Source organism: Cryobacterium sp. Sr8 (genome assembly GCF_004403225.1).
Taxonomy (GTDB): domain Bacteria; phylum Actinomycetota; class Actinomycetes; order Actinomycetales; family Microbacteriaceae; genus Cryobacterium; species Cryobacterium psychrotolerans.
This window is the reverse complement of the sequence record NZ_SOHO01000068.1, coordinates 1-55,002: the sequence shown is the minus strand read 5'-3', so window position 1 is coordinate 55,002 and position 55,002 is coordinate 1. Positions and strand designations below refer to the sequence as shown.

Sequence of the window (55,002 nt, the reverse complement as noted above, 5' to 3'; positions counted from 1 at the left end):
GCCAGACCTGGCCCATTGCCGGGATGGCCGGCATCGGGACGGCCTCGGCACCGACGGCCGCGAAGCCGGCGATGATCGGGTCGGCCGATGCGGCCTCGGCCGAAGCCGAGAGCGCGGGGAGGATGTTGCCGGACTTGAAGAGCTCGGTCTGGACTGCCTCGGTGCCGAGGTAGTTGACCAGGAAGTCGTTCGCGGCAACCTTGTTCTTGCTCTGCTCGCTGACGAAGAAGCCCTTGACGCCGGCAAACGGCTGGGCCGCGTCCTTGGACGGCGGCGCGATGGTGTCGACGGCGAGGTTGATGCCCGCCTCCTTCGCTGCTCCGACGTTCCACGGTCCGGTCAGCCAGAAAGCTGCCTTTCCGGTGGTGAAGGCATCCTTGGCGATGTCACCGGTGATCTCGGTGTTGAAGACGCCGGTGCCCTTCTTGCCCTGGCTGCCGAGCCAGGTCGCGAATTCCACGCCGCCCGCGTTGCCGAGCTCCAGCTTGGTCGAGTCGTAGCCACCGTCGGCGTCGGTGCCGAACACCGGTGCGCCGAACGAGGTCTGGAACGGGTACAGGTGGTACGGGTTGCCGTCGGCACCCTGCTCCACGACGAACGGGTACTTGACGCCGGAAGCCGTGCCCTTGGCGATCATGTCGTCGTACGAGGTGGGTGCGGTCTTGACGAGGTCGGCGTTACGCAGCAGCGCCAGGTTCTCGATGGCGTAGGGGAGCATGTAGGTCTTGCCCTCGTACGTGGAGGCGTTCACCGCGACGTCGAGGAAGCCGTCTGCCTTGTCGCCGAGTTCGATCGGGGCGACGACGCCGTTGGTCACGAGCTCACCGAGCCAGTCGTGGGCGCCCATGGTGACGTCGGGCCCCTTGCCGGACGGAACCTGCTGGATGAAGTCATCCTTCAGCTTTGCGTTGTCCTTGGAGACGAGCTTGACCTTGACGCCGGTCTCGTCGGTGTACGACGCAGCGGCATCCTTCAGTGCGTCGATGCGCTCGGCGTCGACCCAGACGGTCAGGGAGCCGGAGTTCTTGGCGGGGTCCGCCTTCTCGGTGCCCGCGGAGCATCCGGCCAAAGCCAGTGTTGCGACGATTGCTACTGCACCGGCAGCGAGCAGGCCGTTCTTGTTCACCATCATTGGTGTGCCTTTCTAGAGGAACGCTGACAAAAATGCAAGCGATTACATGTATAGCCCGTCATTGAGGGATTGACAACTCAACAAAATGCAATCGGTACCAGTTCGTTATTTTGACCGGAATTCACCTCTATGCAAACGCTTCCATGATGGTCCGGATGCCGTAAAGTCTTCCTCATGACAGGCTCAGAGTGGTGGAGAACCGCCGTTATTTACCAGATCTATCCGCGCTCGTTCGCTGACGCGAACGGCGACGGCATGGGAGACCTCGCCGGCATCACCGGCCGCCTCCCCGATTTGCAGGAACTCGGGATCGACGCCATCTGGCTGTCGCCGATGTACACCTCCCCGCAACGCGATGCCGGCTACGACGTCGCCGACTACTGCGACGTCGACCCGCTCTTCGGCACCCTCGGGGACTTCGACATCCTGCAGCGCACCGCCCACTCGCTCGGCATCCGGGTCATCGTCGACCTCGTGCCCAACCATTCCTCGAGCGATCACCCATGGTTCCAGGCGGCCCTCGCCGCCGGGGCCGGCAGCGAGGAGCGCGCGCACTACATCTTCCGCAACGGCCAGGGCGCGGCCGGTGAGCTTCCGCCGAATAACTGGGAGTCCGTCTTCGGCGGCAACGCCTGGACACGCGTCACCGACCCCGACGGCACGCCCGGCCAATGGTACCTGCATCTCTTCGACAGCACCCAGCCCGACTTCGACTGGGACAATCCCTGGGTGCGCGAGCAGTTCCGCGACGTCCTGCGCTTCTGGCTTGATCGCGGAGTCGACGGATTCCGCGTCGACGTCGCGCACGGCATGATCAAGGCCGCCGGCCTCCCGGACTACACCAAGCCGGCCGTCGGCGGAAGCATGGGCGGCGGCGGCCTCGAGCCCGGCATCAGCTCGGAGCCTGCGGACTCGCCGCCGTACTGGGCCCAGGACGGCGTGCACGACATCTACCGGGACTGGCGCATCATCCTCGACGAGTACCCCGGCGAACGGATCCTCGCGGCCGAGGCCTGGGTCGACCCGCTCGCCCGGGTCGCCGAGTGGGTGCGCCCGGATGAGATGCACCAGGCCTTCAACTTCGCCTATCTCGAGACGCCGTGGCAGGCACCGGCGCTCCGCCGGGTCATCGACGAGTCCCTCTCTGCCTTCGGGGCGGTCGGGGCGCCGAGCACCTGGGTCCTGTCCAACCACGACGTTGTGCGCCACGCGACCCGGCTGGCGCTGTCCGGAGACAACCTGCAGGGCCATGGCATCGGTCCGAACACGGTCGGACTGCCCGACCCGGCCGTCGGCCTGCGCCGCGCCCGCGCCGCCACCGCGCTCATGCTGGCCCTCCCCGGCTCAAGCTACCTCTACCAGGGCGAGGAGCTGGGCCTGCCCGAGGTGGTCGACCTGCCCGACCACGCCCGCGAAGATCCGACCTGGTTCCGCACCGGCGGGGAGCGCTACGGCCGCGACGGCTGCCGCGTGCCCATCCCCTGGCAGGCGGAGGCGCCGTCCTACGGGTTCGGCCCGTCGGAGGCCAGCTGGCTGCCCCAGCCGGCCGAGTGGGCGCACCTCGCGCGCGACCTGCAGGAGGGCGTGCCCGGTTCGACGCTCGAGCTCTACAAGCTCGCCCTGCGGTTGCGCCGGGAGCAGTCGCTTGCCCTGGGCGGGGTGGAGTGGCTGGACGGCTTCGGGGACGCGGTCGTCGCGTTCCGGAACGGCGACGTGCTGGTCCTCGCGAACACCGGGGCGTCTCCCGTGCAACTCCCCGGCGGTGAGGTCCTGCTCTCCAGCGACACCCTGACCGGGCGCACCCTTCCGGGCGACACCACCGCCTGGCTCCGCGCGTAGGTCGCCCCCGGGCGCCCGTCCACGTTGAGTTGCGGACAAAGTACCTTCACTTCGCCAACGAAGGTACTTTCTCCGCGACTCAGTCGGAGAAGTCCGTGGTGGAGTGAGGGTGCGCGCTGGGCGCAGGGCGCTGGACGCGCTGGCGCGCGAACCTAGTTCGTGTTGGCGTAGAGCCACTCGAGCGGGTCGACGTGGGTGCCGTTCAGGCCGCCGCGTCGAATCTCGAAGTGCAGGTGCGGGCCGGTCGACATGCCCGTGTCGCCGGTCTTGCCGACCACCTGGCCGACCTTGACCACGTCACCGACCTTGAAGAGCATCGAGCCGTGGATCATGTGCGCGTAGACGCTGGAGACCAGTTCGCCGTCGATCATGTGGTCGATGACCATGTGCACGCCGAGGCTTCCCTCGCCGTCGATGGCCTGGCTCACGACCCCGTCGGCGATCGACTGGATGGGCGCGCCGATACCGGGGTTGAAGTCCTGGCCGCGGTGGTTGCTCGAGCAGCCGGCGCAGTCGCGGAAGCCGAACTTCGAGCCGATGTGCACGCCAACGGCGAAGGGCCACTGGATGGTGCCGTTCGGGTTGTTGGTGAAGGTCGCTTCCATCCGGATGCCGCTGGCCGCAGCAACCTCGGCGATGGTCTGTGCCTTGTAGCCGTCGCGGTTGACCGTGATGGTGTCCGTCCCGCTGGCGCGAGCCAGCATCTGGGCCGGTTCGCCGTTCGTCGATCGCTGCGCGTCGAAGGCGGCGGCCTGCACGTCGGCCGAGGACAGCAGCGCTTCGGCCGGCAGGGAGGTGGAGACCGCCATCAGGGCAACGAAGGCCATCGCGGCCACGGTGAGGCTCTTCGCGGCCATCGTGCGTGCCCGGTCGCCGGCGGGCCGGACGGGCGGGGTCGCGGCGCGGACCGTCGGCGAAAAGGACGCGGGGGCCGGGGCCGGCTCGGCGGGCGGCGCAAGGGGAACAGCGGGCGCGGCAGCCCGACGTCCGGAGAATTCCTTGCGGCGGGACCTGGCCGAACGGGCCTCCTGCTCCTGCGCGCGCATCTGGGCGCGGCTGGGCAGCGGAATCGCCGTCGACGTGGTGGTGGGGACCTCCGCCAGCAGCAGTTCGAACGCCGAGACCAGGTCGCCCACCGGCGGTGCCGCGACGGCACGGTCGGATTCGGTCAGGACGGCCGGGACGAGGTCGGGTTCGCTGAGCTCGGCGCTGATCAGGAAATCGGCGACCGCAGTGAGCGGAGCGGGCGGCGCGTCATCGTGCGCATCGGCCAAGGCGAGCGGAGCGGGCGCCGGCATCGGTGCGGGCTCGAGAGCTGCCGCTGCGGGCGCGGCGGGGGCGAGGGGTGCACTGGCGAGGAGATCGCGTTCGCGCTGTTCGCGAAGCTCGCGGCGAGTGAGCGGCTGCACAGTCCCAGCGGGGTCACCCGCACCGGGCACACAGGCGTCCGGGGCTGAAGAGTGACGTGACAAAGGGCAGGACTTTCGGAGCGGCGGTCAGGTGGCGTGGAGCTCATCTTGGCCAGCGCCAAAATAACAATTGGGTCAAGGCTAGTCCTCGAGGGCCCGCAATTCCAGTCGACCCGCCCGGATGGCACCCGAAAACGGGGGTGGCGACGCCCCCGTCCGTTCACCTTCCGGACACCCGCAAGCCCCTCGGGATCCGCGTCATTCCGCGGTCTGAGACCCCGCCGAACGCGGGATCCGGTTCAGTCGTCCGCCTCGGCCGGGCGGCCCGCAAAGATCTCGGCGAGAAGCGGCTCGAAGGCGTCGTAGACGTCGGGCGCGCCGGCGATGAGGAGCCCGCGGCCCTCGGGATCGCCCCCGAGCCCGCCGACCCTGGCGCCGGCCTCCCGGGCGATCAGCGCGCCCGCCGCGTGGTCCCAGGGGTTGAGTCCGCGCTCGTAATAGAGATCGAGTCGACCCGCCGCCACCCCGCACAGGTCGAGGGCGGCAGACCCCATGCGACGGATGTCCCGCACCCGGCCGATGAGCGCGCGAACGATCGTCGCCTCGTCCACCCGCCGAGAGGCACTGTAGGAGAAGCCCGTGCCCAGCAGGGCCAGCGCGAGCGGCACTCCGGTGTTGGCCTGCAGCCTTCGGTCCGCCAGGTAGGCGCCCGCGCCGGCCAGTGCCGTGAACGCCTCGCCGGTGGCCGGGTTGACGACCGCGCCGGCGAGGGCGGTCCAGGTGGCGGGGTCAGGGTCGCCCTCGACGACGGCGATGCTGACGGCGTAGGCGGGGATGCCGTAGAGGTAATTGACCGTGCCGTCGATCGGGTCGACGACCCAGGTGAGTCCGGAGCTGCCGGCGGTGGCCTCGGACTCCTCGCCGTAGAATCCGTCGTTCGGCCGGGCCTCCGCGAGGAGCCCTCGGATGAGCGCCTCGGTTTCCCGGTCGGCGGGGGTGACGATGTCCTCGGCCGACGACTTCGTGGCGGCCACGGAGACACCCTCGTCCCGTCGGCGGCGGGCCAGGCCCGCTGCGGCGAGCGCGGTCTCGCGGGCGAGGGTGAGCAGTCCGGCTGGCACGGTCGCGGTCATGGCACCAAACTAGCCCGGTCCGGGAGAAGCCAGGTCCGGGTGAAGCACGGAAGCCCCGCCCGGGCCTCCGTGGAGGTCGGGCGGGGCTCTCATCCCGGTCACTACCGGGGCTGTGGCGAGTGCGAGATTCGAACTCACGAAGGCTACGCCGTCTGATTTACAGTCAGATCCCTTTGGCCACTTGGGTAACTCGCCAGTACGCACCCGACCATATGAGAACACGTGACCGGAGGCGCTGAATCAGAATACTAGGCTCAGGGCCCCAGTGAGAAATCAGCGGTGCGATCGGCGCGCTCCCGGCGTCGATATGATTCCTCCTGACCCCCATCTTCAGTCCGGTTAGGAAACCCCATGGTCGGCATCGACGAGGTAGCCCGCCTTGCGGGCGTCTCCACCGCCACCGTTTCCCGCGCGCTCAGCGGCAGCGCCCACGTGTCACCGGCGACCCGGGTCAAGGTCGAAGCCGCGGCCGGGGAACTCGGCTACGTCGTGTCCTCCACCGCATCCAGCCTCGCGTCGGGCCGGATGAAGAACATCGGCGTCGTGGTGCCCTTTCTCAACCGGTGGTTCTTCTCCAGCGTCGTCGAGGGCGCGCAGCAGACCCTCCTGCGCAACGGCTACGACCTCACCCTCTACAACCTGACCGGCGGCGGGGAAGAGCGACGCAGCGTCTTCGAGCATTTCCTGCTGCGCCAGCGGGTGGATGCCGTGATCGCGATCTCGCTCGAACTCACCGAGAACGAGGTGGCCCGCCTGCACGCGCTCGGCAAGCCCCTCGTGGGCGTGGGCGGCCCGATTCCCGGCGTGCGCACGCTCACCATCGACGATGTCGCCGTCGCGCGGCTGGCGACCGAGCACCTCCTCGCCCTCGGCCACACTCGCATCGCGCACATCGGCGGGAACAAGGCACTCGACCTCGACTTCCACCTTCCGACGAACCGCCGCATCGGGTACGAGTACGCCCTCACCGAGGCCGGGATCGACCCGTCGCCGGAGCTGTTCCAACCGGCGGACTTCACCATGCCCGGCGGCTACCAGGCCGCCAAGCAGCTCCTCGGCCGGGCGCACAACCGGCCCACCGCCATCTTCGCGGCGTCCGACGAGATGGCAATCGGCTGCATCCTGGCCGCTCGGGACCTGGGTATGGTCGTGCCGCGGGACGTCTCGGTGATCGGCATCGACGGCCACGAGCTGGCGGAGTTCTTCGGGCTGAGCACGATCGCGCAGTTCCCCAAGGGGCAGGGGGAGGCCGCGGTGGAGATCCTCCTGGACCAGCTGCATCCGGGCAAGCATGACCAGGCCGGCCTCAACACCCCGATGCCGTTCGAACTCATCGTGCGCTCGAGCACGGCCCGGCCCCAGTAGCCGGTCCGGTCGCGGCTCAGGAGGTGCGCTGGTACCTCCACGGCAGAACGGTCATGTCCAGGCGATGCCTCGGGCCTTCCGCGTCGACGAGCTCCGGCGCGCCGAAGGAGACGTCGCCCTCCCAGAGGACCACGCGCGGGTCGGCGTGGAACCGCGACGCGAAGTAGTCGGGAGCGGCCGCGCGCGCCCGCGCGAGGGCGTGATCGGCGCTGTCGACGCCCACGAGCGCGCTAAGGCTCACCCAGGTCGGCGGCGCCAGCCGGAACAGTCCCGAGGCGTGGCGCTCCAGGGCGTCCCCGGGAGAAATCCAGATGTGGTCGACGCTCTCGTTGGGGTTCAGCACAACCGGGTCGCCGGGCGCCTTCGCGTAGTAGAACCAGGTTTGGAAGCGCCTCGCCTGGGTCTCCGACGGGGTCCACCGCGCGACCGTCACCAGGGACTCGACCGTCACCGTGAGGCCTGTCTCCTCGCGCGTCTCCCGCGCCGCGGCCTGCCGGGCCGCGGCCTGCTCGTCGCCGGCCGCCACCCCCGCTGCGTCCTCCGGGTCGACGCGCCCGCCGGGGAAGACCCAGGCACCGGCAAACGACCCGCGATGATGCGGCCGTTCGAGCAGGAGCACTTCGATGCCCCGGGCGGAGTCCCGCAGGAGGATGACGGTCGCTGCCGGCTCCGCGTCGTTCGTCGGCCGGGGAGCTTCACTGGGGTGCATGTAAGCCACGATAGTAGGCTGCCGATCATGGGCAACGACGGGACATCGGGTAGGCACGGCATCGCCCGGAGCAGCCTCCTGACGCGGAGGCGACTCGCTCCAAACGCCGGTCCGATGACTCTCGACGGCACCAACTCCTACCTCATTGCGGCGCCGGGCGCCACGTCGATCGTGGTGGTCGACCCCGGCCCGATCGATGACGGCCACCTGGCCGCGCTGGCCGGGGCGGGCCCGGTCGAACTCGTGCTCATCACTCACCACCACCCCGATCACACCGCCGCGAGCGAGCGGTTCGCGCGGCTGACCGGCGCCCGGGTGCGGGCAGTCGACCCCGCGTTCTGCGTCAACGGCGAGCCCCTGCAGGCCGGGGAGGAGATCCGCGCCGCGGGAACCCGCATCCGTGTCATTGCGACGCCCGGCCACACGGCGGATTCCGTCTGTTTCCACCTGCCCGACGACGGGCCGAACGGTTCCGTGATCACCGGCGACACCATCCTCGGGCGCGGAACGAGCGTGATCGTCCACCCCGACGGCGCGCTCGGCCCGTACTTGCGCTCGCTGTCCACGCTGCGGGCGCTCGGACCGGCCACCGTGCTGCCCGCCCACGGCCCGTCGCTGCCCGACCTCGCGGCGATCTGCGAGGCCTACCTCGCGCACCGGCGCGAACGCCTCGACCAGGTGCGCCGATCCCTGGTCGACCTCGGGCCGGACGCGACGGTCGAGCAGGTCACCGATCGCGTGTACGCCGAGGCGGATGCCGCGGTGCGATTCGCCGCAGAGGCATCCGTTCGCGCGCAACTGGCCTACCTGCAGGAATCGGGCCACCCGCCCGGCTCGGGCGGAACTCGGTAGCATTGCAGGCATGGCAGATTCAACGTTCGACATCGTGAGCAAGGTCGACCAGATGGAGGCGGACAACGCCCTCCACCAGGCGCAGAAGGAAGTCGTGCAGCGGTACGACTTCAAGAACGTCGGAGCCTCGATCGAGCAGAGCGGCGACAAGGTGCTCATGAAGGCCACCAGCGAGGAGCGCGTCAAGGCGATCCTCGAGGTGTACGAGGCCAAGCTGATCAAACGCGGCATCTCGCTGCGCAGCCTCGACGCCGGCGAGCCGTATGCGTCGGGCAAGGAATACCGGATCGAGGCCTCCCTGAAGGCGGGCATCGACCAGGAGAACGCGAAGAAGATCAACAAGATCATCCGCGACGAGGCGCCCAAGACCGTCAAGAGCCAGATCCAGGGCGACGAGTTGCGCGTGAGCTCGAAGAGCCGCGACGACCTGCAGGCGACCATGGCGCTGCTCAAGGGCAAGGACCTCGACGTCGCCCTGCAGTTCGTGAACTTCCGCTAGCCGCGCCGAAAGCCGGGCCGGTCGAACTCCCGGGCGTCGCGGTACCGCGCCGCCGGCCGCCGGCCGCGCCCCGGTAGGCTCACAGCAGATCCGTGAGTCAACCCGAGGGAGCATGATGATCGACCGCGACAGACTGGTCCACCTGCACGAGCGCGAACTGGCGAGTTTCGCAAGCCGCAATCCGAAGTCCGCCGCCGCGTACGCCGCCGCCACGCATCTCTTCGGCAAGGTGCCGATGACGTGGATGAACAAGAAGGCCGGCGGGTTCCCGCTCTACCTCGCGGGGGCACGGGGCAACCGGGTCACCGACATCGACGGGCACGAGTACATCGACTTCGCACTCGGCGACACCGGCGCCATGGCCGGGCATTCACCGCAGGCCGTGGTCGACGCCATCGGCCGTCGCATCTACGAGCAGGGCGGCCTGACCACGATGCTGCCGACCGAAGACGCCGAATGGGTCGGCGCCGAGCTCACCCGCCGGTTCGGGGTCGACCGGTGGAGCTTCTCGCTCACCGCTACCGACGCGAACCGCTGGGCGATCCGCCTGGTACGCGCGCTCACCGATCGCCCGAAGATCCTCTTCCACAGCTACTGCTACCACGGCAGCGTCGACGAGTCGCTGATCGTCGTCGGCCCGGACGGGGAAGGCATGAGCCGCCCCGGCAACGTCGGAGCGCCGGTCGATGTCACCCAGACCAGCCGGGTGGCGGAGTTCAACGACCTCGAGGGCCTGGAGCGCCAGCTGGCGCACGAGGATGTCGCCGCCGTGCTGATCGAGCCGGCACTGACGAACATCGGCATCGTGCTGCCCGACCCGGGCTACCACGAGGCCGTGCGCGAGCTCACCCGCAAGTACGGGACGCTCCTGATCATCGACGAGACGCACACCTTCTCGGCCGGTCCGGGCGGCGCCACGAAGGCCTGGGGCCTGGATCCCGACATCGTCGTGATCGGCAAGGCCATCGGCGGCGGCATCCCGAGCGGCGCGTACGGCCTGTCCGCGGAGATCGCCGACCGGGTGCTCGGCCGCACCGACCTCGACCTCGTCGACATGGGCGGGGTCGGCGGCACGCTGGCCGGCAGCCCGCTGTCGGTCGCCGCGATGCGCGCCACCCTCGAGCACGTGCTCACCGATGACGCCTTCGACGGCATGATCGCCACCGCGACCCTGTTCACGGAGGGCATGCAGGCCATCCTGGACGAGCTGGAGCTGCCCTGGGCGATCAACCAGCTCGGCGCCCGCGCCGAGTACCGGTTCGTGAAGCCCTACCCGCGCACCGGAACCGAGGCGCACGAAGCCGCGGACGAGGGGATCGAGGACTTCCTGCACCTCTACCTGGCGAACCGGGGCATCCTGCTCACGCCGTTCCACAACATGGCCCTGATGTCCCCCGACACGAGCGCCGCAGACGTCGAGGCGCACCTCGCCGTCTTCGAGTCCGCCGTCCGCGAGCTCCTGAACCGCTAACCCCCATCCCCCTCGCCAATCCCCCCCATCCCCCTTCGCCGAACTGTGAGTTTGGCACCTTCCCGGACCCCGGGAAGGTGCCAAACTCACAGTTCGGCGGATGAGCGGGGAGGCTATTCGGCGCGGGAGATGTTGACCATGTCGGGGCGCGGGACGACCTTGACGCGGGTGCGTCCGTCCTCGGCGCCCAGGGCGAGCTCGTGCAGGTCGAGGTTGTGCCACCCGGCCAGGTTCGTGTATCGGATTCCGCGTTCGTGCAGCAAGTCGAGGATGCTCTGCTCGGACGGAGACTCGGGCCGCCACCAGTTGCCGAGGTCGTTGATCAGGTGCCTGATGGTTTCCATCGCGTCCGACTTGGTGTGGCCGATCAGCCCGACCGGACCGCGCTTGATCCACCCGGTCACGTAGACGCCGTACATCTGCTGGTTGGCGCTGGCCGAACCGGACGACGGGGCGCCCTTCCAGAGCACCTGCCCCTCGCGGTTGGGAATGACGCCGCGCTTCTTGTCGAACGGGATGCCGGGCAGCGGCGTGCCGAAGTAGCCGACCGCCCGGTAGAGGGCCTGGATCGGCAGCTCGCGGATCTCGCCGGTCCCGACGACCCCGCCGGCGCCATCCGGCCGGGTGCGCTCGTACCGGAACGCGCCGACCCGGCCCGTGCCGTCGTCGACGACCTCGACCGGCTTTGCGAAGAAGTGCAGGTGCAGCCTGCGGCTCGCCGTCCCGGTTTCGCGCTGGCGCCACTGGTTCAGCACCTTGTCGATGACGAAGACCTGCTTGTTGCTGGCGACCGCGTCCCTGGCCGCGCCGTCGTAGTCGAAGTCCTCGTCGTAGAGCACGATGTCCACGTCGCGCAGCTCGCCCAGCTCCCGCAGTTCGAGCGGGGTGAACTTCACGGATGTCGGTCCGCGGCGCCCGAACACGTGCACGTCGGTGACCGGCGACGCCTTCAGGCCCTCGTAGACGTTGGCCGGGATCTCGGTGGAGAGCAGGTCGTCGGCGTGCTTGGCCAGGATGCGCGCGACATCCAGCGCCACATTGCCGTTGCCGATGACGGCCACGTCCGTGGCGTCCAGGGGCCAGGTGCGCGGCACGTCGGGATGCCCGTCGAACCAGCTCACGAATCCGGCCGCGCCGTAGGAGCCCTCGAGGTCGATGCCGGGGATCTTGAGGTCGGCGTCGTGCACGGCGCCGGTGGCGAAGATCACGGCGTTGTAGTGCTTCTTCAGGTCTTCGAGGGTGATGTCCGTGCCGTAGCGCACGTTACCGAACAGGCGGATGTCCCCGCGATCGAGCACATTCCGCAGCGCGGAGATGATGCCCTTGATCCGCGGGTGGTCGGGCGCGACCCCGTACCGGACCAGGCCGTACGGCGCCGGGAGGTGGTCGAACAGGTCGATCGACACGTCGAAGTTCCGCTCCGCCTTGAGCAGGATGTCGGCGGCGTAGATGCCCGCGGGCCCCGCGCCGACTATGGCCAATCGCAACTTGGTCATGGGAGCCCTTCTAGCTGGATCGCTCGACGATTGTTTCGGCAAAGCGGGTCAGCGCCTTCTTGACGGATCCGGCCGGCAGGGGGCTCAGCGCCTCCACCGCGTCGCGGGCCCAGCCGTGTGCCTCGGCCAGCGTCTCCGCGGTGACCTCGTGTTCCCGCAGCGCCGCGATGGCCGCGTCGGCGGCGGCGGAGGGAGCGCCGCCGCTGGACATCACGTCTTCCTCGAGCCGGTTCACGAGGGAGGCCGCGCCCGCATCCGTTTGCGCTCGCTCCCGCAGCCGCAGGAGCGGCAGCGTCGCCACCCCGGCGCGCAGGTCGGTGCCGGGCACCTTGCCGGTCGACTCCGGCTGGGGGGACAGGTCGAGGACGTCGTCGATCAGCTGGAAGGCGACGCCGATCCTTTCGCCGAACATCACGACGGGACGCTCGAGCTCGCCCGGGGCGCCGGAGAACACGACGCCAGCCTGCGCGGCGGCCGCAATGAGCGATCCGGTCTTGTCGGCGAGCACCTGGATGTAATGCTGCACCGGGTCCGCGCCGCCCTGCGCGCCGACGGTTTCGTGCAGTTGGCCGAGGACGAGGCGTTCGAAGGTGTCCGCCTGAAGGCGGATCGCGCGCTCCCCCAGCCGGGCCATGAGCTGGCTGGCCCGGGCAAACAGCAGGTCCCCGGTGAGGATGGCGACGGAGTTGCCCCACACGGTCTGCGCGCTCGGGATGCCGCGCCGCTTGTCGGCGTCGTCCATCACGTCGTCGTGGTACAGCGAGGCCAGGTGCGTGATCTCGATCGCGGTCGCCGCGGTCACCACGTCGGGCACCGAACCGCCGCCGAGGTGGGCGGTGAGGAGGGCGAGCATCGGGCGCACGCGCTTGCCGCCGGCATTCAGCAGGTAACGGCTGGTCACATTGGCGATGTCGTCGGCGAACGTGACCTCGGCGAGCAACCCGGACTCCACCTGCACGAGGCCGGCGTCGATGCCGGCGGCCAGTCCACGGTCGGCGGCCGTCGAGAAGATGCGGTCACGGAGGCCGAGTTGCGACGTCACCGACGGACTGCGGCGGATCACGGGAGCGCTCGGTTTCACTCTGTCAGCCTAAACGATTGGAACCGGGAAGAAATCAGGAGTCCGCCACGGGCGTATCCGCCGGCTTGATCCCGCGGTGCAGAGCGACGATGCCGAGGGTGAGGTTGCGGTGCGCGACCGAGACGAAACCGGCGTCCCGCAGCCAACCGGCGAGCGTGGCCTGGTCCGGCCAGGCCGCGATCGATTCGCCGAGGTAGTCGTAGGCCTCGGCGTTCGACGAGACGAGCGTGACGATCCGGGGCATCACGTGATTGAGGTAGGCGAGGTAGCCGGCGCGGATCGGCCCGAAGGGCGGCGTCGAGAACTCGCAGATGACGACGCGCCCGCCCGGCTTGACGACCCGGTAGAACTCGTCGAGCGCCTTCTTCGGCGGGGACACGTTGCGGAGTCCGAAGGAGATGGTAACGGCGTCGAACTCGTTGTCGGCGAAGGGAAGCGCCGTCGCATCCGCCTGCACGAACTCGAGGTTCGGGTTGTCGGCGTGGCGCGTGCGGCCGACCTCGATCATCCCGCCGGAGAAGTCGGCGGCGACGACGTGCGCGCCGGTGCGGGTCAGGGCGACGCTCGAGGTTCCGGTGCCGGCGGCGATGTCGAGGATGCGCTCGCCCCGTTGCGGGTTGACCGCCTTCGTCGTCGCCAGGCGCCAGAGCGCGGCGTTGCCGACCGAGAGCACGGCGTTGGTGCGGTCGTAGTGCGTGGAGACCTGGTCGAACATGGCGGCAACCTGCTTCGGCTGCTTGTTGAGGTCTGCCCTAGTCATCCATCCAGTCTAGGTCGGGCCGGGCCACGCCGGACTCGGGCGTAGTCTGGACCCGTGAATGTGCAGGCCCTGACGGTCGAAACCACCCCGATTCCCGACATCCGTCAACTCATTCCGCTGCTCGACCGGCGCGACCCGCTGCTCTGGATGCGCCGCGGCCAGGGCCTGGCCGGCATCGGCACCGCGCTTCGGCTCGAGTTCTCCGGGCCGGGCCGCATGACGGATGCCGCACTCGCCTGGCGCCGCGTCGTGGAAGCGGCCGCGGTGACCGACCCGCTCGCCCGCACCGGCACCGGACTGCTCGCGTTCGGCGCCTTCGCCTTCGACGAGTCCTCCGCCGAGGCCAGCGTGCTGATCGTGCCGCAGGTCATCGTCGGCCGGGAGGACGGACAGTGCTGGGTGACCAGGATCTGGCCCACCGGCTCCGACGCGCCGGACATCCCGCTCGAGCTGCACCCCCTGGGCGACGAATACCGGGTCGCCCTGGGCCCCGGGTCCCTGTCGGCAGCCGGCTACCGGGCCGCGGTCGCCGAGGCGGTCGGGCGGATTGCCGCTCAGGACCTGAGCAAGGTCGTGCTCGCACGCGACCTGGCCGGACGGCTCCCCGCCGCGGCCGACCTGCGCCGGCCGATCACCGAGCTCGCGCTCGGCTACCCGGACTGCTGGACCTACGCCGTCGACGGCCTGTTCGGCTCGAGCCCGGAGACCCTGATCCGGGCCGACCACGGCGAGGTGAACGCCCGGGTGCTCGCCGGGACGATCTCGCGGGGGGCGGATCCCGTCGCCGACACCGAGGCCGCCCTGGCCCTGGCGACCTCGACCAAGGACGGCGACGAGCACGAGTTCGCCGTGCAGAGCGTGCTCCAGTCGCTCCGCCCGCACACCTCGCACATCACCACGAGCGAGATCCCGTTCACGGTGAAACTGCCGAACCTGTGGCACCTCGCGACCGACCTCGAGGGCACGCTGAGTGACGGCTCCACCTCGCTGGACCTGATCGCCGCCCTGCACCCGACCGCCGCGGTGGCCGGCACCCCCACGGCGAGCGCCCTCGCGCTCATCCGCGAACTGGAACCGTTCGACCGCGGTCGGTACGCGGGGCCGGTGGGCTGGGTCGGCGCCGACGGCGACGGTGAGTGGGCCATCGCCCTGCGCTGCGCCCAGGTCGGTCCGGACGGTGACGTTACCGCGTACGCGGGCTGCGGCATCGTGCTGGACTCTGACCCGGAGAAGGAACTCGCCGAAACTCGGATGAAGTTCCGACCGGTCGTCGAGGCCTTCGACTGACCCCGCCGCTCAGGACGCGCGGAGGCGGGCCTTTTCCGTCTTGATGTCGTAGTCCGCTTCCGGCCAGCTGAGCTCCATCCGGGTGAGCGCGTCGATCAGCAGGTGCTGCACCGCGAGGCGGGCGTACCATTTGTGGTCGGCCGGGATGACGAACCACGGGGCCGCCGTCGTCGAGGTGCGCTCAAGGGCGACCTGGTAGGCCTCCTGGTAGGCGGGCCAGTGCAGCCGCTCGTCGACGTCTCCCGGGTTGTACTTCCAGTATTTGTCCGGCCGGTCGAGCCGCTCGGCGAGGCGCGATTTCTGCTCGTCGGAGCTGATGTGCAGCATCACCTTGATGACCGTCGTGCCGTCGTCGGTGAGCTCCTGCTCGAACGCGTTGATGTCGTCATAGCGCTCGTCGATCGTCTCCAGCGGGAACAGCTCCCGCACCCGGGTGATCAGCACATCCTCGTAGTGGGAGCGGTCGAAGACACCGATCCGGCCGGCGCCGGGAAGCTGCTTGCGGATGCGCCAGAGGAAGTCGTGGGAGAGTTCGGCCTTCGTGGGCGCCTTGAAGGCGAAGTGGTCGATGCCCTGCGGGTCGGCCGCGCCGACGACGTGGCGAACGATTCCGCCCTTGCCGGAGGTGTCCATGGCCTGGAGCACGAGGAGCACCTTGCGCTCGTCCCCGTCCTGGCTGCCGGCGAAGAACATCTCCTGCTGGTGACGGAAGATGCTGGCGCCCTTCCGCAGCGCCTCGACCGAGTGCTTCTTCTTGCCGTCGAAGCCGGGGGTCGACGTCGTGTCGACGTCGGCGAGGCTGAATCCCGGATTCACGCGGAGCGAGTCGATCGGGTCGCCCGTCCAGAACTTTTCGATTTTCGCCTTCGCGCCCATGCCGAGCCCCTTCGTCCGTGGTCAATCCGTCCGTGGTCAATCCGCCAACACTACAGCGGGCACCGGTGCAGGCGGCTACCGGGCGAGCGGAACTTCGAGGATGCTCGGGCCGCGAGGGGGACCGGTCAGCGCCCGTTCGAGCTCGCTCCGGGTCGCCGCGCGGCTGTACTCCCAGCCGTAGGCCGAAGCCAGCGCGGACAGGTCGACCCGCTGCGGCGTGAACAGCACGCGGTCGAGGGCCGCGGCCGGAGCCGATGCGGCCACCTCGAGGCCGTCGAAGATACTGCCTCCCCCGTCATTGCCCACGATGACCTGCAGGCGGGGCAGCGGCTCCCCCGGCGCCAGGAGCAACGATCCGGCGTCGTGCAGGAGGGCCAGGTCGCCCAGCAGCAGCCGGGTGGTCCCGGTCGAACGGGGATCCGGCCCCGCCTGGCCGGCCAGCGCGATTCCGATGGCCGTGGCGACGGTGCCATCGATCCCGGCCAGGCCGCGGTTGGCGTGCACGCTGATCTTCTTGCCGGGCACGCGGCTGTCGGCCTCCCGGATCAGGCGGGACGCACCGAGGACCAGCCGGTCGTGCGGCCACGACGCGCGCCAGAGGGCATCCACGAGCATGGGGCGGGTGACCGGGGCGCGCATGAAGGCGAGTTCGGCGCGGCCGATGCCCCGCTCATCGATCGGCGCGGCGGCCAGTGCCGGGTCGGCCGCGAGGATCTGCCGGCTGGTCATCACCCATCGGCCGAGCCACTCCCGTGCTTCCGGGGTCGCCGCTGCTGCGGCGGCCTCCTCGTCCGGCCGGGCCGCGGCAGCGAAGTGCGCCACCCGGTGACCGGGGTTGTACCTCTCGGCGCCCGGCGAGGCCACGACGATGGCCTCAACGTCGCCCCGCTGGAGCAGGGCGGGGATCTCCCGGCTGAGCGTCGGGTGACCGAACACGATCGCGCGCTCGATCCGTCCGCCGAAGTCGGGGTCGCGCAGCAGTTCCCGGTAGGCCGCCACGAGGGTGGGCCCGAAGCGGGCACCGCTGGACACCTCGGCGAGCAGCGGCCAGCCGCCGGCGCGGGCGAACTCCTCGGCCGCCGGGCCGGCCGCGTGGCCGGCGATGACGACCGTGCGCGGACCCGCGGCCACCGCCAGCGGCCGGTCGGACGCGGGCCGGTCGGCCTCGGGCCGGGCGGAGGCAGGCGGGTCGGCCTCGGCGGGCGGCTCGTCGCCGGTCAGGGTCACCGCGCTCGAGAGCGGTTCCCGGAAGGCCAGGTTCAGCTGCACCGGGCCGGGGCCGGCCGGCCGGATCCCGGTCGACGTGATGCCGGTCGACTTGATGCCGGTCGATTTGATGCCGGCCGCCGCCTCCAGCGCCCGCCGGGCGAGGGCGAGGGCGCCGCGCTGCTCGCCGGCGCCGCCGACCGGGGCGGGCTCGTCGACGCTGAGCCGCACGGCCCCGCCGAACAGGCCCGGCTGCACCGTTGTCTGGTTCGACCCGATGCCGCGCAGTTCATCGGGCCGGTCGGCGGTGAGCAGGATCATCGGGACGCCGGAATGGTGGGCTTCGAGCACGGCGGGGTGCAGGTTCGCGACGGCCGTCCCGGAGGTGGTGATCACGAGCGCCGGGACGCCGGTTTCGACGGCCATGCCCAGCGCGAGGAAGCCGGCTCCGCGTTCGTCCAGGCGCACATGCAGACGGATCCGCCCGATCCGTTCGAGTTCGGCGCAGGCGAGGGCGAGGGCCTGCGAACGCGACCCCGGGCAGAGCACCACATCGCGCACGCCGAGGCGCACGAATTCGCCAAGCAGCGCGACGCTGAAGGCTGTCGCCGGGCTGTCGCCCGGGGCGGATTCAGCCACCGCGGATTCAGGCACCGACGGGCTCAGACGTCCCGGCGGTCGGGCTGTTCACCCTCACCCGGATCGGGCTGCTGAGGGTTGAAGCCGGGGGCTCCGGCCGGCCCGGGGGTCCCGCCGGTGCGGGGGTCGGGCTTGTCGAGGTCGGCCAGTTCCTGCTCCATCTGCCGGATTCGCTCCTGCTGCTGGCTCTCTCGCTTGAGGCCCTGGAGGAACTCCGGGTCGTCGTCGGGGGCGAGCGAACGAGTCGTTCGACCACCGGAGCCGCCCGCGCGGCCTCGACCGACGAACAGCCAGAGCAGGGGGCCGATCACCGGCACCAGGACCAGCACGAAGATCCAGACCCAGCGGGGAAGTCCGCGGATGCGGTTGCGATCGGCGAGGGCACAGTCCACGAGCGTGTAGACGGTGAGTATGACAACAACCAGTCCGAGACCGATCAGCAGCTTGGGCATACCTGATTGTAGGCCGCGCGGCCGAGAGTACGGTGAGCGCCCGCAGAGGCGCCCGGTTCTAAGCTGGAGGGATGAAGGCCGTTCCCGCTTGGTTGTCCTACTCGCTCCTGCGCGTGCTGATGTTCGCGGTCCCGCTCGGGGTTCTGCTTGCGTTGCGGATCGAGTGGTGGCTCGCCGCGCTCGTCGCCGCGGTGATCGGGCTGTGCCTCTCGTACATTTTCCTGCGCACGCCCCGGGAGAACGTCGCCCGCGACCTGTATGCGGCTCGGCACCCCGCTTCGGAGCCGGTTCACCCGGACGCCGAGTCGGAAGACGCGGTGCTCGACCGCCTCGACCGCGCCCGTGACGAGCAGGCCGGACGCGAAGGCTAGAGCGCGAAAGCGAGCCCGAGCAGCACCCCGTAGCCCAGCGCGGCCAGGCTGGTGAGCTGCAGGGCCAGGATCAACTCCCGTGACGTCTTCGCCGTCACGGTGATCAGGCAGGCCGGCAGCGCCAGCAGCAGCACGAAGAACGTGAAGTACGCCAGCGGGTAGAAGATCGTGAAGAACAGCGCGATCCCGAACGGCGCGATCAGGAAGACGCAGAAGACGACGCGGGAGGCCACGTTGCCGATCAGGACCGCGAGCGTGCGCTTGCCCGCCTTCTTGTCGGTCTCGCGGTCGCGCAGGTTGTTGACCATGAGCACCGCGCAGGCGACCAGGCCGATGCCGACCGCGCCCAGCCAGCTTTCGGTGTTGACCGTCCCCGCCTGGACGTAGGTCGTTCCGAGCGTGGCCACCAGCCCGAAGAAGACGAAGACGAACAGTTCGCCCAGGCCGAAGTACCCGTACGGCTTCTTGCCCCCGGTATAGAGCCAGGCCGCCCCGATGGCCGCGGCGCCGACGAGGAGCAGCCACCACTGCTGGGTCATCACCACGAGGGCGAGCCCGGCCAGGGCCGCGAGGGCGAAGAAGGCCAGCGCCACGCTCAGGACAGCGGCGGGTCTCGCCGCCCCGGACCCGGTCAGCCGGGCCGGGCCGACACGGTGGGCATCCGTGCCGCGCACGCCATCCGAATAGTCGTTGGCGTAGTTCACGCCGATCTGCAGGCACAGGGCGACCACGAGGGCGAGCAGCGCCCGCTCCGGGTAGAAGACCCCTGGGCCGGTGGCGACGATCGCCGCGCCGGTGCCGAGGGCGACCGGGGCGATCGCGAGCGGGAGGGTGCGCAGCCTGGCCCCGGAAACCCAGTCGGCCGCCGTGGCCGGCTTGACCTTCGCCGGGCCCTTGCGCGGCGGGCCGTTCTTCGGCGATCCGCTCCTGGCCGCACCGTTCTTGGCCGAGCCGCTCGCCTGGGCGAGTCGTTCGGCGGGATTCAACCGCTGCATTTTGGGCCTGACCGGCCGCACTCCGTGTGCCACGCACTCATGCTACTGGGCCGGGCTTCCGGGCCGGGCTACGGGGCCGAGGCGAGCAGCCGGCGCAACGCCTGCCGGTCCGGCTTGCCCGAGGCCAGCACCGGGATCTCGGCCACGGCCACGACCCGTGCCGGCCTCGCCGCCCTGCCCAGCGCGGATGCCACGGCCCCGCGAACGCGCGCCAGGTCGGCCGGAGGGACGCCGCCTTCCGCCCGGGCGGTGGGGAGCACGACGACCGGGACCTGGCCCCACTCCGCGTCGTCGGCGTCGAGGACGACCGCCTCGGTGAGGCCGGGGAGCGTGCGCACGACCCGTTCGACCGCGTCGAGCGACACCTTTTCGCCGCCGGAGATGATGACGTTGTCGGCGCGGCCGAAGACGCGCACGAGGCCGGTCCGGGCATCCACGGAACCGAGGTCGCCGGTGCGGTACCAGCGCACCCCGTGCTCGCTCACGAAGCGCTCCGCGGTCAGTCTCGCGTCACCGAGGTACCCCTCGGCCAGCACGGCGCCGGTGATCTCGAGTTGCCCGTCGACGACCCGAACCCTCGTGTCGCCGATGGGGACCCCGTCGTACACGCAGCCCCCGGCGGTCTCCGACGAGCCGTAGCTGCGCACGACCCGCAGGTCCAGTTCGGCCGCGCGGCGGAGCAGCTCCGGCGGGGCCGCCTGGCCGCCGACGAGGATGGCGGTGAAGCGCCGGAGCACGGCCAGGCTGGGGCGGTCCTGGGCCGCGGCATCCATCAGCCGGGCCAGTTGCACGGGCACGAGGGAGGTGAACCGGAGGGGCTCGCCGAGCCGCTCCGCGAGCCGGATGAAGGCGGCCGGGTCGAACCCGCCCGGCGGCAGGACGAGCGGCGTGGTCTGGGCCGCGATCGAGCGCACCAGCACCTGCACCCCCGCGATGTAGTGACCGGGCAGGGCGAGCAGCCATTGCCCCGGGCCGCCGAGGGCCACGTTCGACGCCGCGGCTCCGGCCAGCAGAGCGTCCGTGCTGAGCATCACCCGCTTCGGGGCGCCGGTCGAGCCGGACGTTTCGATCACCACGGCGACCCGGCGCGGCACGGTTCCGCTCGGCCGGGCGCCCGCGCTCCCTGGGACCGGCATCACGGCGTCGCCCTCCCCGGTGAGCGCCGACCGCAGCAGGGCCAGCAGCCTGGTGGTGTTGTCCGCCGGAACAACGATCAGCGCCCTCGTCATGGACGCGCCTAGAACTGCCAGGGGTAGGGACCCCAGTCCGGCTCGCGCTTCTCGAGGAAGGCGTCGCGGCCCTCGACCGCTTCGTCCGTCCCGTAGGCCAGGCGGGTGGCCTCACCGGCGAACACCTGCTGGCCGACCAGGCCATCGTCGACGGCATTGAACGCGAACTTGAGCATCCGGATGGCGGTGGGTGACTTGGTCAGGATTTCGCGGGCCCAGTCGAGGGCTTCCGCCTCCAGGTCCGCGTGCGGCACGACGGCGTTCACGGCGCCCATCTCGAGCGCGCGCTGCGCGGAGTATTCGCGGGCGAGGAAGAAGACCTCCCTGGCCGCCTTCTGGCCGACCTGGCGGGCGAAGTACGCGCTGCCGTAGCCGGCGTCGAAGGAGCCCACGTCGGCATCCGTTTGCTTGAACTTGCCGTGCTCGGCACTGGCGATGCTGAGGTCGCACACCACGTGCAGGGAGTGTCCGCCGCCGGCGGCCCACCCGGGGATGACCGCGATGACGACCTTGGGCATGAAGCGGATGAGGCGCTGCACCTCGAGGATGTGCAGCCGCCCGCCGCGCGCGGCATCGATCCCCGACGCCGTCTCGCCGTCGGCGTACTTGTAGCCGTCGCGGCCGCGGATGCGCTGGTCTCCCCCCGAGCAGAACGCCCAGCCGCCGTCTTTCGGGCTGGGTCCGTTCCCGGTCAGCAGCACGACCCCGATGCGCGGGTTCGTGCGTGCGTCCTCGAGCGCCGCGTGGAGTTCGTCGACGGTGCGCGGGCGGAAGGCGTTGCGCACCTCTGGCCGATTGAACGCCACGCGGGCGATCCGGCCGGTCAGGTCGTGGTGGTAGGTCACGTCGGTGAGGGTGTCGAAGCCGGCGACATCCCGCCACTGGCCTGGGTCAAAGATTTCGGACACCTGTTCGGTCATGCAGCAAGACTACGCGGGGCTCCGGTCCTCGTCGGCGGTCCCCCATTCGGAGGACAAAGATTGGCCGCTCGGCGCGGGAATGTCAACCCCCTTGAGCGCCATTCCTGCGCGTTATGTACTTGTGTCCTTGGTACGACCCGGAGGTGTCATGAATAACGTCGCAGATGACGGTATGAACCGTCTCGAAGTCCGAATTACCGAACTCTCACCCACAGAATGGCGCATCTGCGACCGGTCGATTGCCGACGGGGAGGCGTCGGCGGTGCTGGGATTCATCCAGCAGGTCGAGGGCGCCTTCGAAGTCACTCACCTGGGGCTTCTCCGTGAGAGAACCTATTACGCGTCATTCGAACGAGCGGCCGCGAGCTTCGCCGGACGGGTGGTGATGTCATGACGATCACCGCGCATTCCGCCCCGTCGAGCGCTCGGTACGGCCGGGCCTCCACCGACGCCTTCGGCGACTACCTCCGCCGGATCGGCAAGGGCGCCCTGCTCACCGCCGAAGACGAGGTGAACCTCGCCCGACGGATCGAAGTGGGCCTGTTCGCCGAGGAGAAACTCCTCAAGGGAAACATCGATGACCCGGACCTCGAACGCGAACTGGCGTGGCTCGTACACGACGGACGACATTCGAAGAACCACTTCATCGAAGCGAACCTGCGCCTGGTCGTGAGCATCGCGAAGCACTACTCCGGCCGCGGAGTGCCGATCATGGACCTGGTCCAGGACGGGAACATCGGGCTCGTGCGGGCGGTCGAGAAGTTCGACTTCATGACCGGGTACAAGTTCTCGACCTACGCCACCTGGTGGATCCGCCAGGCCATCCACCGCGGCATGGCGGACAAGTCCCGGATGATCCGGATCCCGGTGCACACCGCGGAGAAGCTGAACAAGATCAAGCGGATTCGCCGCGACCTGACGAGCACGCTCGACCGCGACCCCACCGTGCGCGAACTCGCCGAGGCCACCCAGATTCCGGCCCGCGATGTGGCTCGACTGCTGCAATACGACAACGAACCCATTTCCCTGCACGCTCCCGTCGGGGACGGCATCGGGGACATCTCCGAGTTGATCATCGACGACGACCTGCCCCAGCCGGATGAATACGCCACCATCGCCCTGCGGGCGGCGGACATCACGTTCTACCTGGACGCGCTGCCACCCCGGGAACGCGCCATCCTCCAGGCCCGGTTCGGTCTCGACGGCGACGCCCCCAGAACCCTCGACCAGATCGCGCTGATCCAGGGCGTGACCCGGGAACGGGTCCGGCAGATCGAAAAGCGCGCACTGGCCCTCCTGCATGTGCCGCGCCTGGAACGCTACCTGAGGGATTGAGTACCCCCCGAACTGAGCATGGTGGGCGCGCCTCGAACCGAGGTACTCTCACAAGACCGGGGAACGGGGAGCGGTGCAATGGGCAAGCTGACATACGATTCGACGCTCACGGCTGACTTCGACGATCGAATACTCGCGCACATCCAGGTCGTGATCGGCGCCAAGCTGCGCCGCGGAGAGTCCTTCTACTTCACGTGGAGGGACGACCCGCAGGGCGGCGGCGGCCGGAGCACCATCTGGCTGAATCCGGGCATCCCGATCGCCTACAAGTACTTCGGCGCCCGAACCCCGAGCCTGAACCGGGAATGGATCGAAGCGCTCATGTTCACCGCCAATTCCTCCGGTGGGCTGCAGATCGTTCCCGAGCCGCATCCGACGCCGACCACGCTGACGAAGGGGACGCCGTGAACCGGATCGACATCGTCTACGGGGGCCGGCCGTACTCCCTCGGCGGGCGCACCGTCGCGTCGGTCCAGGAAGAACTGGCCACGGCGCTGGCGGCGGGCCGGCCGTACTGGCTGCGCGTGAACAGCGGCGAAGGCCGCATCGAGGATGCCTACCTGCTGATTGCGCCCGGGATTTCCGTCGTCCTGGTCAACACCAAGCCGAACAACAACGGCGCGGACGTCGGCCCCGAGCCGGACAACGCGTTCATGCGGGATGTTCTCTGACCTGACCGGGCCGAGGCTGACGGTCTCCGTCGCGCTCGAGTGCCAGACTGGGGGGATGCTGCCCTCACTGGACGAGTTGCTCGGTACCGCGCGCGTTGTCTCCCTGCCCCTGGTCACGCGGTTCCGGGGGCTGGAGAGCCGCGAGGCCCTGCTCCTGAAAGGCCCGCACGGCTGGACGGAGTTCTCGCCGTTCGCCGAATACGACGATGCCGAATCCGCGGCCTGGCTGCGGGCAGCCATCGATTTCGGCTGGCACGAAACGCCCGCGCTGCTGCGCACGAGCGTGCCGGTGAACGCCACGGTGCCCGCGGTCGAACCCGAGGCCGTGGCCGCGGTCCTGGCCCGCTTTCCCGGCTGCCGCACCGCGAAGGTCAAGGTCGCCGATCCGGGCCGCACCCTGGCCGAGGACGTGGCGCGGGTGCGCGCCGTGCGCGCGGCACTCGGGCCGGAGGGGCGCATCCGCGTCGACGCGAACGGGCTCTGGAATGTGGACGAGGCCGAGCACGCCATGCACGCCCTGGCCGGGTTCGACCTCGAGTATGTGGAGCAGCCCTGCGCGACCGTCGAGGAGCTGGCCGAGATCCGGGTCCGCACTCGGTACATGGGGGTGCCGATCGCCGCCGACGAGAGCGTGCGCCGCGCCGATGACCCGCTCGCGGTGGCCCGGGCCAATGCGGCGGACATCCTGGTGGTGAAGGCCCAGCCGCTCGGCGGCATCCGTGCGGCGCTGTCGATCACCCGCGAAGCCGGGCTGCCCGTCGTCGTCTCGAGCGCGCTGGACACCTCGATCGGGATCTCGATGGGCGCGCACCTCGCCGCTGCCATCCCCGACCTGTCGTTCGACTGCGGCCTCGGAACGGCCGCGCTGCTGGCCGCGGATGTCACGAACGAGCCGCTCATCCCGGTCCAGGGTCGCGTTGCCGTGCGCCGGGTCACTCCCGATCCGGCGCTGCTCGAGCGCCACGCGGCGGCCGACGACCGTCGCGACTGGTGGCTGGACCGCCTGGCCCGCACCCACGCGCTCCTCGCTGGTTAGGCGATCTCGCAGCCCCCACCCAGCTCAACTGAGTCGCGGAAAAAGTACCTTCCCGAGCGAAATGAAGGTACTTTCTCCGCAACTCAGCGGCATCCTGATTGAGCTTGTGAGATTTTCTACAGGCCGGAGTAGGCGTGCAGGCCCTTGAAGAAGACGTTCACGATGCCGAAGTTGAACAAGACGGCGCTGAAGCCGATGATCGCCAGCCACGCCGACCGGGAACCGCGCCATCCGCGGGTCGCCCTGGCGTGGATATACCCGGCGTAGATGGTCCAGATGATGAAGGTCCAGACCTCCTTGGTGTCCCAGCCCCAGTAGCGGCCCCAGGCCTGCTCGGCCCAGACGGACCCGGCCATGAGAGTGAAGGTCCAGAGGATGAACCCGATGATGTTGACCCGGTAGGCGAGGTTCTCCAGGGTCACCGAGGAGGGCAGCGTTGCGACGAAGCGCAGCCGGGCTGCCCGGGCGTCGGCCGCAAGGCTCTCCCGCTTGAACTGCAGCAGCTGGACGACGCTCAGGGCGAAGCCGAGAGCGAAGAAACCGGTGGCCAGCGAGGCGACGAAGACGTGGATGACCAGCCACGCGGACTGGAGCGCCGGCGGCAGCGGCGCGACCTCGACGTAGAACGTGAGGGCCGCGACTCCGAGCAGGATGAGCACGAGGCCGGTGACGAAGGTGCCGAGGAAGCGCAGGTCGGCCCGGGTCAGCACGATCAGGAAGACCGTGACGATGAGGAGGGTTCCGGTCATCGCGAATTCGTACATGTTCGCCCACGGGACCCGGCCGGCGGCCAGGCCGCGCAGCACGTCGGCGGCCAGGTGCAGCGCCCAGGCGAGCACGGTCAGCGAGACGCCGACCCGGAGGCTGGACGAGCGGCCGTACGGCGTGGCCGCGTCGTTCGCGATGCGCGTGCTGATCCGGGTCAGGGTGGTCGTGCCCCCGGATGCCGCCCCGGCGGCGCCTCGGGCTTCGGGCGACGAAAGCTCGTCAGCCTGGACCGCGCCGACGGCGGAGGAACGCCGGGCCAGGTCGATCGAGAAAGCGATGAACGCGAGCGCGTAGACGCCCATGGCGGAGTACAGGCTCAGGATCGAGAGCTCATTGAGATTCACTAGGCCAGCCTAAGTCTGTTCAGGGGCGGGGGCGAGCGGCGCGGACGCGGGCGAGGTCAGCCGGGCGCTGTGGCGGTCGGCCAGTGCGGCCACCGCGGCTTCGAGGGCCGGATCGTCGCCGCGGGCGAGTCCGGCGTACTCGAGGCGCACCGAGCCGTCGTCCTGCCGGACCGCCTTCACCCAGACGCGGCGGCGCGGCACGAACAGGGAGGTGAGCAGGCCGAGCAGCACGAGCACCGCGAACAGGAGCACCCAGCCCTGGGTCGGGTCGTGGTGGATGTCGAAGGAGGCGAATCGCAGCACGGAGCCGGAGAAGTCCCCCTTCGCGGCGCCGGGGTTGGCATCCTCGAAGGTCACCGAGCCGAGCCCGTTCGGCAGGTCCACGGTCTGGCCCGGCTTCAGCTCGAGCGGCTTGACCGTGGTCGTGCGGGTGGCGAGCGGCTCCATCTTGTCGGTGTCGAGCGAGTAGACGGATGTCGGAACGCCCTCATCCAGGCCGAGGTCGCCCGCGTAGACGTTGAGCGTCAGCAGCGGGTATTCGAGATCCGGGAAGGACGAGAAGTACGCCCCGGACTGGGATGCGGCCTGGGTCGGGTAGAAGAAACCGATCATGCCGAGCTGCTCGGGCAACCCGTCGGGGACCTTCACTACTCCGAGCGAGGTGAGGTTGGCATCCTGGGGCAGGAACGGGATCGAGTCGGTGAACACGACCTTGCCGTCGGGGTCCTTCACGGTGATGGTCGGGGCGTAGCCGTTGCCCAGCAGGTAGACATCCGTGCCGCCGGTCCGGAGCGGAGCGTTGACCTTGACCGCGGCGGGCTCGGGGTCCTCGCCCCTCGGGGTGACCGTGACATCGGCGGTGAAGTCGAGCGGCTGACCGAAGGCCTTGAGGTTCTCGGTCTCGTAGTCGACGGTGAAGTCGTCGAGCTTCAACTTGTAGGGGTCGAGGCTGGCGTCGTCGAAGAAACGTCCGGGGTTGAAGGAGTCATAGGCCAGCAGCGAGTTCACGAAGGTCTGGCCTTCGACGAGCACGCGCTGACCACTGAAACCGAATCCGCTGCCGAATCCGACGGTGATCAGGATGCCGACCAGGGCCGAGTGGAAGACGAGGTTGCCGGTCTCGCGGAGGTAGCCGCGCTCGGCCGAGACGGAGGCCTCCCGCTCTGTGTCGAACCGGGCGACGCGGTAGCCGCTCTCCTTGAGGAGCCCGCGCGCGGAATCGATCGCGGCCGCGGGATCCGTGCCGGCGGGGGCGTCGCGGGTGGTGAACCCGGCCAGCCGGGCCAGGCGGGCCGGGGTCTTCGGGGGTGTGGCTCGGAGCGCCTGCAGGTGGTGCTTCGTGCGCGGGATCACGCAGCCGATCAGGGAGACGAAGAGCAGAAGGTAGATCGCGGAGAACCAGGCCGAGGAGTACACATCGAAGGCCTGGATGGTGTCGAGGGCGGGCGCGAGGTCCGGGTTGTTCGCGAAGTACTGGGTGACGCCGTTCGGGTCGGAGCTGCGTTGCGGCACGAGCGAGCCGGGAACGGCCGCGATCGCGAGCAGCAGGAGCAGGAACAGCGCCGTGCGCATGCTCGTGAGCTGGCGCCAGAACCAGCGCAGCCAGCCCGTCGTGCCGAGCCGCGGCTGGGTGACGTCGACGCCGGAGCGGGCCGGGCGGGAGTCGTAATGGTCAGATGGCCGGGACAAAGTTGCCAATCACCCCCTGGAGATCGAGGAGCCAGGCGTTCCAGACGCCGCTGACCATGAGCAGGCCGATGAGAATGAGCAGGGCGCCGCCCATCAGGTTGATCACCCGAATATGCCGCTTCAGGAATGCGACCGCTCCGGTCGCCCAGTTGAGGCCGAGGGCGATCAGCAGGAACGGGATGCCGAGGCCGAGGGCGTAGAAGAGGGCCAGCAGGCCGCCCTGCCAGGGTGACCCCGAGCTCAGGCTGAGGGAATTGATCGCGGTGAGCGTCGGCCCGGTGCACGGTGTCCAGCCGATCGCGAAGACGGCGCCGAGCACCGGCGCCCCGGCGAGCCCCATCCGCGGACGCCACGAGGACTTGACCGTGCGCTGCATGGCGCCGAACTGGCCGATGAAGACGAGCCCGAGCAGCACGACGATGCCGCCCGCGACGCGGGTGATCAGGTCGCGGTACTGGTTGAGCCAGAATCCCGCCGCGCCGAACATCACGCCGGTGAGCACGAAAACGAGCGTGAATCCGAGGATGAAGAGGCCGACGCCGGCGAGGAGCCGGTTCCGGCCGCTGCGATCACCCCTGGCCGGCGTGCGCCCGTCGGTGAAGCCGCCGATGTAGGCGAGGTAGCCGGGCACGAGCGGGAGGATGCACGGAGACGCGAAGGAGACGAGTCCGGCCAGCACGGCAATCGGGATCGCGATGAGAAGCTGGCCGCTGAAGACGAGTTCCCCGAACGGATCACCCACGCCTACGAGTCCTCGGCGATCGTGTCGCGGATGAAGGTCTTCAGGATTGACGGCGACGACACCCGGCCGAGAATCCGCGCGGCCACGCGGCCGGAGCTGTCCAGGACCAGGGTCGTGGGCACGGCGTTGGGCGGGATGCTCCCGCTGAACGCCAGCTGCATGCTGCCGTCCTCGACGTCCATCACCGAGGGAAAGGTGATGCCGTAGGTGTCGTTGAACGCGATCGCGTTGGCGGCCCGGTCGCGCACGTTGACGCCGAGGAACGCGGCGCCCTTCCCCTCGAACTCCTGGTTCAGTTTTTGCAGGTCGGGGGCTTCGGCACGACACGGAGCGCAGCTGGCGTACCAGAAGTTGAGGACGACGACCTGGCCGGCGTAATCGGACGAGGACACGGCCTTGCCGTTTTCGGTGGTCCCGCTCCAGGCCACGGCGTCGCCGCGCTTGGCCGCGGGGATCTCGGTCCAGCTGCCGTCCCCGGCGATGAAGCCCTTGCTGCTGCCCTCGCGGTATTGCTCGGCGAGCGGGTCGGAGGCGCATCCGGCGAGCAGGATGGACAGTGTCGCAGCCGCAGCGAGGACGGTCAGGAAACGGGGGCGCCTCATACCGCTCCGACATCCGTGGCCAGCACCTGGAGGTGCCCGGCCGGGTTCGCGTAGCCGACCTCGACGAAGGCCTCGCCTCGCCGGGAGAGGGTCGTGATGCTCGAGAGCTCGCAGCGGCGCTTGCGCGGGTCGTGGGGCAGGCGGTCGCCGGTGAGCGCGCGATGCACCATCCAGATCGGCAGCTGGTGGCTGACGAGCACGACGTCTCCGTCTTCGACCGAGCGCCAGGCCTCGTCGACGGCGGCGAGCATCCGCCCTGCGATCGACCGGAAGGGCTCACCCCAGCTCGGGCGGAGCGGATTCGTCAGCGAGGGCCAGTTTCGCGGGTCGCGGAGCGCGCCGCCCGGGCCGGTCAGCCTGGTTCCCTCGAAGCGGTTCTGCGGCTCGATCAGGCGGTCGTCGGTGGAGACCGGCAGGTTGAACAGGGCGGCAATCGGCTCTGCCGATTCCCGCGTGCGCTGCAGCGGTGAGGAGACGACGCGTGCGACCGGGCGACCCCGGTCGACCAGGTCTGCCGCGGCTGCCTCGGCCATCTTCTGCCCCAGGGGGGAGAGGCCGAATCCCGGCAGCCTTCCATAAAGGACGCGCTCGGGGTTCAAAACCTCACCGTGCCGCACGAGATGTATCTGGCTAGCTACCACGTGTTCCAGTCTACGGAGGGCCCGGCCGCGAATTCGCCGAGAGCCGTTCGGCTAAACTTGCCACGTGAATGCGCGCGTATTGATCAAGAACCTGTCCGCCCTCGACGACGGCCCCGTTTCCGTGTCCGGGTGGGTCGAGACGGTGCGAGACCAGAAGAAGGTGCAGTTCGTCGTGCTCCGCGACGAGTCCGGCGCCGTGCAGCTGGTCAATCCGCGCAACTCGGATGCCGACGGCGTGGTCATCGCCGACGAGCCGGCCACGAGCATCTCGTCGCTCTCGCAGGGCAGCTTCGTCACCGTGACCGGCCAGCTCAAGCACGACGAGCGGGTCAAGCTCGGCGGCATCGAGATCAAGCTGGCCACGCTGGAGATCGTCACCCTCGCGATCCCGGAAACGCCGATCGCGGCCGATTCCAGCCTGGACAAGCGCATGGACTGGCGCTTCCTCGACCTGCGCAACCCGAAGCAGAACCTCATCTTCCGCATCCAGACCACCTTCGAGCACGCGCTCCGGACCTACTGGGTCGACAACGACTTCATCGAACTGCACACCCCGAAGCTGATGGCCAGCGCCAGCGAGTCCAGTGCGGAGCTGTTCGAGGTTGAGTACTTCGACACCAAGGCCTACCTCGCGCAGAGCCCGCAGTTCTTCAAGCAGATGGCGCAGTCCGCCGGCTTCGGCAAGATGTTCGAGGTGGGGCCCGCGTTCCGCGCCGACCCGTCGTTCACCAGCCGCCACGCCACCGAGTTCACCAGCATCGACTCGGAGATCAGCTGGATCGACAGCCACGAAGACGTCATGGCGCTGCACGAGGATCTGCTCGTCGCCGCATTCACGGCCGTCAAGGCGAAGCACGGCGACGAGGTCAAGACCCTCTTCGACGTCGAGGTGACCGTTCCAAGCAAGCCGTTCCCGCGCATCCCCCTCGCCGAGGCGAAGGAGATCGTCAAGCAGCACGGCTACGAGGTTCCGCGCGACGACGACGACATGGACCCGGAGGGCGAGCGCCGGATCGCCGCGTACGTCAAGGAGACCTACGGCCACGAGTTCGTCTTCCTCACCGACTACGCGTCGAGCATCCGCCCGTTCTACCACATGCGCCACGAGGGCGACGCGGGCCTCACCAACAGCTACGACCTGATCTTCAACGGCACCGAAATCTCCACCGGAGCCCAGCGCGAGCACCGCATCGACGTGCTCGTCGAGCAGGCGAAGGAGAAGGGCCTCGACCCGGAGGAGCTCGAGACCTACCTCGACTTCTTCCGTTACGGCGTGCCGGCCCACGGCGGTTTCGGCATGGGCCTCGCCCGGGTGCTGATGCTCATGCTGCACCAGACCAGCATCCGCGAGGTCACCTACCTGTTCCGCGGCCCCACCCGCCTCGAGCCCTAACCCCCGTTCCCTCCCCCTTCTCCTCCCCGCGAAACCGCTGTTGTGCGCGTTATTCGGGCGTTTTAGCGCGCACAACTGCAGTCTCGCGGTGGGCTGTGGACAGGTTCGGCGCGCACGGGCGGAAGAAGGCATCATGACCGGGTGCGAAACCGAACGATCCTCCCAGAGCCGCTCCGCGGACGTGCGTTCCTCACCACGGATGTTCCCCCGGAAACCCTGGGACGAGGCCGGCTGCTCGCCCCCGACGTGCAGCGACCGTCCCGTGGCGTGCGCGCGATCGACCTCGACTTCACGGCCGTGCACGGCCGGTGCGAGGGCTACCTGCCGCGGATGCCCGCCGGCCAGGCCTTCAGCCACATCACGGCGGCGCAGCTCTACCTGATCCCGCTGCCCCCGTCCCTCGCCTACGATCAGACCCTCCACGTTGCCGTGAACGAGCGCGGCCAACCGCCTCGCGTCGTCGGCGTGGTCGGACACGCGCTCGGCGGCATCGAGTCCCGGTTCCGGGAACTCGACGGCTTCGTGGTGACCGACCCGGTATCGACGTGGTGCCAGCTGGCTACGCACCTCACGCTCTACGACCTCATTGCCGCCGGCGACTACCTCGTCTCCGGTCGGGTCACCGACGCGGGCCGCGAGCCCCCGCTGGCCACCATCGCCGAGTTGAGAGCCGGCGTGCTGCGCTGCGCCCGCCGCCGGGGCGCGAAGAACCTCAGGGAGGCAATCGCCCGGGTGCGCACCGGCGTGGATTCGCGCCCGGAGACGTGGTTACGGCTGATCCTCGTCGATGACGGCCTGCCAGAACCTGTCGTCAACGAGGTGATTTTCGACGTCGACGGGCGGCGCCTCGGGAAACCCGACCTCGCCTACCCGTGGGCCCGCCTCCTGTTCGAGTACGAAGGCGACGGGCACCGGATAGACAAAGAGCGTTTTCGCGGGGACATCACTCGGCGCGAGATCTTCGAAACCGACCAGTGGCGCGTCATCCGGGTGGTACCCGACGATGTGTTCACGCGCCAACGGGCGTTCCTCAACCGCGTGCGGCGAGTCATCGCCCAGCAAACCTCCGCGAAACCGCAGTAGTGCGCGCTAAACGACGCGAATAACGCGCACAAGTGCGGTTTCGCGGGGGGATGGGGCGGGGCTAGAAGGCCAGGTCGACGGCCATGCGGGCGGCGACGACGGACCGGATGTACGCGCCCACCTTCTGGTGTTCGGGGTGCGCCTGGTAGCGGGCGACCGCCTCCATGTCGTCGAAGTCGGCGATCAGAACGACGTCCCAGTTGTCGCCACCGGCGACATCAGCGCCGACGGTGAGCGAACGGATCTCGTCGACCACGCCGACCAGGGACTCCAGCCCGGCGATGATCCGGGCCGCGTGCTCGGCCTTCTCGGCCGGGTCCGTCGCTGCGAGCCGCCAGGAGACGACGTGCCGGATGCTCATCGCACCTCCAGCAGGGCCGTGCGCAGGCGCAGGGGGTCAATCCGCCAGTAGTTGTGCATCTTGCCGTTGATGAGGAGCACGGGAATCTCCTCGACGTACTGCTCGTGCAACGCGGCGTCGTCGAGGATCGAACGCTCCTCGAGCACGATTTCGGGAGCGGACGGGTGGCCGGCGATCTTCTCCACGACGCTGTCGATGAGGTCCCGAGCGTCATCGCAGAGGTGACAGCCGGGCTTGCCGATCAGGGTGAGGAGTGCGGTAGCCATGCCTCCAGCCTAGGCGGGCCAAGCTGGGAGAGTGCAGACCCGGCCGCCCCCCCGCGGACGAACTAGACTCATCCGCACATGGTGACCGGACCTCCTCCCCGCGCGATCGCGTTCTTCGACGTGGACAACACGCTGCTGCGCGGCGCAAGCCTCTACTACCTCGGCGTCGGCGCCTGGCGGCGGGGCTTGATCTCCCTGCGGGACATCCTGTCATTCGGCTGGAAGCAGGCCCGGTTCCTGGCCGTGGGCGAAAACCCCGCCCACGTCAGCCGGGTCAGCGAGCGCGGACTCGAGCTCGTCATCGGTCACAATCAGGCCGCGCTCATCCGGTTCAGCAACGAAATCTTCGACACGCGGCTCGTGCAGCGCCTCTGGCCCGAGACGGTTGACGTCGCCCGGCGGCACCTGGCGGCCGGCCGAGAGGTGTGGCTGATCAGTGCGACGGCGCAGGAGCTGGCCGACGTGATCGCGACACGGCTGGGTTTCACCGGCGCGTTCGGCACCGTGCTGGAAACCGTTGACGGCGCGTTCACCGGGCGCCTGGTCGACGGCATCTGCCACGGGCAGGGCAAAGCGCGCGCGGCCGAGGCCCGCGCCGCGGCGAGCGGCGTCGACCTCGCCGACTGCTGGGCCTACTCCGACTCCCACAACGACATTCCGCTGCTTGAGCTGGTCGGTCACCCGGTGGTGGTGAATCCGGATGCCGTCCTGCACCGGTACGCCGTGGCGCGCCGCTGGCCGATGATTCGGATGAAGCCGGCGAGCATCAGGCCCGCGATCCGAGCAAGCAAAAAGCGTCAGACCCGAAGGGCCTGACGCTCACGCCAGTACGGTCAGAGACCGTCCTACTTCTTGTTGCGACGCTGGTGGCGAGTCTTACGAAGCAGCTTGCGGTGCTTCTTCTTCGCCATGCGCTTGCGTCGCTTCTTGATTACAGAACCCACACGGACCTCACAAAGTTTTGGTTGAGCCGCGGATCTGCGACCGACACGAAAACACCATTCTAACCGAAAAAAACAGGGCCTCCTACGCAGAGTCCGCGACCGGCCGTTCGATGGCCGCCCGGGCGGCGGACTCGGGCACGCGAAAGGAGCGCCCGAAGCGGATCGCGGGCAGTTCCCCGGAGTGAACGAGGCGGTAAACCGTCATCTTCGACACGCGCATCATCTCGGCGACCTCGGCCACCGTGAGGAAGCGCACCTCGGACAAGTCCTGTGCCATTCGCGTGAACCCCTCGTGATCCCGGCGAGTCGACCCTGCCAGCACCGGGTGTTACGGGTGTTACCCGAGTGCTATTTGGACACTCTAGGGGCAAGCCGAGCGGTCGTCTAGTCGCTCTTGCGCCACTTCTTCGAGGTGGCATCCTTCACGGCGTGGCTCATCTGGAACGACGTGTCGGCGAAGGCCTTGCCGATGGCCGCGGCAAAGGCGCGCTGCTCGGACTTCAGACCGGCCTCGGCGTCGATTTCCTCGGCGGTCGCATCGAAGTCGACGCTGAGGAACGGGATCAGCCAGTCCTCAATCTCTTCCAGCGGCGCGTAGTCGAGGTGGTAGTAGCGGTGCTGCCCTTCTTCGCGCACGCCCACGAGGCCGGCTTCGCGCAGGACCTTGAGGTGCTTCGAGATCGTCGGCTGGCTCAGACCAAGCTGGCTCACGATGTCCGAGACGCTCAGCTCCCCCACGCTGTCGGCCGCCTGGTTGTAGCGCTCCAGGAGAATGTGCAGGATGTCGCGCCGAGTTGAGTCCGCCACCACGTCGAAGATGTTTGCCATGAGCCAAGATTAGTCACTCGCCCTACGGGTACGATGACATATCGTCGACGGCCACAACGGAAGCGGGAGCCACAGGTGCCATTCGTCTCGTCTGAGACTCGTTTCCCAGCACTGAACTCGTCGTGGTACGGACGTGCTCGGGACCTCGTCGACGACCTGGTGCGCAAATCGCCGTCGCGATTCGCGCTGCTCGTCTTCACCGCCCTGGTGCTGCTCTTCACCCTGCTGTTCTCCCTTCCGATCGCCTCGGCGAACGGGGCGATAACGCCGCTGCACGATGCTCTCTTCACCGCCGTCTCGGTGATCTGCGTCACCGGCCTCTCGACGGTTGACATGGCGACGCATTGGTCGCCGTTCGGAAACATCCTCGTCGTCGTCGGCGTTAACATCGGCGGCATCGGCGTGCTCACCCTGGCCTCGATCATGGGGATGGTCATCTCCCGTCGGCTCGGGCTCCGCGCAAAGCTCATGGCGGCGAGCGACTCGAACCCCTCCCGCATCCACGCCGGGCCGATCAACGAGAGCCAGGCTGTGCGCCTGGGCGAGGTCGGAAGCCTGCTGGCGACGGTGGCCATCAGCACCCTGGTGATCGAGGCCGTGGTCACCGCGATCCTCTTCCCGCGGATGCTGCTCGACGGAGTCCCCCTGGGCGAGGCCGCCTGGCACAGCATCTACTACTCCGCGATGGCCTTCACGAACACCGGCTTCAGCCCGAACGTCGGGGGCCTCGACCAGTTCGCGAACGACTACTGGTTTCTCGGCGGACTCATGCTCGGCGTGTTCCTCGGAAGTCTGGGCTTCCCCGTGATCTACGCCTTCGCAAACGGATGGCTCAGCCCCCGCCGCTGGTCCCTGCACGTGAAGCTGACGCTGGTGACCACATTCGCCCTCATGTTCGCCGGCATGCTCATCTACATCCTGCTCGAATTCGACAACCCGAAGACGTTCGGATCGTTGAATGCCGGAGACACGATCTTCCAGTCGCTGTTCATGTCCGTGATGACGAGGTCGGGAGGGTTCGCCACCATCACCGTGAGCGACCTGAACGGATCGAGCCTGCTGGTCAGCGACATGCTCATGTTCATCGGCGGCGGCTCGGCCTCGACCGCGGGCGGCATCAAGGTCACCACCCTGGCCATCCTCTTCCTCGCCGCTTTCGCCGAGGCACGCGGGCGTGCGCAGATGGAGGCCTTCGGCCGCCGGATCCCCGCTGACATCCTGCGCCTGGCCGTGAGCGTCGTGCTCTGGGGGGCGACCACCGTGGCGGTGTCCAGCATCCTCATCCTGCAGATCTCGAAGCAGCCCTTCGACCTGGTGCTCTTCGACGTCATCTCGGCGTTCGCGACCTGCGGCCTCTCGACCGGCCTCACCCAGGATCTGCCGCCCGCGGGCGTCTACGTGCAGGCGGCGACCATGTTCATGGGCCGGGTTGGTACAGTGACACTCGCGGCGGCGCTGGCCGCCAGCCACAGCAGGCAGCTTTTCAGGCGCCCCGAGGAGAGGCCCATCGTTGGTTGATCGCATTAAGCACGACGCCCCTGTGCTCGTCATCGGCCTCGGCCGGTTCGGGGCGGCCACGGCCGGCCAGCTCGACCGCCTTGGGCGGGAAGTGCTCGCCGTCGACGACAACGAGGCCCTCGTGCAGAAGTGGTCGGAGAGAGTCACCCACGCGGTTCAGGCGGATGCCAAGTCCATCGACGCCCTCCGGCAGATCGGCGCCCAGGACTTCTCGGTCGCGGTCTGCGCGGTCGGGTCATCCGTCGAGGCCAGCGTGCTCATTGTGGCCAACCTGGTCGACCTGAAGATCCCGCAGATCTGGGCCAAGGCGATTTCGAAGTCGCACGGCAAGATCCTCGAGCGCATCGGCGCCAACCACGTGATCTATCCGGAGGCGGAGGCCGGCGAACGGGTCGCCCACCTCGTCTCGGGCCGGATGCTCGACTTCATCGAGTTCGACGATAACTTCGCGCTGGTCAAGATGTATCCGCCCAAGGCCATCCGCGGGCGCAACCTCACCGACTCCGGTGTGCGCAGCAAGCACAAGGTGACCGTCGTCGGGGTGAAGAGCCCCGGCCGTCCGTTCACGTACGCGACGGCGGAGACCGTTGTGACCGACGAGGACCTCATCATCGTGGCCGGCACCGAGCCGGACATCGAACGGTTCGCCGCCCTCGGCTCGTAACAGCCGGTCGTACGCTACGAGGCCGCCAGCTCGCGGGCTCGGGCGAGCGCGGCATCCGTTGCCGTGTCGAACAGCGACTTGAGGTCGCCCTTTTCGAGCTCCCAGACCGCCCGCTCGGTGGTGCCGTTGGGGCTGGTCACCTGGCGGCGCAGCTCTCCGGGGGTCTTGTCCGAGACCGCCAGCAGGGAGCTGGCGCCGAGGAACGTTCCGTTGACCATCGTCGCCGCTTCCTCCGGCGTGAATCCCTTGTCGATCGCCGTGGCGGTGAGCTGCTCGATCAGGTAGAACACGTAGGCGGGTCCGGATCCGGAGATGGTGCTGAGTGCGTCGAGCTTGCCTTCCGGCACCACGAGCACGTCGCCGACGGTGTCGAACAGCGCCGTGGCGAGCGCGAGGTCTTCGGCGGTCGAACGCGTGCCGGCGCTCAGCCCGGTCACCGCCTGGCCGACGATGGCTGGAGTATTGGGCATCGACCGGATGACGTGCACCGATTCGGGCAGCAGCGACTCGAAGGTGGCGATCGTCACGCCGGCCGCGACGCTGATGACGAGGGTTCCCGGCTCGAGGCTGCCGGCGATCTCGGTGAGTAGGCCCGGCACCATGGCGGGTTTGACCGCGACGACGACGATGCGGGCCCCGGCGACCGCCTTGAGGTTGGCTTCCGGGTCGACCTCGGTGGCCCAGGCCGTGACGCCCTCGGTGCCGGCCAGTTCGTCGGCCTTCGCGGTGGTGCGGTTGGTGACACGGATGCCGCCCTGCACCGTCACGCTCGGCTTGAGGAGCCCCGCCAGGACCGCCCTGGCCATCGAACCGGCGCCGAGGAAGGCGATTGCGGGGAGCGTGGTCGAGTCTGGTGAAGTCATCCTCCGAGTCTACTTTCCGGGCCCCGTCACGTGTCGGCCGCTGGAACGGCTGGCGACCTAGGATGTTTACATGAGCGCATCCGGCGGAAACAAGGCAATCGTGGCCGCACTTCTGGCCAATCTGGGAATCGCGGTCACCAAGTTCGTGGCCTGGGCGTTCTCCGGCTCATCCTCGATGCTCGCCGAGGGCGTGCACTCCCTCGCCGACTCCGGGAACCAGGGCCTGCTGCTGCTCGGCGGACGCAAGGCGAGGAAGGATGCCACGGAGGAGCACCCGTTCGGCTACGGCCGGGAACGGTACGTGTACGCCTTCGTGGTGTCGATCGTGCTCTTCTCCATTGGCGGCGTGTTCTCCCTGTACGAGGGCGTCAACAAGCTGCAGGACCCGCATCCGCTCGAGGTGCCGTGGCTGCCGATCGTCGTTCTCATCGTCGCCATGATCCTCGAATCGTTCTCCCTGCGCACCGCGATCATCGAATCGAACCACGTGCGAGGGACCCAGACCTGGGTGCAGTTCGTGCGTCGCGCGAAGGCCCCTGAGCTCCCGGTGGTGCTGCTCGAGGACATCGCCGCCCTCCTCGGCCTCGTCCTGGCCTTCCTCGGGGTGAGCCTCACGATCCTCACCGGCAACCCCATCTGGGATGCCGTCGGCACCCTCGCCATCGGCGTGCTGCTCGTGCTGGTGGCCATCATCCTGGGCGTCGAAACCAAGAGCCTGCTGGTCGGCGAGGGCGCCGGCGCGAAGGATGCCGCCGCCATCAAGAGTGCGATCCTGGCCGGCCCGGAGACCAGGCGCATCATCCACATGAAGACGCTCTACCTCGGCCCGGACGAGCTCCTGGTCGCCGCCAAGCTGTCCTTCGACGCCGGCGGCCGATTCTCCGAGGTCGCCGGCGCCATCAATACGGTCGAAGCCCGGATCCGCCAGGCCGTCCCGGTCGCGCGGGCGATCTACCTGGAGCCGGATGTCTACGTCGACCCGAACCTCGCCAACCCTCCCACCGACGCGATCGTGATCAAAGGACTCGAGTGAGCCCCACCGCCCTGGTGCTCAGGCACGACGAGGCGATCCATCTTGGCAACCTGGAGCCGGTGCTGCGCGAGCATGGCTATGAGGTGCTCCACATCGACACGCTCCGGGACGATGTGCGCGGCATCGACGCACTGGCCGCGGACCTCGTCGTCGTCCTGGGCGGGGACATGGGCCTCGGCGACGCCGATCGGTTCCCGGCCCTCCGCGACGAGGTCAGGCTGCTCGCGGACAGGCTCGAGGTCGGGCGGCCCGTCTTCGGAGTATGCCTCGGCGCCCAGCTCATGGCCAGCGCCCTCGGCTCGGCCGTCTATTCCGGCCCGACGAACGAGATCGGCTACCGCACGGTCGAGCCGACGGAGGCCGGCGCTCTCTCGCCGCTCCGGCACATTGCCGGCGTGCCCGTGATGCAGTGGCACAGCGACACCTTCGATCTGCCCGACGGCGTGACCCGGCTGGCCGGGTCGCCCCAGTACGGCAATGAGGCGTTCGGGATCGGCAACTGGGCCCTGGCCGTGCAGTTCCACCCGGAGGTCACCGACGAGATGCACGAGCAATGGCTCGCGGCATCCGCTGCCGAACTGCTCGCCGAGGGAGTCGACGCCGACGACCTCCGCCTCCAGCGCGCCCGCTACTCGGCGGCCATGCAGGACGCGTCCCGTGCCATGTTCAGCGAGTGGCTCGACGGGCTGGGTCCTCGAAGAACTCCCTGAGCAGGTCCCCGCACTCCTCCGCGTCCACGTCGGGATACACCTCGACCCGGTGATTGAGTCGCCGGTCCCGCAGCACGTCGTACACCGATCCGGATGCGCCCGCCTTCTCGTCCCAGGCGCCGAAGACCACCACGGGAACCCGTGCCGCGACGATCGCACCCGCACACATCACACAGGGCTCCAGCGTCACCACGAGGGTGCATCCGGTGAGACGCCAGTCCCCTGTCGCGGCCGCCGCCTGACGGATGGCCACGATCTCGGCGTGCGCCGTCGGGTCCTGGAGCAGTTCGCGCTCGTTGCGGCCGGTCCCGATGACCCGTCCGTCGGCATCCACGACGATCGCCCCGACCGGAACATCGCCCGTCGCCAGTGCCGTCCGGGCCTCGGCGAGGGCCAGCCGCATCCATTCAACGTACCGGCCGCTCTGCTGACCCATGCGGGACTCCTCTCAACTAGTAGATTGAGCCTATGCGAGTCCACGTTGCCGACCACCCTCTCATCACCCACAAGCTCACGGTGCTCCGCGACAAGACCACCCCATCGCCCCTGTTCCGGGCTCTCGTCGAGGAACTCATGACCCTGCTCGCCTACGAGGGGACCCGAGGCGTGCGCGTCGAAGGTGTGACCGTGCAGACTCCGGTCGCCGAGGCGCGTGGAGTGCGGATCAGCGATCCCAAGCCGCTCGTCGTGCCGATCCTCCGCGCCGGGCTCGGCATGCTCGAAGGAATGGTGAAGCTGCTTCCGACCGCCCAGGTCGGCTTCCTCGGGATGGCCCGCAACGAGGAGACCCTCCAGCCGACGACCTACGCCGAGCGCCTGCCGGACGACCTCTCCGACCGCCAGTGCTTCGTTCTCGATCCGATGCTCGCCACCGGCGGATCGTTGATCGCCGCGATCGACTTTCTCTTCGACCGCGGAGCCGTGGATGTCACGGCCATCTGCATCCTGGCCGCACCCGAAGGCCTGGCGGCGGTGGAGAAGGCCCTCGCCGGCCGCGAGGTGACCATCGTGCTCGGCGCCGTCGATGACCACCTCAACGAGCTCGGCTACATCGTGCCGGGCCTCGGCGACGCTGGAGATCGCCTGTACGGCCTGGTCTGACCGCGCGGCATCCTGCAGAACCTGCGACGGTCGACACGCCCTGCGGGACGAACTTCGAGAATCTTTGATGAGATTCGTTTTCGTCGAGGATTCTTTGACGAATGGGCAATTCGTGCTGGATCCTCCGAACGTCCGCGGAGCCCAATGGACGTGATGCGCGTCACACCGGGTCATCCCGCGTCACCGAGTTGACACACGGCGTCACAGTCGGCTTGACTCACCTGCATGACAACCAACGCGTTCCCCCTGACCTCCTCCGAGGCCCCTGGGACTGCCGGCATGATGATGCCCGGCAGCGACGTCGTTCTCTGTTGCCGAATGTCCCGCTGACACGCGAACCCCTCGCCGAGTTCCTGCCGAGCTGAATCCCACCGGCCGAGCGAACTCCCCCGGAGCCCTTGAGGCTTCCGCATCCCGGCCATCGGCCGCACATTTTACGAACCCATTTCACGCAACGGACGCGTCGGGTTCCCCGCATCATCATCACAAAGGACCTGTTCCATGTCACTTGCACACATCGACACCGCCCGTTCGGCCCACGTCGCCCGCCAGGACGTCGCCCCCGCTGCACCCCGCATCCGAGCAGTTCCCGACGGCACCCAGGCTCGCGGGTTCGTGCTCTACGTCGGCATCGACGAAGCAAAGGCCGCGGCCGCCGGCACCAGCCTCCACCGCATCGTCGAGGCGCTCAAGGCTCTGACGGCCGGCCTGGCCCCCACCGCCGAAACCTACGCAGCCGTCGCCATCGCCCCCGAGGGCGCCGGCGGCCGGGACGTGGACGTCGTGCGCCTCGCCCTGCAGGATCCGGCGGCGCTGGCACAGCACCGAGCCCCCGCGGATGACCCGGACCGCGCGCCGGGCGGGGTCGTCGTGGACATCTCCCGCAAGCGTGTGATCCTCGACAACGAGACCGCGTCACTCACCTACAAGGAATTCGAGCTGCTCCAGTACCTGGTGCTGCGCGAGGGCCGCACGATCGAGCGTGCGGAGTTGATCTCCTCGCTCTGGTCGGCCGCGGACGAAGAGGACGCCCCGAACGAGCGCACGATCGACGTGCACGTGCGACGTCTCCGCGCAAAGCTCGGGCGCTACGAGGACATCGTGCGCACCGTCCGCGGCGCCGGCTACCGCTTCGACCGCCACGCGGATGTATCCATCCGCCAGGCCAGCACGCCCAGCCCTGACATCTTCTGACGCTGACACCTGCTGACGCTGGGCCCGCGGCCTGCTTAACGTGATTGAGGGCCGGTCGCAGAGGTAAGCGACCGACCCTCTTCCCTTGCACCAAGAGTGTCCTGCAATCACATTTCACGCCATCCGCCACAGCAAACGTTTGACGCACTCCGAATATATAACGAATGAGTAACGAGCGCCAGACATCGTCCCGATATTCTCCGAGGAGTTTTCGCGCGCAGCCTGCGCCGAGATTCCCGGCTCAGTCCCTATCCTTAGAGGTCAGGGATGGGAGTCCGCGTGGCCGATCGAGCCGTGGCAGTCAGCGCATGGGAGGCACTTTTCCGCGCCCAGGTGGCCATCATGCGGGGGCTTGCCGAGGACTTCCCGTCCCGGGAGATCTCCTTCAACGAGTACGACGTGCTGTTCACCCTCTCGAGGCGCCCCGACTGGCGCCTCCGCCTGCGTGAGCTCAACAAGAACGTGCTCCTGACCCAGCCAAGCGTGAGCCGACTCGTTGACCGCCTCGTGTCCCGCGGCTACCTGCGCAAGCTGGGTGACCCGGATGACCGTCGGGGGGCGATCGTGGAGCTGACGACGGAGGGGTTCGCACTGTTCCGCCGGGTGGCCGCCCTGCACATGGCCTCAATCGCCCATCGCATCGGCGACGCGCTCAGCGAAGACGAGCTGACCCAACTCACCGACCTGTGCGATCGGCTGAGAACCGGGGAGTAGCCACGGCCCTCGTGAGCCGGGCCTACCGCCCCTCGGCGGCTGCCAGGGATGCCAGCGCGGCGCGCAGCTTGCCGTCGACCTCGTCGGCAATCTCCTGCATCCCCGGCCGGCCGCTCAGCTGCACCATCGTGGCGGGGTCAATGGCCTGAACGATGGTTTCGGACGCGCCCCGACCGCGGCGCACGACCACGTTGCAGGGAAGCAGGACACCCATGTCGGGGTCCGCCGTGATGGCCCGGTGCGCGAGCGGGGGATTGCACGCGCCGAGGATGAGGTAATCGCCGACCGACTCCGCCGCCTCCGCTCCCAGCTTGGCGGTGAAGGTGGCCGTGACGTCGATCTCGGTCAGGATCCCGAAGCCCTGCGCGCCCAGGGCCTCCCGCACCATCCCCACCGCTTCGACGAAGGGACGGCTGAGTGCGATCGTGTTGGCGTAAGTCATCCCGCAAGAGTACACCCGGCGGATGTCCTGGGAAGAGGTGACGAGAATGTGCCCTGTGCCGATCCGGCGTCCGGGCGTACCCTTACGCCCAGGAGGTGGGTGCGATGCACGCAGCACAAGGGGACCGGATCATCATCCGCGGTAAGAATGTGGAAACGCCGGATCGCCACGGCGAAATCATCGAGGTGCGCGGGGCGGAGGGGGCGCCCCCTTATCTCGTTCGCTTCAGCGAGGGGCACGAAAGCGTCGTCTTTCCCGGCTCGGACTTCCTGATCGAGCACAAAGACTCCGAATAGTTCGTCGCCCAGTAGAGTGAGCGCAGAGGCGCCCTCGCTGACGACGGTCTCACCGGCGATGCCTCGGTCGAACCGCCCGGTTCGCATGGCTCCAGGGGGTATCGTGCGGGGACTGGCGCGGTGGGTCTGCCTTCCGATCATGAAGACCTTCGTTGCCGCGCGATCACGGGCCTACCGTGACATTCCGCGGCCCATGGATGCGCCCCAGGCCCACTCCCCCGGCACCGACAGCGATCGGATCCTCATCTTCGGCAGCGGCCCGGCGCTCGGCTGGGGCGTGCTCAGCCACGACCTCGCCCTGCCCGGCGCCCTGGCCAGGGCGCTCTCGGCCCGTTCCGGGCGGGGCGTCGACGTCGACCTGGCAGCCAGCCCGGCAACATCCCTCGGAACTGCTCCCCGCGAGCTGACGGCCCTTCGGCTCTGTCGTTTCGACGCCATCGTCATCACGCTCGGCGCTCGGGACGCCCTCAACCTGACCTCGGTGCGGGTCTGGCGCCGCGAGTTGACGGCGTTGCTGCGCCTGCTGGAACAGGAGTCCTCCCGCACCACGCACATCTTCATGCTGGGCAACCAGCCCATCCGCTCCATCCCCGTTTTCGACTCCCTGCTCGGCTCGGTGGGCGCCCGGCACGGCGTCGCGCTGGACCGGGTGACAGCGGAGGTCTGCCAGTCCCTCCCACGGACGACATTCATCGCCATGACAGCCGCAGCCCGAGGCGAGGCCGGCCGCTTCCGATCGGCCACGGATTACCGCAATTGGGCCGAGCTTCTGGCCGACTCGATGGCCGCGCCCCTCGACGCCGGGCACCTCGCCCCGGGCGATGCCTCCCCGGCCCAGGAAGCTGCGCCCCAGGACGTCCGGGTGCTCGAGGAGGCGCGCCAGCGCGCCGTTGACGGGCTGGGCATCCTGGACACGGATCCCGAAGAGCGGTTCACCCGGATCGTCGCACTGGCACAGCGCTCGTTCGGCACGCGCTGGGCGGCGTTCACCGTGACCGACCATGACCGGCAGTGGGACAAGGCCAACGTCGGTCCGTTTCCCCAGGAAATCCCCCGCAGTCGTTCCTTCACGGACGTGACGATTCGGGACCCGGGGCCACTGGTCGTGGCGGACGCGCAGACCGATCCGCGGTTCCGCGCCAATCCGCTCGTGGTCGGGGAGCCCTTCATCCGTTTCTATGCCGGATTCCCGGTGGAGTCGCCATCCGGTGAGCGGATCGGCGCGCTGTGCGTGCTCGATCCGATGCCTCGACCGGTCGGCGAGATCGACCTGGTGCTGCTCCGTGAGCTGGCCCTCGCGGTGCAGGGCGAGCTGAGACGCGGGGCGCTGGTCGGCTGACGCCGTCGGGTCCGACGCGGCCGGGCATGAAAAAAGCCCCGCTCTCCAGCAAAAACACTGGCGAGAGGGGCTTTCCGCGTGGTGCGCCCGGAGGGATTCGAACCCCCAACCTTCTAATCCGTAGTCAGATGCTCTATCCGTTGAGCTACGGGCGCGTTGGCGTGTTTTCCAGCTGAAACGCTCGAAGACAACTTAGAAACTATAACAGGAAACGGAACCCTCCCATGTCCACTGGTGGCGGGCGCGCGGCCGGGCGACCGCCGGCGGCGTGCTTCCGAGGCGCTGCCGGAGCCCCTATCCGGCTCCAACGGCCGGTGCAAAACTGACGACATGATGGAGAAGCGCAACACCCAGGCATCCTTCGACTACACGGGGCTCCGCGCGCTCTTCATCAACTGCACACTCAAGAAGAGCCCGGAAATCAGCAACACGCAGGGTCTCATCGGCCTGAGCGCGAACCTGATGCGGGGGCAGGGCGTCTATGTCGAGACGATCCGCGCCATCGACCATGAGATCGCGACGGGCGTCCATCCCGACATGACCGAGCACGGCTGGGCGACGGATGCCTGGCCGGCGCTCTTCGACAAGGTGCTCACCTCCGACATCCTGGTGATCGGCGGCCCGATCTGGCTCGGCGACAACGGCTCGGTCACGAAGCGGATCATCGAGCGCCTCTATGCGATGTCAGGCGAGGTGAACGACGACGGGCAATACATCTACTACGGCAAGGTCGGCGGGGCCATCATCACCGGCAACGAGGACGGCGTCAAACACTGCGCGGCAAACGTTCTCTACAGCCTGCAGCACCTCGGCTACACGATCCCGCCGGCCGCGGATGTCGGCTGGATCGGAGAGATCGGCCCCGGCCCGAACTACCTCGACCCCGGTTCGGGCGGTCCGGACAACGACTTCACCAACCGCAACACGACCTTCATGACCTGGAACCTCATGCACCTCGCCGCGATCCTCAAAGCCAACGGCGGCATCCCCGCCTACGGCAACCTGCCGCAGGACTGGGCCAGCGGCGAACGCTTCGGCTTCGAGCCGAACCCGGAGCATCGGTAACGGCCATGCTGGTCAGAGTCGACGCCCCGTCACCGCCCCGAAGCCGCCTCGATGTGCGGGTCAGCGGCGGGGTCGTGCGCGGGACACGCGCAGGCGGCGTACTCGCCTGGCGGGGAATCCCCTACGCCGCGCCGCCGGTAGGCGAGCGGAGGTTTCGCGCGCCGCAGCCGGTCGTTCCGTGGCCCGGCATCCGCGACGCCTCGCGGTTCGGAAACGTCGCGCCGCGGGCCTACAAGGGCCAGTTCCGGGGCGCCTCGCCGAAGGTGCCGTCCGGGGAAGACTGCCTGACGATCAACGTGCTGACCGGCGCGGTGATCCCCCGGAAGCGTCTGGGCATGCCGGTGATGGTGTTCATCCACGGCGGCGGCTACACGGTGGGATCCTCACAGGACTTCACCGGCCAGGGTGAGGGCTTCGTGCGGACCGGCAGGGTCGTCTACGTCAGCTTCAACTACCGGCTGGGCGCGCTCGGCTACCTCGACTTCACCCGCTACTCGACGCCGGAACGCCCGATCGAGAGCAAACTCGGGCTGCGTGACCAGGTGGCCGCGCTCGAATGGGTGCGCGCCAACATCCGCGGCTTCGGCGGGGACCCGAACAACGTCACGCTGATCGGCGAATCGGCCGGCGGGAACGCCGTGATCACCCTGATGACGACACCGGCCGCGCAGGGCCTGTTCGCCCGCGGCATCGCCCAGAGCGCGCCATCCAACGCCGCCTACTCACGCGAGGTCACCGCCGCATGGGCGGCGGAATTCGTCGAGGAGCTGCGTGCCCTGCACCCCGGGGACGATTCCCTGGCCTCGCCGGCTGACCTGCTCACCACGGCCGACGCGGTCGACCTCGTCCGGGCCGGCCTGGTGCTGCAGATGCGCACGCCGGTCACGACCCCCGGCACGTTCTGCATGGCCCCGGTGGTGGACGGCGACTTCCTGCCCGAACGGCCCCTCGACGCGTTCCGGCACGGCCGCGCGCACCGGGTGCCGCTGATCATCGGCACCAACGACCGGGAGGGCTCCGTGTTTCGGGGCCGGCTGGACATCCTGACGAAGTCGCCGGGTCGCATCCAGGCGATCTTCGAGCAGGCGCCGGCGAGCTCCCACGACGCGATGAGGAACGCCTACCCGGGGCTCCCGTTGAAGCGACCCGCCTCCGATTTCGGTGGGGACTACGCATTCTGGTACCCGAGCATGCTGGTGGGCGAACACCATTCGCGGGTCGCACGCGTGCACGTGTACCGGTTCGACGTGGCACCTCGGCTCATGCGCGTGCTGGGGCTCGACGCCACGCACGGCATCGAGATGTTCGCCCTGTTCGACAGCCTCAACGGGCGGTACGTCCGCACCATGACCGCTCTCGGCGGCCTCGCGCCGTACACGAGCGCGGGCGAGCGGATGCGCCGCCACTGGCTGCAGTTCGCGTGCACCGGCCGGGTCAACGACGCGTGGCCCGCTTACTCCGAGATTGAACGGCTGACGTTGATCATCGACACGGTCGATCGCGTCGAATCAGACCCGCGCGGAGAACGCCGAGCCGGCTGGCGGGAGTTCATGCCCGAGATCTAGCCGGCGACGGTGACTCAGTCACCGATGCGCGTCCACGCGCCGCAGTCCTCAGTTTGGAATCCGACGGCCCAGGAGTCAATGCGCACGATCTGCCGCTCGTAGAAGGAGAAGTCGTTCGCGATGATCGGGTCGAAGCCGCCCTCGAAGCCGGACAGGGTCTCCCAGTAGCAGCCGTCGCCCCCGGGAGCCGAGTAAAGTCCCGGCGTGATCTGGCGGGCGACCGAGAACAGCCCCACACTCGGCACCGTGGTCCTGGGGGTAAAGGTCGCGTCCTTCAAACGAATCCAGGAGCCGCAGTCCGACGTGCTGAAGCCCGCATCACTCGCGGAAATCGTCACGATGCGCTGACCGGAGCCGTAGTCGTTCGTGATGATGCTGTCGAACAAGCCGTCGAAGCCGGAAAGGCGTTCCCAGTAGCAGCCGGCAGTGGCCGCACGGGTGACATACGTTCCCGCAGACAGGCCATAGCCCATGCGGTAGGTGCCGTCACTCGGAATTGCAGTGGAAATCACGATGGCTGCCGTCGCCGCTGACACCCTCGACTTCGATGTGTAGCCCAGCTTCGAACCGCGAACGACAACCAAAATCCGCTTGCCGACATCGGGGCCAGAGGGAACATACGTCGAGGCTGTTGCGCCCGAGATGACGATGCCGTTGCGCATCCACTGATAGGTGAGCACGACAGGAGACGGACTCCAGATCCCCGGGTTCGCCGTGAGCTTCCTGGCGGTTGCAGCCACGCCGGAGATGGTGGGAGTCGGGGCGGCCGTCAGCAGCTTCTCGACCCTCAACGCGGGGCTGGTCCGGGAGGCTGTGGTGTAGCCGGACTTGCTGCCCGAGACGGTGACCGTGATCAACCGGCCGGCGTCCGCCGTGACGAGCGTGTACGTGGACGCCGTCGCGCCGGAGATACTGGCACCGTCGCGCTTCCACCGGTACGCGAGGGTCACCGTGGCCGGCGTCCAGGATCCGGGCTTGGCGGTCAGCGTCCTTCCAACGCGGCCGGTGCCCGAGATCGAGGGAACCGGAGTCGCGGTGAGCAGCTTCTCAATCGAGGCGGCGGCGCTGGTCCGTGAGACGGGGGTGTAGCCGCTCTTGGAGCCCGTCACAACGGCCGTGACCTGGGTTCCGGCATCCGCTGTGACCAGCTTGTAGGTGGTCGTTGTCGCCCCCGAGATCGCAACACCATTCCGCTTCCATTGGTAGGCAAGGGTCACGACCGTCGGAGTCCAGGACCCCGCGGTCGCGGTGAGCACCTGGCCGACCCGGCGGGTGCCGGAAACGGTCGGCGTCGGCGTAGCCGTGAGCGGCTTCTCGATCCGCAGCGCCGCGCTCGTCCGGCTAACGGAGGTGTAGCCGGATTTGCTGCCCGCCACGGTGACCGTGATCGATCGGCCGGCGTCCGCAGCGACGACCACGTAGGTCGATGCCGTGGCTCCTGTTATCCACCGGTACGCGAGGGTCACCGTGGCCGGCGTCCAGGATCCCGGGTTGGCGGTCAGGGTCTTTCCGACCCGGCCGGTGCCCGAGATCGAGGGAACCGGACTCGCCGTGAGCAGCTTCTCAATCGAGGCGGCGGCGCTGGTCCGCGAGACGGTGGTGTAGCCGCTCTTGTAGCCCGTCACAACGGCCGTGACCTGGGTTCCGGCATCGACTGTGACCAGCTTGTAGGTGCTCGTTGTCGCCCCCGGGATCGCAACACCATTCCGCTTCCATTGGTAGGCAAGGGTCACGACCGTCGGAGTCCACGACCCGGCGGTCGCGGTGAGCACCTGACCGACCCGGCGCGCGCCGGAAACCGTCGGCGTCGGCGAAGCGGTGAGTGTGCTTTCCATTGTCAACGCGGCACTCGTCCGGGCCATGCTGGTGTAGCCGAGCTTCGACCCCGTCACGGTGACGGTGATTGCTTTTCCGGCATCCGTGGCCAGAACCACGTAGGTCGATGCCGTGGCCCCTGGTATCGCGACCCCGGCGCTCTTCCACTGCGTGGCCAGTGCAACCGGCTCCGGCGCCCAGGACCCCGGGCTAACCGTCAGCGTCTGGCCACTTCGCGGGGTTCCCTTGATGATGGGCGACGGCGAAGCGGTCAGGGCGCAGGCCGGAGCAGTTCCCTGAGCGACCTGCTGGAGCATGCTGCCGGTGAAGGTCGTCGTCGCTCCCAGGTCGCCGAGGGGGACCGTGGCAAGCCAGTCCAGTCGGCCGGCACCCGCGCACGCCCAGGTCACAGCATTGCCGGCGACGGTTCCCACCGTTCCAGACGAGCTGGAGACATCAAGGACAATCGCCTCGCCGTGCGCGCCCGCCAGGACAGGAAGGTCAACAGCGAGGCCGGCGAGCGCATCCGCCAGCGGCACAACCTGATCGGTCAGGGTCACGTCAGTGAGGTGGCTCAGGCCGGCGAGGGCCGTCAGGTCGGTGATGGCGTTGCCGGCGACGTTCAGGGTCATCAGGTTCGTGGCGAACTGCAGCGGACCCAGGTCGGAGATGTCCGCGCCGGGGCAATCGAGCGCTGTGAGCAGGCCCAGGTCGCCCTGCGTGACGGCGGTGCCGGCGCCGATGCCAAGTTGGTTGGCGACGCAGGCCTCCAGCCCGACATCCCCGAAGGCGACGGGATCGGTCGAGGCGCCGACCTCGGCGTACGCGGCCGCAGGCACGGTGATGGATGCCGCAACGAGCGCTCCGGCAGCGAGAATGGCGGCAAAGCGCCGTCGAGCTGAACCCCGGGTGGCATGTGTCGAGCGTTCAGTAGACAGCATTGATTCCCCCAGGTTGTTCGGACATTCCAGAAGTCCGATTCGCTCATGGCTGCCGAAATCACGCGAGCACGGCCCCGCTCCCGAGTCGGAGCCTAACAACGCCCGCGGGGCTGGAGCCAGCGTCGGAGTACCCCCAAAAAGCCCGGCAATCCCCGCGCGTCTAGCCGGCGACGGTGGGTTCGGCCGACAGGTAGCTGGCCTTCCAGGCCGTGAACGTGCCCGGGCTCAGGTAGGCGGCAACGCCGTGCTGCCCGGCCCACGCCGTCGCGAGGGCCGTGTCGCGGGTCTCGAGCCAGGCGGCGCGGCCGCGGCCGTCTCCCGCGAGCGCATAGATCGTGCCGATTGCGTCCTTCGTGGAGTAGAGAGATGACATGCCGTTGTTCCTTTGCGCGATGGGGGTTTGAATGGACTGGCCGGGGGAACTGACCCCGGTCATCGAGTCGTAGCCGAGGTAGACCGGGTAGGCGAACCACTGGTTCCTGGGGCGATTGAGCGTGCGGTCCTTGTTCTGCACGGTGCCGTTGCCGTACGCACCGACCGGCAGAACGGTCGGGGTGGTATTGCCCTCGATCGTGCGGATGCGTCCCCCGCCGATGTCGGTGACCAGGCCGACGTGCTGCATGGTGCCGGTGCCGCTCCAGTCCATGAACATCAGGGCGCCCGGCTTGGCGACCGTGCCCGTGCGCCCGAGGGCGGCATAGGCCTTGTAGAGCGCCGTGCAGCCGAGGGCCTGCGGCGCCCCGTTGGCCCGAAGGAACCAGTTGACGAATCGATCGCACCACCCCACGGCGGTGGAGCGGCTGGACCAGCCCTCCGTCGCCGGGCAGGCCAGGGACGCCTTGCCGGTCTGGAGCCGCGCCGTCGCGACCACCGTCGCGAGGGACTGCGTTGGGGCGACCGTGAGCCAGGTCGCGGCCCAGGCCTGGTCGCCGTCGAAGAGGTTCGAGGCGACGGCGCCGAACGCGGCCATCGACAGGCCGCCGGCGACGACGGATCGGCGGGACAGGCCGCCGTGGACCGACACCATGCTGTCGCGTTCGCTCACCGTGCCCCCCTTCGCCCTGACCACTATGCCAGCCGGCGCACGGCCCGCGCTCACCCCAGAAGGGGCCGCGCAGCCGCAACGCCCGGCGGAAACGGATCGGCCGCCCAGCGTCAGAGTCGGCCCGCGGCGGGGAGAAGACCCCCTGCGTCCCTGCCCGGTGAAAACGGGGATGCAGGGGGCATGCGATTATTCGCCGGTGGGCAATGCCACAACGACGTCGATCTCGACGAGGATGTCGAAGAGCTGTGAGCCCACCGTGGTTCGCACAGGGAACGGCGCCGTGAAGAACTCCGTGTAAGCCTCGTTGTACTCGGCGAAGTCCTCGGGACTGCCCCGGTTTGGTTGACTCCTAACCTGTGGAGATTCGTCTTCGCTGGAAGGATGTCAGCATGCCCAAGCGCTACCCACCCGAGCTCCGCCGCGACGTTGTCGCCGTGGCCAGGAAGCACGAAGCCCCGCTGAACCAGATCGCGAAGGACTTCGGGATCTCGGAGTCCTGCCTCGCGAATTGGCTGAAGAAAGCCGACGTCGAAGAGGGCGTCAAGCCCGGCGTGACCGAGAAGGAATCCGCGGAGCTCCGGGATGCGAAGAAACGCATCCGGCTCCTCGAGCAGGAAGCCGAGGTCATGCGCCGGGCGGTCGCCTACCTGTCCCGGGACGTCAACCCAAAATGATGTACCCGCTGGTCCTCGAAATGGCCGTCGACGGTATCCCCGTCACGGTGACCTGCCGGGTGTTGCGCTTCTCCAAACAAGCGTTCTACAAATGGAAGCGCAACCCCGTCTCCCAACGCGATTGGGACGACGCGCACCTCACCAACGCCGCCTGGGACGCGCACCAGGACGACCCCGCGTTCGGCTACCGGTTCATCGCCGACGAGCTCCACCAGGCGGGCCTCACAGTCGGCGAGAACAGGGTCTGGGGTCTGTGCTCGCAGCAGCGGCTCTGGAGCGTGTTCGCCAAGAAACGCGGTCTGACGCGCAAGGCCGGCCCTCCCGTCCACGACGACCTGGTCAAGCGGAAGTTCACCGCGACACGCCCGAACCAGCTCTGGCTCACCGACATCACCGAACACCGAACCGATGAGGGCAAGCTCTACCTCTGCGCGATCAAGGACGTCTACTCGAACAAGATCGTCGGCTACTCGATCGATTCGCGGATGAAGGCGTCCCTGGCCGTCGCCGCGGCCCGGAACGCGATCGGCCAGCGCACCATCGACGGCACGATCCTGCACTCGGACCGCGGGTCCCAATTCCGCTCCAACGCCTTCCTGCGGGTGCTGAGGAACAACGGCCTCACCGGGTCGATGGGGCGCGTGGGCGCTTGCCTGTTAACCGGCTAATCCGCGGAGGATGAGGCGACTACCCGCGACACGCCGGGCCGGATGTGCTTGATTCATCCGGGCAGCGGAGGTACTCCTGTCTCATGAGAACCGACACGGATCTTTGGCTGGAGCGCGACGGCGAGTACTGGACACTCGGCGGCCCCGGCGCGACGGACTTTGCTGTCGTCAACGAGTACCTGAGCTATCTGGCCGACCGGAACTACTCACCGAGGACTGTTCGTGCTTATGGGTTTGACCTGCTGAATTTTGCCCGGTGGCTTCGCGCTTCCGACCTGACCGTGGCGATGATCACAACCGATGTGTTGCTGCAGTATCTGGCGGCGTGCCGTCAGGCTCAGATCCCTGGACGACCGGGCCCGAACGTGGTCTCCCTGCAGGGCCAGCGGTTGGATCGCTACGCGACGACGACGATCAACCGTCGAATGGCCGCGATCAGCAGCATGTTCATTTTCCTCACCATGCGAGATCCTGACTTGAAGAACCCGGTCCCGAAGGGCCGGGAGGCGCGACGAATCACGGCGGCTGAACGAACCGGGCTGCTGGGCCATCTCGCCCGCCCGAAGCCGCGCTCCGCGCTGCGTCTTCGCGAGCCCCGCCGACTCCCGCGAACGCTCAGCCGCCAGGAGACCACGGACCTGTTGAACAGTTTGCGTACTTGGCGTGACCGGGCCATTGCCGGGCTGATGCTGTTTTGCGGCCTGCGATCGTGCGAGGTCCTCGCCCTGCAGATCAAGGACGTCGACATCGGTGGCCGGTGGCTGCTTGTCTCGGGCAAAGGATCCAAGGAACGCCGTGTTCCCCTCGACCGTGACGTTGCCGGCGTCATCCAAACATATTTACTCGCCGAACGACCCGAGACCAGCAGTCGGACGTTGTTCGTCGTGGCGAAGGGGCCGACTCGTGGCGCACCTCTCACTGCGGCGGGCCTACGCACCATCTTTCGCTATCACCGCGTCCAGTCGGGAGTCGTCGCCGGCAACGCCCACGCGCTGCGCCACACGTTCGGCACCGCGCTGGCGGAAGCTGGCGTTGATCTGGCCGTGATGCAGGCCCTGCTGGGTCATACCCATGTTGATACCACCGCCCGTTACATTCATCTGGCGCCCGCCCATGTGAAAGCTGAATACGATGCTGCCCGCAACCGTCAACGCACGACCCCCTGAGGCCGCCGCCAGCATTGCTGGCGCCTACGCCGCCCACCAAGCCCGCACCAACCGCGGCAATACCGCCTACACACAGGCCGCAAAGACGTTTCTGGACCGCTTCCCCCACGTCCAGGACTGGGCTGAGCGTCCCCTGAACGAGCGCCTCTCCGCGAGCCAATCCTTGCGGCCGTTCCTGACGTTCCTGATCCTGACGCGGCGTTTGCAGCCCGGCTACGACTATCTTCTCGGCCGTAAATTCAGCAGCATCTGGCGTGACCTCGGCGGCACCGCTCTCGAAGATGACCTGACCCGGTTCGTTGCCGCGGCGCGTGAGCAGGGATACAGCGAACGCGTGAGTTCGGCCATGGCCTCGCAGATCGTTCTGCGTCTCCTCGTCGGGTCGGGTCGGCCATTGAACGACCTCACCCCTTCGGACTTCGATGATTTAGCGTTGGCCGGCGCCGCCCGCCAGCAACGGACCGGGGTGAGCTGGCGGCACTACCAGGACACAACACCCGGGGCCTGGCAGGTGCTGTTTCACCTCGGCATCCTGCCGGGTCCGGCCTCGTCCACGCATCGACTGCCGACCACGGACCGGCTTGTTTCCGTCCCGGAGCCGCTGCGCGATGCGCTGGTGCGCTACCTCAACCGCAAAACAGTCACCTGCGTCCCGTCGACGATCAGCGGCCTGACGACACGGTTGGCGCACTTCGGCCGGATCGTGACAGCCCAGGGTCCGACGCTGAGCTCCCTGGCCGATCTGGATCGGTGCCGCCATATCGAGCCCTACCTCATCGCCGTGTCTCGCGAGGTGAACAGCAAGACCGGTTTGAGCCTGTCCAAAGCCGAGCAGGCCCGTCGCATTCAGGCGATCGCCAACTTCCTCAGCGAGATCACTGAGTGGGGATGGCCCGACGCCCCGCCGCGAAGGTTGCTGTTCCGGTCCGATATTCCCCGGCTGCCACGTCCCCTGCCCCGCTATCTTCCTCCCGACGCCGACCGGGCCCTGACCGAGCAGCTCGCCCGGTCTGACACCCGGCTGGCCGCCGATGCCCTCCTGCTGCAACGAGCGTGCGGGCTGCGCATCGGTGAGCTGCTCGATTTGGAAATGGATTGTGTTCACGAGGTCCCCGGCAACGGGTCCTGGCTCAAAGTGCCGTTGGGCAAATTCGACACAGAACGCATGGTGCCCCTTGACGACGACACCCTCGACCTGCTCGACCGCATCAGCAGCACGCGGTCTGCCGGACGGCCCCTGCCCAACCCCCGGACGGGCCGTCCCGCCGATTTCCTCTTCACCCATCACGGCCACCGGCTCGGCCAGAATGCGGTCCGAGGCGAGCTCGCCCGGGCGGGAGAAGCCGCGGGCCTGGGCAAGCTGACCCCGCACCAGCTCCGCCACACTTACGCCACCGCTCTGGTCAACGCCGGCGTGTCCCTCCAAGCGCTCATGGCGCTGCTCGGCCATGTCTCCGCGCAGATGAGCCTGCGCTAAGGTCAGCTCTTCGACAGCACCATCCGCACCGAATATGAACGCGCCCTCGACCTAGCCAAGGCCCACATCGGACCGATGAATACCGGCCCCATCACCTCAGGGCGCACGACGCTGCCCCTGGTCGACATCAGCCACGGAGACTGGCGGGAAACACCCACCATCAAAGCGCGCATGGCCGGCGGCTACTGCCTCCGCGCGCCCGCGCAGGAAGCCTGCCCCTACGCCAACATCTGCGAGCACTGCCCCAGCTACCGCACCGACGACACCTACACGCCCGTCCTCACCGCG

56 protein-coding genes, 2 tRNA genes and 2 pseudogenes (1 of these 60 only partly in view) are annotated in these 55,002 nt (G+C 68.6%); 30 read left to right on the top strand and 30 right to left on the bottom strand.

Features of this window, described 5'->3' with window-relative positions; translation table 11 throughout:
* A protein-coding gene (locus E3T54_RS14145; RefSeq protein WP_134476252.1) for a maltose ABC transporter substrate-binding protein crosses the window boundary here: on the bottom strand, positions 1-1,132 show its 5' portion. Its footprint begins 98 nt before the window's first position; 1,132 of the gene's 1,230 nt are visible here — the first part of the coding sequence; it begins with the start codon at positions 1,130-1,132; its stop codon lies beyond the left edge, outside the window.
* A 174-nt stretch (positions 1,133-1,306) separates the two neighbouring features.
* Here E3T54_RS14145 and E3T54_RS14140 point away from each other — a divergent pair, with 174 nt between their 5' ends.
* Positions 1,307-2,971, top strand: coding sequence for a glycoside hydrolase family 13 protein (locus E3T54_RS14140; protein WP_134476251.1), 1,665 nt, complete (start codon positions 1,307-1,309; stop codon positions 2,969-2,971).
* 152 nt (positions 2,972-3,123) lie between these two features.
* Here the strand turns inward: E3T54_RS14140 and E3T54_RS17620 are convergent, their stop codons facing one another.
* From E3T54_RS17620 to E3T54_RS14125, 3 genes are all read right to left on the bottom strand, one after another.
* Positions 3,124-4,380, bottom strand: coding sequence for a M23 family metallopeptidase (locus tag E3T54_RS17620; protein WP_134476250.1), 1,257 nt, complete (start codon positions 4,378-4,380; stop codon positions 3,124-3,126).
* 299 nt (positions 4,381-4,679) lie between these two features.
* Positions 4,680-5,513: an inositol monophosphatase family protein gene (locus tag E3T54_RS14130; RefSeq protein WP_134476249.1), complete on the bottom strand. Its 834-nt coding sequence runs from the start codon at positions 5,511-5,513 to the stop codon at positions 4,680-4,682.
* Between the two features lie 113 nt (positions 5,514-5,626).
* Positions 5,627-5,708: transfer RNA gene (locus E3T54_RS14125), tRNA-Tyr, on the bottom strand.
* Between the two features lie 156 nt (positions 5,709-5,864).
* Between E3T54_RS14125 and E3T54_RS14120 the strand changes: the two genes are divergently transcribed.
* Positions 5,865-6,878, top strand: coding sequence for a LacI family DNA-binding transcriptional regulator (locus E3T54_RS14120; RefSeq protein ID WP_134476248.1), 1,014 nt, complete (start codon positions 5,865-5,867; stop codon positions 6,876-6,878).
* Between the two features lie 16 nt (positions 6,879-6,894).
* Here the strand turns inward: E3T54_RS14120 and E3T54_RS14115 are convergent, their stop codons facing one another.
* Positions 6,895-7,587, bottom strand: coding sequence for an NUDIX hydrolase (locus E3T54_RS14115; protein WP_134476247.1), 693 nt, complete (start codon positions 7,585-7,587; stop codon positions 6,895-6,897).
* Positions 7,588-7,701: 114 nt separating this feature from the next.
* On the opposite strand from E3T54_RS14115, the gene E3T54_RS14110 reads away from it, so the two are divergent.
* From E3T54_RS14110 to E3T54_RS14100, 3 genes are all read left to right on the top strand, one after another.
* Entirely contained in the window at positions 7,702-8,439 is a 738-nt protein-coding gene (locus E3T54_RS14110; protein ID WP_370255580.1) for an MBL fold metallo-hydrolase, read from the top strand.
* 10 nt (positions 8,440-8,449) lie between these two features.
* A complete protein-coding gene (locus E3T54_RS14105; protein WP_134476245.1) occupies positions 8,450-8,938 on the top strand; it encodes a YajQ family cyclic di-GMP-binding protein in 489 nt (162 codons plus the stop codon).
* Positions 8,939-9,050: 112 nt separating this feature from the next.
* Positions 9,051-10,409 (top strand): transaminase, encoded by a 1,359-nt coding sequence (locus tag E3T54_RS14100; RefSeq protein ID WP_134476244.1) that lies wholly within the window; start codon positions 9,051-9,053, stop codon positions 10,407-10,409.
* A 113-nt stretch (positions 10,410-10,522) separates the two neighbouring features.
* Here the strand turns inward: E3T54_RS14100 and E3T54_RS14095 are convergent, their stop codons facing one another.
* Genes E3T54_RS14095 through ubiE form a run of 3 tightly spaced genes read right to left on the bottom strand, consistent with a single transcriptional unit; the run spans position 10,523 to position 13,746 of the window.
* Entirely contained in the window at positions 10,523-11,905 is a 1,383-nt protein-coding gene (locus tag E3T54_RS14095) for an FAD-dependent oxidoreductase (RefSeq protein ID WP_134476243.1), read from the bottom strand.
* Positions 11,906-11,915: 10 nt separating this feature from the next.
* Positions 11,916-12,986 carry a polyprenyl synthetase family protein gene (locus tag E3T54_RS14090; protein WP_134476242.1) on the bottom strand — a complete coding sequence of 357 codons (1,071 nt, stop codon included), beginning with the start codon at positions 12,984-12,986 and terminating at the stop codon, positions 11,916-11,918.
* A gap of 34 nt (positions 12,987-13,020) precedes the next feature.
* Entirely contained in the window at positions 13,021-13,746 is a 726-nt protein-coding gene (gene ubiE / locus E3T54_RS14085) for a bifunctional demethylmenaquinone methyltransferase/2-methoxy-6-polyprenyl-1,4-benzoquinol methylase UbiE (RefSeq protein ID WP_134476241.1), read from the bottom strand.
* 54 nt (positions 13,747-13,800) lie between these two features.
* On the opposite strand from ubiE, the gene E3T54_RS14080 reads away from it, so the two are divergent.
* On the top strand, positions 13,801-15,033 hold the full coding sequence (locus E3T54_RS14080; RefSeq protein ID WP_241977239.1) for an isochorismate synthase MenF: 1,233 nt from the start codon (positions 13,801-13,803) through the stop codon (positions 15,031-15,033).
* Positions 15,034-15,042: 9 nt separating this feature from the next.
* Here the strand turns inward: E3T54_RS14080 and E3T54_RS14075 are convergent, their stop codons facing one another.
* The 3 genes from E3T54_RS14075 to E3T54_RS14065 all read right to left on the bottom strand — a co-directional run bounded on the left by E3T54_RS14075 (position 15,043) and on the right by E3T54_RS14065 (position 18,206).
* A complete protein-coding gene (locus E3T54_RS14075; RefSeq protein ID WP_134476240.1) occupies positions 15,043-15,909 on the bottom strand; it encodes a polyphosphate kinase 2 family protein in 867 nt (288 codons plus the stop codon).
* 75 nt (positions 15,910-15,984) lie between these two features.
* Positions 15,985-17,754 carry a 2-succinyl-5-enolpyruvyl-6-hydroxy-3-cyclohexene-1-carboxylic-acid synthase gene (gene menD / locus E3T54_RS14070; protein ID WP_370255578.1) on the bottom strand — a complete coding sequence of 590 codons (1,770 nt, stop codon included), beginning with the start codon at positions 17,752-17,754 and terminating at the stop codon, positions 15,985-15,987.
* Between the two features lie 23 nt (positions 17,755-17,777).
* Positions 17,778-18,206 (bottom strand): PLD nuclease N-terminal domain-containing protein, encoded by a 429-nt coding sequence (locus E3T54_RS14065; RefSeq protein WP_134476238.1) that lies wholly within the window; start codon positions 18,204-18,206, stop codon positions 17,778-17,780.
* A gap of 71 nt (positions 18,207-18,277) precedes the next feature.
* On the opposite strand from E3T54_RS14065, the gene E3T54_RS14060 reads away from it, so the two are divergent.
* Positions 18,278-18,577, top strand: coding sequence for a DUF4229 domain-containing protein (locus E3T54_RS14060; RefSeq protein ID WP_092323350.1), 300 nt, complete (start codon positions 18,278-18,280; stop codon positions 18,575-18,577).
* Here E3T54_RS14060 and E3T54_RS14055 read toward each other — a convergent pair.
* From E3T54_RS14055 to E3T54_RS14045, 3 genes are all read right to left on the bottom strand, one after another.
* Positions 18,574-19,572, bottom strand: a complete 999-nt coding sequence (locus E3T54_RS14055; protein ID WP_134476272.1) for a 1,4-dihydroxy-2-naphthoate polyprenyltransferase — start codon at positions 19,570-19,572, stop codon at positions 18,574-18,576. The genes E3T54_RS14060 and E3T54_RS14055 overlap by 4 nt on opposite strands.
* Before the next feature lie 68 nt (positions 19,573-19,640).
* Positions 19,641-20,801: an AMP-binding protein gene (locus tag E3T54_RS14050; RefSeq protein ID WP_166804929.1), complete on the bottom strand. Its 1,161-nt coding sequence runs from the start codon at positions 20,799-20,801 to the stop codon at positions 19,641-19,643.
* Positions 20,802-20,809: 8 nt separating this feature from the next.
* Positions 20,810-21,721: a 1,4-dihydroxy-2-naphthoyl-CoA synthase gene (locus E3T54_RS14045; RefSeq protein WP_134476237.1), complete on the bottom strand. Its 912-nt coding sequence runs from the start codon at positions 21,719-21,721 to the stop codon at positions 20,810-20,812.
* A 148-nt stretch (positions 21,722-21,869) separates the two neighbouring features.
* Between E3T54_RS14045 and E3T54_RS14040 the strand changes: the two genes are divergently transcribed.
* The 5 genes from E3T54_RS14040 (at position 21,870) to E3T54_RS14020 (ending at position 24,763) form a co-directional block, all read left to right on the top strand.
* Complete coding sequence (locus tag E3T54_RS14040; protein WP_134476236.1) at positions 21,870-22,115, top strand: hypothetical protein; 246 nt, start codon at positions 21,870-21,872, stop codon at positions 22,113-22,115.
* Positions 22,112-23,056: an RNA polymerase sigma factor RpoD/SigA gene (locus E3T54_RS14035; RefSeq protein ID WP_134476235.1), complete on the top strand. Its 945-nt coding sequence runs from the start codon at positions 22,112-22,114 to the stop codon at positions 23,054-23,056. Before E3T54_RS14040 ends, E3T54_RS14035 begins: the two co-directional genes overlap by 4 nt.
* Before the next feature lie 78 nt (positions 23,057-23,134).
* Positions 23,135-23,464 (top strand): ATP-dependent DNA ligase, encoded by a 330-nt coding sequence (locus E3T54_RS14030; RefSeq protein WP_092323342.1) that lies wholly within the window; start codon positions 23,135-23,137, stop codon positions 23,462-23,464.
* A complete protein-coding gene (locus E3T54_RS14025; RefSeq protein ID WP_134476234.1) occupies positions 23,461-23,727 on the top strand; it encodes a hypothetical protein in 267 nt (88 codons plus the stop codon). The genes E3T54_RS14030 and E3T54_RS14025 overlap by 4 nt, the downstream gene beginning before the upstream one ends.
* A 55-nt stretch (positions 23,728-23,782) precedes the next feature.
* Entirely contained in the window at positions 23,783-24,763 is a 981-nt protein-coding gene (locus E3T54_RS14020) for an o-succinylbenzoate synthase (protein ID WP_134476233.1), read from the top strand.
* A 116-nt stretch (positions 24,764-24,879) separates the two neighbouring features.
* On the opposite strand, the gene ccsB is transcribed toward E3T54_RS14020, so the two are convergent.
* From ccsB to E3T54_RS13995, 5 genes are read right to left on the bottom strand one after another with little or no spacing between them, the layout of a single operon-like run.
* Positions 24,880-25,833: a c-type cytochrome biogenesis protein CcsB gene (gene ccsB / locus E3T54_RS14015; protein ID WP_134476270.1), complete on the bottom strand. Its 954-nt coding sequence runs from the start codon at positions 25,831-25,833 to the stop codon at positions 24,880-24,882.
* 51 nt (positions 25,834-25,884) lie between these two features.
* Positions 25,885-27,564, bottom strand: coding sequence for a cytochrome c biogenesis protein ResB (locus E3T54_RS14010; protein WP_134476232.1), 1,680 nt, complete (start codon positions 27,562-27,564; stop codon positions 25,885-25,887).
* Entirely contained in the window at positions 27,548-28,306 is a 759-nt protein-coding gene (locus E3T54_RS14005; protein WP_134476231.1) for a cytochrome c biogenesis CcdA family protein, read from the bottom strand. The genes E3T54_RS14010 and E3T54_RS14005 overlap by 17 nt, the downstream gene beginning before the upstream one ends.
* A 2-nt stretch (positions 28,307-28,308) precedes the next feature.
* Positions 28,309-28,908, bottom strand: coding sequence for a TlpA disulfide reductase family protein (locus E3T54_RS14000; protein WP_134476230.1), 600 nt, complete (start codon positions 28,906-28,908; stop codon positions 28,309-28,311).
* Positions 28,905-29,549: a histidine phosphatase family protein gene (locus E3T54_RS13995; RefSeq protein WP_134476229.1), complete on the bottom strand. Its 645-nt coding sequence runs from the start codon at positions 29,547-29,549 to the stop codon at positions 28,905-28,907. Before E3T54_RS13995 ends, E3T54_RS14000 begins: the two co-directional genes overlap by 4 nt.
* Positions 29,550-29,628: 79 nt before the next feature.
* Here E3T54_RS13995 and aspS point away from each other — a divergent pair, with 79 nt between their 5' ends.
* Both aspS and E3T54_RS13985 read left to right on the top strand, forming a co-directional pair.
* Positions 29,629-30,942, top strand: a complete 1,314-nt coding sequence (gene aspS / locus E3T54_RS13990; protein WP_370255583.1) for an aspartate--tRNA(Asn) ligase — start codon at positions 29,629-29,631, stop codon at positions 30,940-30,942.
* Between the two features lie 141 nt (positions 30,943-31,083).
* Entirely contained in the window at positions 31,084-32,025 is a 942-nt protein-coding gene (locus tag E3T54_RS13985; protein WP_134476228.1) for a hypothetical protein, read from the top strand.
* Between the two features lie 61 nt (positions 32,026-32,086).
* Here E3T54_RS13985 and E3T54_RS13980 read toward each other — a convergent pair whose 3' ends face one another.
* On the bottom strand, positions 32,087-32,386 hold the full coding sequence (locus tag E3T54_RS13980) for a Dabb family protein (protein ID WP_092323328.1): 300 nt from the start codon (positions 32,384-32,386) through the stop codon (positions 32,087-32,089).
* On the bottom strand, positions 32,383-32,652 hold the full coding sequence (locus E3T54_RS13975) for a glutaredoxin family protein (protein WP_134476227.1): 270 nt from the start codon (positions 32,650-32,652) through the stop codon (positions 32,383-32,385). Before E3T54_RS13975 ends, E3T54_RS13980 begins: the two co-directional genes overlap by 4 nt.
* A 78-nt stretch (positions 32,653-32,730) precedes the next feature.
* On the opposite strand from E3T54_RS13975, the gene E3T54_RS13970 reads away from it, so the two are divergent.
* Positions 32,731-33,468 carry an HAD family phosphatase gene (locus tag E3T54_RS13970; RefSeq protein WP_134476226.1) on the top strand — a complete coding sequence of 246 codons (738 nt, stop codon included), beginning with the start codon at positions 32,731-32,733 and terminating at the stop codon, positions 33,466-33,468.
* A gap of 29 nt (positions 33,469-33,497) precedes the next feature.
* Here E3T54_RS13970 and E3T54_RS13965 read toward each other — a convergent pair whose 3' ends face one another.
* From E3T54_RS13965 to E3T54_RS13955, 3 genes are all read right to left on the bottom strand, one after another.
* Positions 33,498-33,596 carry a 30S ribosomal protein bS22 gene (locus tag E3T54_RS13965; protein WP_003792170.1) on the bottom strand — a complete coding sequence of 33 codons (99 nt, stop codon included), beginning with the start codon at positions 33,594-33,596 and terminating at the stop codon, positions 33,498-33,500.
* Between the two features lie 82 nt (positions 33,597-33,678).
* Positions 33,679-33,873, bottom strand: coding sequence for a helix-turn-helix domain-containing protein (locus E3T54_RS13960; RefSeq protein WP_092323323.1), 195 nt, complete (start codon positions 33,871-33,873; stop codon positions 33,679-33,681).
* A 107-nt stretch (positions 33,874-33,980) separates the two neighbouring features.
* Entirely contained in the window at positions 33,981-34,424 is a 444-nt protein-coding gene (locus tag E3T54_RS13955; protein WP_092323322.1) for a helix-turn-helix transcriptional regulator, read from the bottom strand.
* A 75-nt stretch (positions 34,425-34,499) separates the two neighbouring features.
* Between E3T54_RS13955 and E3T54_RS13950 the strand changes: the two genes are divergently transcribed.
* Positions 34,500-35,942, top strand: coding sequence for a TrkH family potassium uptake protein (locus E3T54_RS13950; RefSeq protein ID WP_370255575.1), 1,443 nt, complete (start codon positions 34,500-34,502; stop codon positions 35,940-35,942).
* Positions 35,935-36,606, top strand: a complete 672-nt coding sequence (locus tag E3T54_RS13945; protein ID WP_092323319.1) for a TrkA family potassium uptake protein — start codon at positions 35,935-35,937, stop codon at positions 36,604-36,606. Before E3T54_RS13950 ends, E3T54_RS13945 begins: the two co-directional genes overlap by 8 nt.
* A gap of 14 nt (positions 36,607-36,620) precedes the next feature.
* Here the strand turns inward: E3T54_RS13945 and proC are convergent, their stop codons facing one another.
* The gene (proC, locus tag E3T54_RS13940) at positions 36,621-37,469 is read right to left on the bottom strand and encodes a pyrroline-5-carboxylate reductase (RefSeq protein WP_134476224.1); all 849 of its coding nucleotides are present in this window, start codon (positions 37,467-37,469) and stop codon (positions 36,621-36,623) included.
* 70 nt (positions 37,470-37,539) lie between these two features.
* Between proC and E3T54_RS13935 the strand changes: the two genes are divergently transcribed.
* Together E3T54_RS13935 and E3T54_RS13930 are read left to right on the top strand one after the other, a co-directional pair.
* Positions 37,540-38,502, top strand: a complete 963-nt coding sequence (locus tag E3T54_RS13935; RefSeq protein WP_134476223.1) for a cation diffusion facilitator family transporter — start codon at positions 37,540-37,542, stop codon at positions 38,500-38,502.
* Positions 38,499-39,212, top strand: a complete 714-nt coding sequence (locus tag E3T54_RS13930) for a gamma-glutamyl-gamma-aminobutyrate hydrolase family protein (RefSeq protein WP_134476222.1) — start codon at positions 38,499-38,501, stop codon at positions 39,210-39,212. Before E3T54_RS13935 ends, E3T54_RS13930 begins: the two co-directional genes overlap by 4 nt.
* Here E3T54_RS13930 and tadA read toward each other — a convergent pair.
* Complete coding sequence (gene tadA / locus E3T54_RS13925) at positions 39,169-39,648, bottom strand: tRNA adenosine(34) deaminase TadA (RefSeq protein WP_134476221.1); 480 nt, start codon at positions 39,646-39,648, stop codon at positions 39,169-39,171. The two genes, E3T54_RS13930 and tadA, sit on opposite strands and share 44 nt — an antisense overlap.
* Before the next feature lie 32 nt (positions 39,649-39,680).
* Between tadA and upp the strand changes: the two genes are divergently transcribed.
* The 3 genes from upp (at position 39,681) to E3T54_RS13910 (ending at position 42,221) form a co-directional block, all read left to right on the top strand.
* On the top strand, positions 39,681-40,313 hold the full coding sequence (gene upp, locus E3T54_RS13920) for a uracil phosphoribosyltransferase (protein ID WP_134476220.1): 633 nt from the start codon (positions 39,681-39,683) through the stop codon (positions 40,311-40,313).
* A gap of 501 nt (positions 40,314-40,814) precedes the next feature.
* Complete coding sequence (locus tag E3T54_RS13915; RefSeq protein WP_092323310.1) at positions 40,815-41,507, top strand: winged helix-turn-helix domain-containing protein; 693 nt, start codon at positions 40,815-40,817, stop codon at positions 41,505-41,507.
* Between the two features lie 279 nt (positions 41,508-41,786).
* On the top strand, positions 41,787-42,221 hold the full coding sequence (locus E3T54_RS13910; RefSeq protein ID WP_241977236.1) for a MarR family winged helix-turn-helix transcriptional regulator: 435 nt from the start codon (positions 41,787-41,789) through the stop codon (positions 42,219-42,221).
* 22 nt (positions 42,222-42,243) lie between these two features.
* Here the strand turns inward: E3T54_RS13910 and E3T54_RS13905 are convergent, their stop codons facing one another.
* Positions 42,244-42,663: a DUF302 domain-containing protein gene (locus tag E3T54_RS13905; RefSeq protein ID WP_134476218.1), complete on the bottom strand. Its 420-nt coding sequence runs from the start codon at positions 42,661-42,663 to the stop codon at positions 42,244-42,246.
* Between the two features lie 104 nt (positions 42,664-42,767).
* Between E3T54_RS13905 and E3T54_RS13900 the strand changes: the two genes are divergently transcribed.
* Both E3T54_RS13900 and E3T54_RS13895 read left to right on the top strand, forming a co-directional pair.
* On the top strand, positions 42,768-42,959 hold the full coding sequence (locus E3T54_RS13900) for a DUF1918 domain-containing protein (protein ID WP_092323305.1): 192 nt from the start codon (positions 42,768-42,770) through the stop codon (positions 42,957-42,959).
* A gap of 139 nt (positions 42,960-43,098) precedes the next feature.
* Positions 43,099-44,298: a GAF domain-containing protein gene (locus E3T54_RS13895; RefSeq protein ID WP_134476217.1), complete on the top strand. Its 1,200-nt coding sequence runs from the start codon at positions 43,099-43,101 to the stop codon at positions 44,296-44,298.
* Between the two features lie 79 nt (positions 44,299-44,377).
* Here E3T54_RS13895 and E3T54_RS13890 read toward each other — a convergent pair.
* Positions 44,378-44,453 (bottom strand) — tRNA-Arg (locus E3T54_RS13890).
* A gap of 175 nt (positions 44,454-44,628) precedes the next feature.
* On the opposite strand from E3T54_RS13890, the gene E3T54_RS13885 reads away from it, so the two are divergent.
* The gene (locus tag E3T54_RS13885; protein WP_134476216.1) at positions 44,629-45,363 is read left to right on the top strand and encodes a flavodoxin family protein; all 735 of its coding nucleotides are present in this window, start codon (positions 44,629-44,631) and stop codon (positions 45,361-45,363) included.
* 5 nt (positions 45,364-45,368) lie between these two features.
* Positions 45,369-46,928: a carboxylesterase/lipase family protein gene (locus E3T54_RS13880; protein ID WP_134476215.1), complete on the top strand. Its 1,560-nt coding sequence runs from the start codon at positions 45,369-45,371 to the stop codon at positions 46,926-46,928.
* A gap of 14 nt (positions 46,929-46,942) precedes the next feature.
* Here E3T54_RS13880 and E3T54_RS16905 read toward each other — a convergent pair whose 3' ends face one another.
* Together E3T54_RS16905 and E3T54_RS13870 are read right to left on the bottom strand one after the other, a co-directional pair.
* Positions 46,943-49,684, bottom strand: a complete 2,742-nt coding sequence (locus tag E3T54_RS16905; protein ID WP_166804928.1) for a hypothetical protein — start codon at positions 49,682-49,684, stop codon at positions 46,943-46,945.
* Between the two features lie 160 nt (positions 49,685-49,844).
* Positions 49,845-50,729, bottom strand: a complete 885-nt coding sequence (locus E3T54_RS13870) for a CHAP domain-containing protein (RefSeq protein WP_198414500.1) — start codon at positions 50,727-50,729, stop codon at positions 49,845-49,847.
* A 389-nt stretch (positions 50,730-51,118) separates the two neighbouring features.
* Between E3T54_RS13870 and E3T54_RS13860 the strand changes: the two are divergent.
* The 4 genes and pseudogenes from E3T54_RS13860 to E3T54_RS17120 form a co-directional block, all read left to right on the top strand.
* A pseudogene (locus E3T54_RS13860) lies at positions 51,119-52,056 on the top strand (IS3 family transposase); the annotation flags it as partial.
* Positions 52,057-52,154: 98 nt separating this feature from the next.
* Positions 52,155-53,237, top strand: a complete 1,083-nt coding sequence (locus E3T54_RS13855; RefSeq protein ID WP_134476214.1) for a tyrosine-type recombinase/integrase — start codon at positions 52,155-52,157, stop codon at positions 53,235-53,237.
* Positions 53,203-54,714: a tyrosine-type recombinase/integrase gene (locus E3T54_RS13850; RefSeq protein WP_134476213.1), complete on the top strand. Its 1,512-nt coding sequence runs from the start codon at positions 53,203-53,205 to the stop codon at positions 54,712-54,714. Before E3T54_RS13855 ends, E3T54_RS13850 begins: the two co-directional genes overlap by 35 nt.
* 75 nt (positions 54,715-54,789) lie before the next feature.
* A pseudogene (locus tag E3T54_RS17120) lies at positions 54,790-55,002 on the top strand (integrase); the annotation flags it as partial.

Coding starts and splice junctions, on each gene's coding strand:
- E3T54_RS13900 (WP_092323305.1), top strand. CDS start 42,768: ATGCACGCAGCACAAGGGGACCGGATCATCATCCGCGGTAAGAATGTG.
- E3T54_RS13970 (WP_134476226.1), top strand. CDS start 32,731: ATGGTGACCGGACCTCCTCCCCGCGCGATCGCGTTCTTCGACGTGGAC.
- E3T54_RS13975 (WP_134476227.1), bottom strand. CDS start 32,652: ATGGCTACCGCACTCCTCACCCTGATCGGCAAGCCCGGCTGTCACCTC.
- E3T54_RS14050 (WP_166804929.1), bottom strand. CDS start 20,801: ATGACGAGGGCGCTGATCGTTGTTCCGGCGGACAACACCACCAGGCTG.
- E3T54_RS14045 (WP_134476237.1), bottom strand. CDS start 21,721: ATGACCGAACAGGTGTCCGAAATCTTTGACCCAGGCCAGTGGCGGGAT.
- E3T54_RS14060 (WP_092323350.1), top strand. CDS start 18,278: ATGAAGGCCGTTCCCGCTTGGTTGTCCTACTCGCTCCTGCGCGTGCTG.
- E3T54_RS14030 (WP_092323342.1), top strand. CDS start 23,135: ATGGGCAAGCTGACATACGATTCGACGCTCACGGCTGACTTCGACGAT.
- E3T54_RS14075 (WP_134476240.1), bottom strand. CDS start 15,909: ATGGGCGCGAAGGCGAAAATCGAAAAGTTCTGGACGGGCGACCCGATC.
- E3T54_RS14020 (WP_134476233.1), top strand. CDS start 23,783: ATGCTGCCCTCACTGGACGAGTTGCTCGGTACCGCGCGCGTTGTCTCC.
- E3T54_RS14000 (WP_134476230.1), bottom strand. CDS start 28,908: ATGAGGCGCCCCCGTTTCCTGACCGTCCTCGCTGCGGCTGCGACACTG.
- E3T54_RS13880 (WP_134476215.1), top strand. CDS start 45,369: ATGCTGGTCAGAGTCGACGCCCCGTCACCGCCCCGAAGCCGCCTCGAT.
- E3T54_RS13915 (WP_092323310.1), top strand. CDS start 40,815: ATGTCACTTGCACACATCGACACCGCCCGTTCGGCCCACGTCGCCCGC.
- E3T54_RS14105 (WP_134476245.1), top strand. CDS start 8,450: ATGGCAGATTCAACGTTCGACATCGTGAGCAAGGTCGACCAGATGGAG.
- E3T54_RS13850 (WP_134476213.1), top strand. CDS start 53,203: ATGCTGCCCGCAACCGTCAACGCACGACCCCCTGAGGCCGCCGCCAGC.
- proC (WP_134476224.1), bottom strand. CDS start 37,469: ATGACTTCACCAGACTCGACCACGCTCCCCGCAATCGCCTTCCTCGGC.
- ccsB (WP_134476270.1), bottom strand. CDS start 25,833: ATGGGCGTCTACGCGCTCGCGTTCATCGCTTTCTCGATCGACCTGGCC.
- E3T54_RS14140 (WP_134476251.1), top strand. CDS start 1,307: ATGACAGGCTCAGAGTGGTGGAGAACCGCCGTTATTTACCAGATCTAT.
- E3T54_RS14040 (WP_134476236.1), top strand. CDS start 21,870: ATGAATAACGTCGCAGATGACGGTATGAACCGTCTCGAAGTCCGAATT.
- E3T54_RS13980 (WP_092323328.1), bottom strand. CDS start 32,386: ATGAGCATCCGGCACGTCGTCTCCTGGCGGCTCGCAGCGACGGACCCG.
- E3T54_RS13960 (WP_092323323.1), bottom strand. CDS start 33,873: ATGGCACAGGACTTGTCCGAGGTGCGCTTCCTCACGGTGGCCGAGGTC.
- E3T54_RS13895 (WP_134476217.1), top strand. CDS start 43,099: ATGAAGACCTTCGTTGCCGCGCGATCACGGGCCTACCGTGACATTCCG.
- E3T54_RS14120 (WP_134476248.1), top strand. CDS start 5,865: ATGGTCGGCATCGACGAGGTAGCCCGCCTTGCGGGCGTCTCCACCGCC.
- E3T54_RS13885 (WP_134476216.1), top strand. CDS start 44,629: ATGATGGAGAAGCGCAACACCCAGGCATCCTTCGACTACACGGGGCTC.
- E3T54_RS14095 (WP_134476243.1), bottom strand. CDS start 11,905: ATGACCAAGTTGCGATTGGCCATAGTCGGCGCGGGGCCCGCGGGCATC.
- E3T54_RS16905 (WP_166804928.1), bottom strand. CDS start 49,684: ATGCTGTCTACTGAACGCTCGACACATGCCACCCGGGGTTCAGCTCGA.
- upp (WP_134476220.1), top strand. CDS start 39,681: ATGCGAGTCCACGTTGCCGACCACCCTCTCATCACCCACAAGCTCACG.
- E3T54_RS14100 (WP_134476244.1), top strand. CDS start 9,051: ATGATGATCGACCGCGACAGACTGGTCCACCTGCACGAGCGCGAACTG.
- E3T54_RS13855 (WP_134476214.1), top strand. CDS start 52,155: ATGAGAACCGACACGGATCTTTGGCTGGAGCGCGACGGCGAGTACTGG.
- E3T54_RS13955 (WP_092323322.1), bottom strand. CDS start 34,424: ATGGCAAACATCTTCGACGTGGTGGCGGACTCAACTCGGCGCGACATC.
- E3T54_RS14110 (WP_370255580.1), top strand. CDS start 7,702: ATGACTCTCGACGGCACCAACTCCTACCTCATTGCGGCGCCGGGCGCC.
- tadA (WP_134476221.1), bottom strand. CDS start 39,648: ATGGGTCAGCAGAGCGGCCGGTACGTTGAATGGATGCGGCTGGCCCTC.
- E3T54_RS14035 (WP_134476235.1), top strand. CDS start 22,112: ATGACGATCACCGCGCATTCCGCCCCGTCGAGCGCTCGGTACGGCCGG.
- E3T54_RS13935 (WP_134476223.1), top strand. CDS start 37,540: ATGAGCGCATCCGGCGGAAACAAGGCAATCGTGGCCGCACTTCTGGCC.
- E3T54_RS13905 (WP_134476218.1), bottom strand. CDS start 42,663: ATGACTTACGCCAACACGATCGCACTCAGCCGTCCCTTCGTCGAAGCG.
- ubiE (WP_134476241.1), bottom strand. CDS start 13,746: ATGACTAGGGCAGACCTCAACAAGCAGCCGAAGCAGGTTGCCGCCATG.
- E3T54_RS14130 (WP_134476249.1), bottom strand. CDS start 5,513: ATGACCGCGACCGTGCCAGCCGGACTGCTCACCCTCGCCCGCGAGACC.
- E3T54_RS14065 (WP_134476238.1), bottom strand. CDS start 18,206: ATGCCCAAGCTGCTGATCGGTCTCGGACTGGTTGTTGTCATACTCACC.
- E3T54_RS14055 (WP_134476272.1), bottom strand. CDS start 19,572: ATGCAGCGGTTGAATCCCGCCGAACGACTCGCCCAGGCGAGCGGCTCG.
- E3T54_RS14115 (WP_134476247.1), bottom strand. CDS start 7,587: ATGCACCCCAGTGAAGCTCCCCGGCCGACGAACGACGCGGAGCCGGCA.